Here is a 57,671-nt window from a genome sequence, read left to right as displayed (position 1 = left end):
GAGTTCAAACCGTTTTTACTAATGTTTTCGTAAAAGTTTTTTCGCTCCGGATAGGTGGCTGTGTCGACCCACATTTCATGAAATTGCGGCACCTGATAGTAAGCAGGCCAACCGGCAACGTTGGGTGGATCCATGATATCCTGGCCCATGTTGCGTGCATAGTTTTTGAATACAGACCAATAATAATATTGTGCCTCAAATTTGGAAGCATCCGGTATTTGATAACCAAATACTTTGGTCTTGGCGATGACAAACTGCATTCCGCTTTTGATCATGGCACCTCTTAATTCAGGTTTGAAAAAATAATCTGCGGTAAAGAATGCTTTCAACAATACTTTGAGGTCGTAGTTGCTGTTTCTAAAAACTTCTGCCAGTGGTTCGATCAGATTAACTTCTACATCCGGTGTTATTTCGTAATAACAGAAATAGGTATACAATTTGCGGCATATAAACTTGGACGTCTCGTCCACTGCAAGAATCATGTCTATCAATTCCCTGATCTCTGCTTCCATAGTAGCCCGGGTAGGGGTGGCCACCCCTTTAATGACTTTATTACCATAGAAAGCTGAAAAAACCTTATCCTTCTTGTCGTGGTTGTTTAAATTTTCTTTAGTGTATGGTGTTACTGGAACAGCGGGGGTTCCTTCCTGGGTGATCAGACTCCATCCGGTAAGTACTTTGGCTGCTGCCTTTACATCATCTTCTGTATATCCTGATCCGGGACCCTTCCCCACACAAAATAACTCCTGAAGTTCCCGTGCATAATTTTCGTCCGGAGCTGTAGCCTTATTCAAATATCCATTCAGGTATTTCAGCATTCCCGGGTCCAGAGTGATCTTGAATAAAAAATCTCTGAAATTGCCGGTAGCATTTTCCCTGAAAAGTTTATTTGTGCGATAGGACATTTGTGCATTCCCTACTTCGTTGGCCTCGGTGGAAAAATGATTGTGCCAAAAAAGGACCATTTGTTCGCGAAGGTTGCGCTCCTGCCCCAGCATGAGTCCCATCCACCAGGCTTTCAGGCTTTCTCTGCGTGAGCCATCCGGATTGGTGGTTTGGTTTCGGATAGGAGTGTCCACCCAGGTCTGGCCTAGCTGAACTTCTGTATCGAGGGCAGTGGGATCCGGCAAGTTATTTACTCTGGCAGAATAATTCTTCACCGGTGGTGCAACAGTAGTTCCGAAAGTCAGCAACTCATCTACCACCTGATTCAGTGATTTTCCTTTAAAATGATTCAAATCTGCATTAGACACGCCCAATTGGGTACGTCTCAGCAGGTGCAGCAACTCCGGTTTGTTGAACGGCCCGGAATAAGGCAACAAAGGACTGTTGATTGGCATAAAGCTTACTTTTTGTTAAGGGATACAAGGTAGGTAAAATTACAAATTTGCATATGGCAATTTTATGATAAAACGGCTCATCTTCTTTACGAAGACCGCTGTGCAGCATAATTTGTTGCCCGGCAAAGACTTTTTGCCAAATTATTCTTTGCGTGTTAAACGCCTGATATTGTTATTGCTTAGGCAAAAACGGAAACACGTTTCGGTAAGCAGTGAGGGCAGTTGTTTTAGCTCCCTCAGACCTTTTGATCCAATTCTCTGTCACTTCAGTAGCCTCGATGAGGAAAGCTTGCAATTGTTCGATTTCCTTGGCGGCATCGCCCTCATACTTTCCGGCTTTAAGACCCTCGGTAAGCAGCTTAAGCCTTTGAGTATGCTCTTCCCATTTTTGAAGGAACGGCCCTTTGTCTTCGATCATTTTAGATAATCCATCCAATTGGGCCTGATAAGCCTGTCTCATCTCTTCAATGTAATCCAACTCTGCCTTCTTGAGTTTTGTGTTACCGGCAGCCTGCGTGAAATTATCCTTCAGGAAGTTAACCGTCTCGTGTGAAGCTGCCACCGAGCTGTCACCTTCGTGAACTTTTACGGCCATGGCCTGCCATTCTGAACTGAGGGCTTCAATGGCCTCACGGTGTTTGGACAGTGGATTACAGGCGATAAGTAGCGCAATGGTAAGCAAACTAAAAACGTATTTCATCTTTGAAATTTTTGCAAAAATAAGGAAAAAAGAATGAGAGAATGAGAGAATGAGAGAATGGGAGAATGAGGGAATTAGAGAATTAGAGATAACTGAACGATCTCTGCTTCAGCAGAGTATCGTGCGACAGCACGATAAGTGAAGGCACCGCGAAAGCGGCTAGTAAGAGAATTTGAGAATTAGAGAATGGGAGAATGGGAGAATGAGGGAATTTGAGAATTAGAGAATGGGAGAATGAGGGAATTTGAGAATTAGAGATAACTGAACGATCTCTGCTTCAGCAGAGTATCGTGCGACAGCACGATAAGTGAAGGCACCGCGAAAGCGGCTAGTAAGAGAATTTGAGAATTAGAGAATGGGAGAATGAGGGAATTAGAGAAATAGAGATAACTGAACGATCTCTGCTTCAGCAGAGTATCGTGCGACAGCACGATAAGTGAAGGCACCGCGAAAGCGGCTAGTAAGAGAATTTGAGAATTAGAGAATGAGGGAATTAGAGAATTAGAGAATGAGAGAATGAGGGAATTAGAGAATTAGAAAATTTGAAAATGTGTTAATAATGAAGATTACAAATAGTCCCTGCTAAACTTCTCGTAAATTTCAAGCTAAGAAGCTCGAAATAACAAGGGTTGTCAAACTAACGTAAATATGATCCAGTACTATTTAAGCGTAACGTAAATTTCAAGCTGGGAAGCTCGAAATAACAAGGGTTGTCAAACACAACGTAAATATGATCCAGTGCTATTTAAGCATAACGTAAATTTCAAGCTGGGAAGCTAAAAAAATTAGAGAATGTGAAAATTTGAAAATTAGAAAATTATAGTATTTGAAAATTTTATTTGTAAAAACCTTTGGTGAAAACGCTTTCGCCGTTGGTCTTTTTTATTTCCAATAAAAGCATAGTACCCGGTATCGCATGTTTTATTTTTACCGGAAAAGAGGGTTGAATGACTGATTCCAATAATCTGCCATCGAGGTTATAAATTTTCAACTCTTCAATTTCTGCTGCATGCATTTGTTGCGCATAGATTTCGTCACCAATCAAATAAATTAAACCTTGTGTTTCTTCTTTAAACCAAAGGGCGCTAACCGGATCTGAAAATTTTTCATTACCATTTTCTGTCCAGTATATACGGTAATAATTCTGACCTTCGATGGGGGTATGATCCATCCAACTTGCAGACATTTCATGATCACCTAATCCGTACATTCCTTCCCATGTTATCCCATCCGTACTTTTCTGCAACTCAATACCTGAAGTTGTGCTGGATTGGTCAGCCAAAATATCCCAATGCAACATGATGCCATCTTGCTCAGCATTTGCTTCCAGTTTGACATCATTCAAAGCAAGTAAAATATCCACATTGATTACAAAAAAACCATTTGCTATATCGGTGGCAATTACTCTTCCGGAAGGTAAATAGGGATATACACCCCAACATCCCTGATATCCCGAGTAATCTGTATTGTTTGGTTCTGTATCAAAATAAGCAACCTTGTATGGATTCTTAGGGTCAGCCATGTTGAATATCTGAACGCCATCATGGTAGTAGGCCAAATAAATATAATCGTCTTTGATAAATGGGTTGTGCACGATACTGGCAGTGTCCCCAGGTGCTAAAAGTGCTGAACGAAAGATGCTGGCCAACTTAGGTTTGCTGATGTCGTTAAGCTCGTAAATTTTTAAGCCCATGTTATGAGTCTCATCTGCGAATACCAGATTTTTTCCATCGCGGGTCACCCAGCTGCTGTGGTTGTATCCCTTTTGTGGATAATTGGTGATGGATGAAATTTCAGTAAAATTACCATTCGGGTGAATGGCATAAATTCCCAATCCATAATATCCGTGAGAAGCAAAAGCGGTATCATTTCGTACATGCACATCGTGCACGTATCCACCCGGCAAACTGATTTTTTTAATCAGCTGAGGGTGACTTGGATCCGGATTGAGGTCATACATGATCAGACTGATCCCCACATTATTCAGGCTGGCACCCGCAATGTACAAATGCCCGGTGGTGGTATCTACATACAGGTTGTGCGCCCGATGAAAAGTACTGTCATCCCTTCCCATAAATGCAATGGAGTCAGGTGCATCTTCCAGATCAAAAACAAGCAACCCCTCTGTTCCTTCATCTGCGGTGGTGTAGGCATAATTTCGGTAGGTTTTGATATCCCTCCAAATGGAGGAAGCCCCTCCCTTGAAACTAAATATTTTTCGTAAACTTCCGCTGCAGGAACCCGCAATTTCAAAAAAGAAAATACTGTCTACTGTACCTATAATGCCCACTTCCTCCCCTGAGGGACACACATAACCCCATACATCATTGTAGGCCACCGGCCCGCGAAATGGCAGGTTGGGATCGTCATAACGAAAGCATTGTGACATGTTCCAATTTTGACTATATCCTCCAAGACTGAACATGAAACACAAGAAGACAGTGGCAAAAGTTTTCATTATATTTAGCTTATAATTCAGCAAATATATGAAAAATTCTAATATAAAAATTCTTGATATCTTGTCAAAAGACAAAAGGATGCAAAAAATCATTCTGCTGACTCCAGAGGAAAGAATTTTTAACCAAAATCCTGATGGGCAGGTCATGAAGGACTTAGTTAGCTCTATTATCAGCCAACAATTGTCCACCAAAGTAGCACGTGTAATCTTGAAACGTTTTTTGGAATTATTCGGAGGTGAATTTCCTGCTACCACAGATCTGCTTAAAACTGATCATGAGACTTTAAGAAGTTGTGGACTGTCCAACCAAAAAGCTCAGTACATCCGAAATATTGCAGAGCATTTTAATACCAACCAGCTGAAAGATGAAATGTTCCACGACCTGTCAGATGAAGAAATCATTGAATCTTTAACAGCCATCAAAGGTGTGGGCCGGTGGACTGTGGAAATGGTGTTGATCTTTTGCCTGGGGCGGGAAGATGTCTTTGCCTTAGATGATTATGGAATCCAGACAGCGCTTGTGGAGATTTATCGTCTCAAAGAAGAAAAAAAGGCCTTAAAATTAAAAATGGAGCAGATTTCTCATCGGTGGAAACCTTACCGTTCGACAGCTTGTCTATATCTTTGGGCTTATAAAGACTTGAAATTAAAAATATGATCACCACACAAACCATCGACCAAACCATTGCCAGGTTTGAGTCACAGAGCAAAGATGTTGACGATGCATTTGAAGCCCTGGAAAACGACCATCAGGAATTGCTTGACGTGTTGGCAGGATCCAATGCAGAATCCCTGACGGATGATGAGATGGATTATCTCCTATTTTTGTTTGCAGTGATCTATGACAGTTACAGGAAGTCAGGACCATTGCCCAATCCGGACCTTGAACAAATTGAAAAAACAGAAGATTCCGTATGGGAAATCATCAATGACAAAAAGGATCTGGCTTCTGTGCTGGACCACTATTACGAGCACAGTGCACAACACGACCTGATTGAATTTATAGAATTATCTGTTGGCCCTGATGAAGAAAACGAATTTGAGCTCAGCGATTCTGGCAGGACCATTCTGCTTGCTGCCCTACTGGCAGAAGTTGAATTGCTTGGTGCGGCTGCGTAGATTCAAACTGTATTTTCGGGTGGAATTTTTTGATCTCTCATGAAAGATTATTCATCTTTCTTTTATTTCCAATAAGCCTTAATGCGGTCCCGTGCATTTTCCCGTATATTGAGGTAATACAAATTAAAATCTCCCTTGTGGTAGTTTTTGGTCTGATAAAGTATTGCACCTCTAAATTTTGGTTTGCTGGCCCATAAAATATTCCGGTGTATCTGCGCACTCACGCCAGGCAGGGAAGGTTCCTTGCTGATATCGATGACCATACCTTTGTTTTTATCCTCTGAAATTCTCAACTGTTCAGTGGTCCAGCTCAGTGGATTGGTGATGAAAACTTCCCGCTCTTTATCGAGCCATTTGGGCTTTGTTCCTTCCTTGAAAGTCCGCCAACTGCAAATACAGGAAGTCTCAAAGGGCGTTTTACAATCCTTCAGTATTTTAAATTCATCTTTATAGACGGGCCAGCCCGGAATGTAGGCGGCGACCAGTTTATTTTTCATTTGTGGATTGTCGAACACCTCTTTCAGCAAGCGAACGGCGAGTTCAGATCCCTGACTGTGACCTACAATGATGATGGGCCTGTTGTTGTTAAAATTGTCCCAGTAGTAAAGGAAGGCATTGTAGACATCTTCATAAGCAATAGCCAAAGCCTGATCAGCAGATTTCTTATCCTTGGTAAAGAAAGCGTGAAAATGTGCCTGTCGGTATCTGGGTGCATACACCCGTGCCGCCTGATTGAAGATGGTCGCCTGATAAAGGACTCCGGATTTATCGGTGGCAGCATTTAATTCATTGTTTGTAAGATCAGCATTCCAGGTATTGCCATATTTTTTTTTAAAGTAAGAAGTGGGATGCAGATAAAACACATCTACATCCTGAGGCAGTAATCCATCCCCCACCCCCGGTGGCACGGTATCAGCTGCATCTTTGCGCGTCGGCAGCGCCGCCCAGTAATAGGAATCCTGATATCTGGGAGCCTGTCCGGTTTTAGCAGGATTGAATGGGCCTTTTGGTTTTGGAACCGCACAAGACGACAGGATGATCAGGGCGAAGAGGATGAAATTTTTATTCATATCACTGCGGAGGATAATTAAAAGATCTACGATTATAGAAAATTCAACGACAAAACTAACCAATTTTAGATGAAGCCCTGACAGAAGGCATTTGGCACGAGATTTACAGTCTCTTATTTTCTATTCACAGAGCCTTTGCAAGCTTGTCGGGATAAAAGCTTAATTTTGCAATCTTTTCGATAATATAAGTACATTGAGTAACAAGAAAGATATTCTCCAGTTGACTGATGAGCAACTTGCTGCAAGCTTGCTAGAACTGGGCTTTGAGAAATACCGGACCAAACAGGTAAAGGAGTGGTTGTGGAAACATGCCGTTCGTTCATTTGATGACATGAGCAATCTCAGCATTGAACAACGCAGGTTGCTGAATGAGCATTTTGAGATAAAAGCCATAAAGCTTGACAAAATGCAGAAGAGTCGGGATGGAACCCTCAAATTCCGTTTTGTCCTGCATGATGGTTTAAAGATTGAATCTGTGTTGATTCCGGTTCTGGAGAAAAATCGCTACACAGTGTGCATTTCTTCACAGGCCGGGTGCAGCCTCACCTGCAGTTTTTGCGCTACCGGCAGGATGGGTCTGCTGCGTCAGTTGACCGTTGCAGAAATTTTTGATCAATATGCGGAAGTCAACAAGAAATGCCTGGAGGTCTATGAAAAGCCTGTCTCCAATGTGGTGTATATGGGAATGGGCGAACCACTGTTGAACTATAAAAATGTAATTCAATCCATTCGCAGATTGAATGATCAGGTGGGGCCGGACATGTCATATCGCAAGATTACAGTTTCCACCGCAGGAATTGCCAAGATGATTAAAAAATTGGCAGATGAGGAATTGAAAGTCAATCTTGCCCTCTCTCTTCATGCTGCCAACGATGAAAAACGTCAGGACATGATGCCCATCAATGAGCACAACAATCTGCACGCATTGATGGGTGCCTTGAAATATTTTTACGATAAGATCGGTACCAAGATCAGTTTTGAATACATCGCCTTTGAACATTACAACGACAATGCGCTGGATGTAAAAAATCTGGTCCGTCTGTGCAGCCATTTTCCGGTCATGGTCAACATCATTGAGTACAACCCGGTCCCGGGAATAGACTATCAGAAATCTTCGGAAGACCGTCTGGAGGCATTTGCCAAAGCTGTGCATAAACATGGTGTCATGATCACCGTGCGCCGCAGCAGAGGTAAGGACATTGACGCCGCATGCGGGCAATTGGCCAATCGTGATTAACTGCTCAAATAAATAACAACATTGTCAGGGAATTTTCGTTGATTTGTGAAGATGAAGCAAAACATCCGAACACATTTTCAAAACACCTTTTTCCTTTGGGTGTTTTTTTTATTTTGGTCAAGCAATGCTAAAGCTCAACTTAATTTTAATAAGTTAGCTCCTGTGGATACGCAATACCATTCGTTGGTAAAATCAATCTCCATCAGAGAAAATAATGATCCAGTTTTATTGCCGATTCTTCATTTGAATAAATCCTATCAACTCCAGTTGCATTTTGATTTAATGGAAGGCACGCCCAGACAATTATTTTATGGGATTTGTCACTACAACAAGGATTGGACCATGTCTGATTTGCAATTGCTGGAATACCTGGATGGATTCACCGAATTGCAGATACAAAAATTCCGTGCCTCTTCGCAGACCTATACCCCCTATGTACATTATCAGCTTACCCTTCCTTCTGCTGACATGAGTTTTAGGGTCACCGGTAATTTTATGCTGGCGGTGTACGACAATTCAGGTGAAGTCTATTTTACCAGAAAATTTTATGTGACGGACAACAGTTTCAGGGCCACTCCAAGATTTATAAATCCTGTTGATCCGGAGAAGGTATTGACTCATCAATCCATCAGTCTAGTCGTAAGTGGTGGCCAAAGTATCATTTATAATCCAGGCCTGGAGGTACAGATTGAAATCCTTCAGAACGGGAATCCAATGACAAAAAAGATATTGACGGAGCCCTTGTTTTTTTCCGGAAATCAATTGAATTATACCAAACAGGATGGCATACTTTTTCCGGGTATGAAAGAATACCGGCGAAAAGATTTGCGGTCCATCCAGCACAAAACTTTGGGCATATCCTATTGGGATGAGAAAGACAATGAATTTCATTGTTATTTCAAACCGGAAGAATCCAGATTGTATAAAAATTATCACACTGATTTTGATTTTAACGGCAGGGTGATGTATGCGCTTGAAGATGATTACAATGCCTCTTCAGACTATCGCAGTGAATATGTCTGGGCACATGCAAAACTGCAAACCAATGTGCCATCTGATCATGCAGTTTATCTTTATGGTGCATTGACCGACTGGAAACTTAAGCAGGAATTCCGAATGGAATATGATGAAACGGAAAGAGCCTATTCCGGTACCTTTTACATCAAAAACGCTGTCTTCGATTACATGTATGCCACCACCGATGACGATGGAAAAATTACCACTAGCTTTTATGAAGGAGATTGGTATGAGACTGAGAACGATTATCTCATCATGGTTTATTACCGCCCTTTCGGCACCCGCTATGATCGTTTGGTTTTCGCTGGAAGATTTAATTCAAACAATCAATAAGATCAAAATTTTACAGCCTTACAGATACCATTTTCCTGGGTCAAGTCAAAAATTTTGGAATAATCCAGTTTTGCGGACCCCGGAATTCACTAAAGTTGTCCCAAATTCCATCCTTTTATCATTGTTCTTTTTTGTTTTAATACAAAAAAGAACCAAAAAAAATCAAGGCTGTTTTCATTTCTTAACGCTAAAACTGTTTTAAAAAGCTAAACAAAATAAACTCGCCTTAAGCAGCAATAATAGCTCTAGGCCTTTCTGTTATAAATTTATTAGCTTATCTGCATGCGAGCTCAAACAGTATTTTGTTCTTAACGCTTTTTAAATCAGTTTAAGCTAAAATGAAAAAGGCCGATCTGAATTTCTCATTCGATAACTATATGAGGTGTCGGAATCCATTTAATCCTGCTATTAAAGATATTTAATTTCTACTTAATCTCTATAAAATTTACCTGACTCATTTTCTTTTCATCCATCACAGGTTTAAACCAATTATACATTACAAATAGTTTGTGTCATTTTGAGCCAACACGCATCTGCTTACCATAAAATAAAATTGAATCCGATTATATTATTGGATCATCACTTTTTTTACGACAGACCGTCCATTTGTATCCAGTAACCGGATATAATATATCCCGGGGTTAATCCAATGTGCGTTGATTTGAACTTCTGATCTTACTGAGTTTTTCTGGAGAAGAATATCGCCTGCTGAGTTAATCAATTTCAAATCAAATTGCATGTCGTCCCACATCACCGTTATATGATCCGCTTGTTGATTAATTTTTACTGCATTCAAATTTTGAGTTGCAGATTCATCGGTAGCAGAAGGCAGACACATGACCTTATTTAGTTTTTGCCAGATGGTATCCGGAAGCGTAATGGGTACAGCACCTGTTCCGGGGGCATTTCCCATTCTTACCACCACCAGATTTTGGCTGGGTACCACATGAATGATCTGACCATTTTTTCCGAGTGCGGAAAACATATCTGCCGGCGCATTAGGGGTTAGAAATCCCGGAAAGACAAATTGAAGTCCGGGTGCCATGAAAGAAGCTTTTCCATTCAGCCACCACAGATAACCGTAAGATTTATTGAGATCCTGAGAACTGGTGATCATTTTCTGATAATAATCCATGTCTTTTAAAATCTGGTTGCCGTTCCAGTTGCCCTTGTTCAGCATCAATAATCCAAATCTTGCCATGACCCGTGGCTTACTGAAAAAAACATTGTTGAAGTCAATCGGTAAAAAACTTCCATAAATCCCCGTCTGAGTGCTTAGTTTGGAGAGTACAAAAGAATTCAGATTTGCTCCTGTGGCAGATTCAATGACCTTGTCCAAAAGGGTGTAAGGTGCGTTGTGGTAGGCCCATCTTTTTCCAGGCTCAGCAAGACATTTCAGACATTCCTTATCGGTACAATCCACATTGGACACCCCATCATCCAAACCTGTTGTCATGGTAAGCTGATGCTTTACTTTTATACGTGCTTCTTCCAGTGCAGTACAGTCGGTCCAACCAGGACCCAAATATTTTGAACTTGGGTCTTCGATGGAAAGTTTGCCTTCCTGTTGCGCGATACCAACTAAAAAGGAAGTCAGGGATTTACCCGCAGATGCCCAATACCAGAGACTGTCTTTAGTGAAACTACCAAAATATTTTTCAATGACTATTTTACCATCTTTCAACACAATGAATCCTTTTGAATTAGCACTTTCCAGATAATCATACAATTCGGGCAACTTGTCCTCACACCAACCTAAGGCAGCAGGACTGGTAGTTTCCCATACATTGCCTGTCAGCGGCGGAAAGTACAGACCTTGGGAATAAATGGAACAATGAAGTACGGAGATCCAGCTGATCAGCAAACAAACGGTATTTCTAAGAATTACAGACATATTGAAAATATTGAGCATAAAAGACGGCTTCTTACTTCAGGAACTTTTAAAGAAGATGTCAAAGATAGACTCCGGAAAACTGTTTGTGTTTAATCCATGTTATATTTATTCATTCATTGAATTAAAATTTAATTTTTGATTGTATTGAGCGACTTAAATTCCGGTATATGAAAGAAAAAATCGTCGTACTGACTGGGGCAGGAATGAGTGCAGAAAGCGGAATAAGCACGTTCCGAGATGCGGGAGGACTGTGGGAGGGGCATGATGTAATGGAGGTGGCTTCTCCAGAAGGGTGGCGAAAAAATCGTGAACTCGTTTTGGATTTTTATAATCAACGAAGGAGACAATTGCTTACCGTAAATCCCAACAATGGACATTATGGACTTGCAGAACTGGAATCTCAATTTGATGTCCATATCCTTACTCAAAACGTGGATGATCTGCATGAGCGGGCAGGCAGCAGCAAGGTGCTGCATCTTCATGGCGAATTGTTAAAGGTGAGAAGCACCGGACATCCGGAATTGGTATACGAATGGAAAAAAGATCTGAATGCCGAAGATCGCTGCGAAAAAGGATTTCCGCTCAGGCCTCACATTGTATGGTTTGGGGAAGAAGTTCCTTTGTTGTATCGTGCCATGGAGATCGCACAACAGGCAGATTACTTTGTGATCATCGGCACATCTCTGCAAGTATATCCTGCGGCAGGACTTATGACCTATACAACTGAAGGAATTCCCATGTTTTATATTGACAAAAACCCCAGCCTGACAAGGGATCTTTATGCAATTGACAACCTACAGGTATGGCCCGGTACGGCAACGGAAGGAGTTGAGAAATTGAAAGATTTTTTTTGTAAGATTTAAGAAAAAATATTTTTGATTTTAAAAATATTTTTAGGCATTATTTTTATTGTAATTGAATTGTCAGTGTGTATTTTTATAGCTTACATGAGAATATTTACTAATGAACAACTAAATTTTTTTTCTTTGCTTTGAGTCTGTACCGACTTATGCAGTAATTGCATTAAGAAATTACCAGTTGCAAAATTGTTTAGAATAAAAATCGCTCTAATGTGGCAATCAGATTTCCGATGGAATGCATGGCCATGGAGGTATAGATGGATTTACTGTGGTATTTAGCATAAGCGTACAGACAAGCATCTACAAAACTCTGCACGATTCCCATATTTGAACTTAAGGTGTTTTGGTAAGCAAAATTATGCAGGACAACAAATATCAATGCCTGAATGCCAATGGCTAAATGTCTGTTTAAATTCCGCTTCTCTAATATTTGCAACAATAGCCCTCTAAAGATTAGTTCTTCCGCAACAGGTGCAAGAATTACTGCACCTAGTATTCTAAGAATTGTAGTGGGTACATTATGATTCCAGGGTGTTAATGCCAATAATCCGGCCTGATTCAAAATAAATTCAATACCTAAAATAAAAAGGAGAAATCCAACGACCCAGCTAAGAAAAATTCCCAAGGATCTTGGCTTTTCTAAATAAAGATCCTGAGGATTTATTTTGCCCTGGCGAATCCGGATATGGATTACCAAAATTATAAGAATGAAGGGTAATATTTTTAGGATCGCTCTTGTAATTTCTGTATTCATTTTGTTTCGTACTATGGTAAATCATTTCATACATCTACTAACTTATTGCAAATAAATTTCTAAGCTACTAAAATGGAATCGCTCAAAAATACATTTAAGTTTCCAAACTAAACCCATTGGATAAATGAAATACAATACTTAAACTCTTGACCATAAATTATTACCTGACCCAGGGCGAAGCCTATATTCCTGATGAGCAAAGTTCGCGTGTAGAAAAGCACCCAAATGGATTATCCGATCCATGATATGGAATGAAATTTGGATATCCGGATACACAGGATAAAAGAATATGCTTACTTTTAGGGCAGGCATTCAACGTGTTTAAATGAATATCTGATCTTGCCAAAGAATTATGAATTACCGATTTTTAATTTTCCTTTCGCTTTTATTGATAACATCGCCGCTCACTGAAATCAAAGCACAATGTGTAGGTTTAGACGCCGATGCAGGACCTGATATGATCATTTGTGATCCTTCCCAGATCATTCAGCTTCAAGGTTCTATCCAGGGTACTTATACAAAATTCATGTGGAGTCCATCCAATAATCTGAGCAGCCCAAGTGTGCTGGACCCATTAGTAACCACCCGGGTACCCGGTAAATACACCTTTAAACTTACTGCCGAAGGGGTCTCCACCACAAACCTGATTACGAATGGTGATTTTGAATCCGGCAATACAGGTTTTTCATCCAACTATACCTATAATTTTACGAACACAACAGAAGGAGAATATTTTGTAACCAATAACCCTTCTTCATGGAACGGAGGTTTTGCACCCTGTGGTGACCATACTTCAGGCGGAGGAAACATGTTGTTGCTGAATGGCCACCCTTCGGCCGGAACGAATTTTTGGTGCCAAACCATCCCTACTGTCGCCGGAAGAATGTACTTGTTTGAATTCTGGCATACCTCTGTGGTATCAAGCAATCCAGGGCAATTGAACATCAAAATCAATGGAATGTCCGTAGGCGGTGTGCAAGCTGCAAGTTTATGCAATTGGGAACGTTTTGAATATTGTTTTACAGCTACATCAGGATCTACCCAAATTTGTATGAACGAAGCATCTGGCATCCGGGGAGGAAATGACTTTGCCATTGATGATGTTGCTTTGTATGAAAAGTGTACGGATATGGATGAAGTCATTGTAGAAATCATTGACCTCAAAGCCAAAATAGACATACTTAAAAAACCAAAATGTTCTTCTGAGCCTTTTGACCTTACAGCCCTTGGTTCCTCAACAGGACCGAATATCCGGTATGAATGGTCCACAGATGTGGGCAGAATTCTATCACAAAATGGATTGACAGCCAAAGCACGCGGATCCGGAATTTATACCGTGAAAGTAATTTATACCAATGGCAATACTACTTGTGAACAAGAAGCATCCATCGAATTTATTGCGCCTGATATCTTGGTGGGATCCGTGGTGGCAAACGGTAAAATCAATTGCCGCGGTGACAGCATTTCCATTGATGTGGACATGGCCTCGGGTAGTGGTGATTATTCCTATAAATGGTCTCCCGACTCCTCAATCATTCAGGGACAAAATACCGAGTCTGTCTTTGTGAAGGAAATAAAAAAATATGTGGTAACCGTTACGGACAACAATTCCGGATGTACCCTCATCATGGATGTAGACATTTCTGCAGATACCCTCAGACCTGTTGCAAAAATTTTTGGAGACAGTCTGTTGGACTGTCGTAAAACGCAAGTTGGTTTAATATCCGGCTTCAGAGATTCTTTACGTACGTTATTGACCTGGATCACTCCGGATCAAAACACGATCAGCAATAAAAATTCAATTACTTCCAGTCAAAATGGTTTATACAAACTAGTAATTATAGATACCGTTAATTTTTGCATGGACAGCGCAACAAAACTGGTTGAGACAGATACGTTTCCACCAATGCTTGAGTTAGGTCCGGACTTGAGCATAGATTGTAAAAAAGATTTTGCCATAGTCTCTAACATGAATCCCAACTTACCCGGATTCTATTATTACTATTGGGAAATTGACAACACCAAACTTCCGGTGGAAAATGATTTGAATAACAAAACCATTTCTTCCAAAGCAAAAGTAAAACTTCGATTGGTGAATGATAGAAATGGATGCGAGATTCTGGACAGCCTTCAAATCATAGATACCAGAATCTTACCTTTTGTAGATGCAGGAAAAGACAGTCTACTAAACTGCAATCAAACTACCATCAAACTTCAGGCAAATTTTGATCCAAAGGATTCCGTAATATTTTTGTGGTCTACCTCAAATGGAAATATTTTATCAGGTGGAAATACATCTTCTCCGGTCGTTGATCAAAAGGGTTGGTATTTTGTACAAGTTTCCAATCCAATGAACGGATGTGAAAACATCGATTCTGTTTTCATTGATGAAAATAAAATCAAACCTCAAGTTGTTTTGGGTCCTGATCTGCTGTTTAGTTGCAAGGACAGCATCATCAGTATTGATGCATCTTCGAGTAGTACCGGTAGCAACTTGAGATTCAATTGGACTACTCCTGATGGCAATATACAGTCCGGAAATGGAAGCCCAAAAATTAATGCTTCTGCCCCTGGCATCTATAAGCTTACCATCTTTAATGTTGACAATGGATGCAGTGATTCGGCTAGCATTCGTTTGAATCCTGACCTTAACAAACCCGTCATTGCCATCAGCACAGCTGATACATTGACTTGTAAAAAAAACAGCATCAACTTATCAGCTTCTGCAAATTCATCCTCAGGAAATCCATTGAATGTACTGTGGACTGGTCCTTTAGGCGCCAACATCACAAATCCTTTGACACTTACTCCAACCGTGCAAACTCCCGGACAATACGTACTGATAGTTACAGATGCAACCAACGGTTGCAGTTCGCAAGCTGTTATTGAAGTATCTGTAGACACCCTTTCTCCCATTGTAAATGCCGGCAACGATGCAGTCTGGAATTGTGCCACCTCTTCGCTTAATCTGTCAGGTATAGCCATGGGAAATTCATCCCAATATTCATTTCAATGGACTACCAATGGAGGAACAATCAACGGTAATCCAAATGCACAAACCATTAGGGCGGACGCACCGGGTGATTACACTCTTCGGGTTGAAAATTTAAAAAACGGATGTGTCGCCTTTGATCAGTTGACCATCATTCCGGATTTGTCAAAACCTACAATTGTTCTTCCACTTCCGGACACCATAAATTGCCTCAGGAGTTTCGTAATACTTCAATCCAATGCAAACGGACAAACTCCTCAATTAACATACAATTGGTCAACAACAAATGGCAACATCATCAGTAGTGTTGATTCCAGTTTTGTAAGGGTGGATCGCACTGGCCAATACAGATTAACTGTCACAGATGAAAAAAACAAATGCACGGAAGAAATAAGCGTGACTGTGGTGGAAAATAAAGTAAAACCAATCATCCGAATACTACAACCACAGGAGTTGAATTGTTCGAGACGCATCATTCCAATCACGGCTACTGTTCAAAATTCCGGATCAAATTTCAATGTATTGTGGACCACTTCAAATGGCAATCTTGTCAGCAATCCAAATGATTTAAATGCACAAGGAAATAAGGCCGGTACTTATTACCTGCGCATCACAAATCCAGAAAATGGTTGTGAAAGCATGGACAGCGTTACCATCTTAGAAAACACCAATCTCCCTGTCGATATTAATTTTGATCTTCAACAACCAAAATGTACAGGCGACGAGGCTTCTGTAAACATCCTGAACATCATTGGAGGAACAGGTCCATTTACTTATTCCCTTGATGGAAAAATGATCAACCAACTTTACCTTACCGGTCTGGCCCCGGGCTTACACAGACTGGAAGTTACAGATGCCAATGGATGTATTGTTTCCAAAGATTTTCAAATCCTTACGCCCTCTGCTACCGGCGTCAATTTACCTACCTCTGTAAAAATAAATGCGGGCGATCCATTTACACTAAAACCTGTCTTTTCAATTCCAACAGATTCCATTGCCTGGATCATGTGGACTCCTGCTGAATTCCTGAGCTGTTCAGATTGTCCGGAACCTAATCTTAAAGGACTCAATACAGAAACCAGCTTTACCATCACTTATGCCAACAAACAAGGATGTACAGCCAGTGCCAGCATTTTAATTCAGATCATTAAACGCGGTGTTTGGGTGCCAAATGCATTCAGTCCTAATGGAGATGGTATCAATGATTACTTATTTCCGGTAGTTTCTGAAGACAGTTACCGAACAATCAAATCTTTTTCCATTTACGACCGATGGGGTGAACTTGTTTTTAGAAAAAATAACTTCGAACCCAATGTTCCATCAGAAGGATGGGATGGAAAATTTAAAAGCGAAGTACTTAATCCTGCTGTTTTTTTATATGTGTTGGAAGTAGAGTGGAAGAATGGTCAAACACAATTGCTAACAGGTGATTTTACCTTGATGAGATAAATATGAGATGTGTAAGTTTAAGTTGAAAACTAAAAATTCAATTCCTTGATCCGGCAAATTTAAATTACAGTGATAGAGTTAGAAAATATCATGTGCTGCAAATGCAAGGTCAGAACAAATTCAATTTTTAATGAATTGAATACAGAAGATCTTCATGCGTTGGATCAAATAAAAACATGTCGCTTATTTAAAAAAGGTGAGCAGTTGTTTAAAGAAGGTGCCTTTCCAAAAGGCTTGTTTTGCTTGATTTCCGGAAAAATAAAAATATCCCAAATAGGACATGATGGAAAAGAACAGATTGTCCATATGGTGAGTGAAGGAGATGTGATGGGACATCGTGCATTGATAAGCAATGATTCCTATTCCTGCACTGCGTCTGCGTTGGAAGATTCCATGGTATGTTTTATTCCGAAAGGACCCTTCATAAATCTGGCTGAACAAAAAGGTCAATTGGTCTTGAAAATTGCACAACTGCTGGCTGATGAATTGAAAGAAGCAGAGCGAAAAATTACTGTCACTGCTCAACAACCGGCTCACGATAAAGTCGGTGTCGCCTTGCTCTTTTTAGTTCAAAATTATGGTTATGAGCGGGACCAATCCACCCTAAATATCAGTATTAAAAGAGAAGAGCTCGCAAATCTGGCAGGAACGACCAGAGAGACCGCCACGCGTCAACTTTATAAACTACAGGAAGAAGGCATCATTAAAATTGCCGGCAAGAAAATTAGAATTCTGGATGAAACCAGATTATCAAAGTTCATGCAATAGTTCCCATTTAACTAAGATTTTTAATTTTTTTTTGAATTATTTTCAGTTTTGTGACATCCGTCACAAAAGCGGTCAAACATTCCTTCCAATTTTGACGCTTATTGGTTAAACTTTATATCCCATTTATGAAGAATCTACTTGTATTGGTTATTTTGATGTACACATTTGTTTCCTGCAAAAAGGAGATTACAATATCAGAGCAGGATGCAGAGCTCACAAATTTGCTCAATGAAAACAGCCTCAACGGCAAGGCAGATTGGTATGCAATGCCCAACAGCAAAGATTATAAATCATTACCCAACCAGGACATTAAAAATCCGGTTACCTCTGCCAAGGTGGGATTAGGAAAATTGTTGTTTTTTGAAACAGGCCTGGGAATGGCTGCCAAAAAATCAGTTTCCATGGCAACCTACTCATGCAGCACTTGCCACGTACCTGAAAAGAACTTTACCGCCGGAAGGTTTCAAGGAATAGCTGATGGCGGAATTGGCTTTGGTCATACGGGAGAAGGCAGAATAAAAAATCCATCATACGATGGCACAGAAGTGGATGCACAGGGCGCAAGACCCTTGCCAACTATCAATCTTGCCTATGTAAGAAACCCATTGTGGAATGGATCGTTTGGTTCTTTTGGGATGAATGTTGGTACGGAAAGTGTTTGGGGTGTCACAGACTCCCTTACAGCCATCAACAAGGAACAAAGAGAAGGGCTGGAAGCCGTGATTCCAAGAGCACTGGTGGTGCACAGACAAATGATCAACAAGGAACTGATGGACAAATTAGGATATACTCCGTTATTTGACAATGCTTTTCCTGATGTACCTGAGAAAGATCGTTACACTTTACAAAATGCGGCAAATGCCATTGCATCTTATTTCAGAACGGTCCTCACCAATGAAGCACCTTTTCAAAAATGGATCAAGGGAGATCACCAGGCAATGACCGACGAACAAAAAGAAGGGGCCATTTTATTTTTTGGTAAAGCAAAATGTGTAAATTGTCACAACAGCCCTTCCCTGAATGGTCAGCGATTTGCCGGTGTTGGGGTAAAAAATCTGGACCAGAATGGCTACGAAGTATTTAAAACAACTGATGGTAGAAGTAAGGGCAGAGGTGGATTTTCATTAAACGACTATGATCTGTATAAATTCAAGGTGCCACAATTGTACAACCTCAAGGATATTGGATTCTACTTTCATGGTGCCAGCAAACACAGTCTTCGCGAAGTGGTGGAGTATTTCAACTTAGCCATACCCGAAAATCCGGATATTCCGAAAAGCAATATAGACAGGCAATTCAAACCTCTTGGTTTGACAGAAAGTGAGGTGGATAAATTGACTGAGTTTTTAGAAAATGGATTGTTCGATCCGAATTTGATCAGATACAAACCTGTTAATGTTCAATCTGGAAATTGTTTTCCGAACAGTGATCCGCAATCTAAACAAGACATGGGTTGTAATTGATTTTTGTTGATGATTTAAAATATAAATTTCTCAAATACAATTTTAGAAATAACATAACGACCTACATTTTATTTTATATCGATATTATATGATAAAGGGCAGTGATCTATTTGGTTGCTGCCCTTTTCAATCATGCATCATCTATATTTCACCCCTACGGGGTTTCTATAAAAATTTCATCCCTACGGGATTGTATTACCCATTCACCAGAATGATATAGCATACAAAAAAAAAGGTGACATTACGATAACAGAAAATAACATGCGATGTCAAACCCTAGAGGGGTGACATTACTATAAAAAAACATGCCTGCAATATCAAACCCCAGAGGGGTGACATAATTATTAACTATGATATTTGTAAATTATCCTGTTGCAAGTTTCTTAAACTGACTTTTAATGGAACTTGGGTTACGCTTTAACATATCGGCTAAAACCTCGAGATCGTTTGTTTTCTTGCATAGTTCCAAAAGCAGTTGATTTTCCTCTGCACTCCAAAATTCATAAGCGCGAGGAAATTGCTTGCGCGTCTGAAGAATAAAATCATTGTCAATCTCATCATCGGGTCTGCTCAAATCAAAACCGGATACCTGCCTTCTCACAGACTGGATTTCTTCATCGGATAATTCATTTTGAGAAGGAAGACTAAAAAAATTCTGTGCATTGATTTCAGCAGTTGTACCGGTTACGATTTTATTTGATTTGAAAATTTGCTGGAGTATAGGACTGATCATTTTATAATTGGACCTGCCTTTTAGGATTCCATAAAAACTTAAATCCTTTAGGTCTTCGATGATCATTTCACGCTCCGAGCCAAGCAAGACTTTGCCAAGGATTGTATGGGATATTCTTACAGGATATTTTTTCAATTCTTCGACGTACTTCAACACACTTTCCTCACTGAGGATTACATCAATTTGTGTTTGTTCCTCTTCTCTGTTTTTTCCTTTAAGTTCGATGATCAAATGTTCAAAACGAAAACCGTACTTCTGATATTTGGTATGCGACATTCCATTAATTACCATCATTTCAAGACGAGAGGTAGGCATCATTTCTACCATTTCCTGCAAGGTGCTATCATGAAAAATAATATATGGAGGAAGTCCCATCTCAACAGCAATTTTCTTGCGCAGCAAACGCAGGGATTCGAAAACAGATTGTGGTTGTTTTGTTTCCGAACTTACTTCCGACTTTATACTCTCCCGGGTGGATTTGGGCTGGAAGGCGGTAAGTTCAATTTTTTGATCTCCGCTCAAGGCCATCCTGCCAAAAGGACTGACTTTTAGTGAAAAGCCTTCATCATATGCCATTTCGAAAATCCCAATTTGCAACAACTGCAAAATATAGGATTGCCAGACTTCAGAGGTATATTCCCTTCCTGCGCCATGCGTTTTGATTTTGTCATAACCGTGCTCAACTATTTCAGCATTCATGGATCCCCTCAAAATGTCTATAAGGGTTTTAATACCGATACTTTCATTGGTTCGCAGCAAAGCAGAAATTGCTTTTTGTGCGATGAGTGTTCCATCAATATAGGTCGGAGGATCTTTGCACACATCGCAGGAATTGCAGTTCTTATCGTAGCTTTCACCAAAATACCCCAGCAATATTTTTCTGCGACAAACCCTTGCTTCGGCAAATTGCTGCATCCGCTTGAGCTTCTCAAGATTCAATTCAGCCTGTCCACTTTCGGAAGCAAATTTATTCAGCATCATCAGATCCTTGATGCTGTAAAACAAAATAGTTTTGGCGGGTGCTCCATCACGTCCGGCTCTTCCAATTTCCTGATAATAGCCTTCGATGTTTTTCGGTAAATTATAATGAATCACCCATCGCACATTTGATTTGTCAATACCCATGCCGAATGCGATGGTTGCACAGATGATTTTGACATCGTCGTAGATAAATTTCTCCTGAATGTTTGATCTTTCTGCACTGCTCATTCCTGCATGATAAAATGCAGCCTGAATTCCGGATTGAATTAACGTGGCGGCCAAAGCTTCAGTTCCCTTTCTGGAGAGACAGTAAATGATGCCACTTTCTTCAGCATGAGATTTGATAAAAGAAACGATCTCTTCTATTTTGTCTTTTTCTTTTACATTGCTTCTTACTGAAATATAAAAATTTGGCCGATCAAATGAGGACACATAAAGCTTGGGTTCCCTGAGCGCCAACTGTTGGACAATATCCTTTCTGGTGGTTTTGTCGGCAGTAGCAGTTAAGGCGATTATGGGCACTTTTGGAAAAATGGAGCGGAGGGATTTTAGCTGGGCGTATTCTGGGCGGAAGTCATGACCCCACTGCGAAATACAATGCGCTTCATCAATGGCAATCATCGACACAGGCAGCATACTGAGAAAGCCTGCGCTTACGCTCAATGCTTTTTCAGGAGATACGTAGAGTAATTTGATCTGGTTGGCCATGCATCGGTTGGTAATATCCGTTTCCTCTTGTGGACTTAAGCTGCTGTTGATGAATTCAGCGGCAATTCCATTGGCCTTCAACGATTCCACCTGATCCTTCATCAAAGCTATGAGGGGGGAGATTACCAGAGTGATCCCCGGTTTCATCAATGCCGGAATCTGGAAGCAAATAGATTTTCCGCCTCCTGTTGGCATCAGAACCAGCACGTCGTGATCGTTCATGATCGAATGAATGATGGCTTCCTGTTGAGGTCTAAAGCTGGTGTAGCCGAAGTATTTCTTCAGCAATTCGAATTTCTCTTGCATAAGAATATTTAGGTGTTCGTGTCAGTAGATGCAAATTTACAAAAATCATCCACGAGTGTGCATAACCGCAAATTATTTTAAGCGGATCAAGGCATAGCACAGCACCGTAATGACCACAATGCTCATCAGATTCAGGAAGAAACCAGCGCGCAGCATTTTTCTTAAAGGAATTTTGCCACTCGAAAAAACGATGGCATTGGGAGGTGTTCCCATTGGCAACATACCGGCGCAACTGGCGGCCAAGGTCATCGGTATTCCTAAAAGTAGAGGATCCAATTGAAGATTCAGTGCTACAGCGGTAATGATCGGAGCCATCACGATCACCTGCGCTACGTTGCTCATAATCTCTGATAAAAAAATAGAAACTGTAGTGACCATCAGGATCAATAGAAATTCCTGAGAGGGGGCCATGAATGCGATGTGTTCTCCCAGACTTTTCATGACACCTACCTGTTCCAATCCTTTTGCAAGGGTGAGTCCTCCACCAAACATCAGCAATATGCCCCAGGACATTTTGTGGGTATCTGACCAAATTAATATTCTATCTCTTGGTGCAGAGTCTTCCTCTTCATCCGAGGAAGCAGTTGTGGTAGTTTTGGTACCTGAGGGCAGTATGAACAATGTGATGCCTGCCGTGATGGCGATCATGGTATCGCTGATGGGTAAACCGGTCCAATTTACCCATAGATCTTTAGTGATCCACATAAAAGCGGCCAAACAAAAAACGCCCATCACCCTTTTCTCGGCCACACTCCAGACTCCAAGTTGTTTGATTTTGTTGCGGATAAATTCTGCTGTAGATTCCTGGTGGCCCAAATTATTTTTAAATAAAATTCGCGTAAACAACACATACAAAAAAAACAAGAGAACCAACGCCACCGGTAAACAAATCATCATCCATCTCATAAAAGAAATTTCAATTCCTGCCGTGTCTCGTAAAAAACCTACATAAGCCACATTGGGTGGAGTGCCTATGATGGTAGAGAGGCCACCAATATTGGAAGCGTAGGCAATTGTCAGCATGATGGAGATTGCAAATGAACCGGTGTCGATTCCGGGATTCGTTTTCTGAATCAAATTAATGACTGACAAGGCAATTGGAAACATCATCATCGTTGTGGCGGTATTGCTGATCCACATGCTGATGCAAAAAGTCGATAACATAAAACCCAGGATGATTCTGTCCCCATTGCTTCCGGTGAGACGAAGAATGTTAAGGGCAATTCGCTGATGTAGATTCCATTTTTCAATAGCCAGGGCCAGAAAAAATCCACCCATAAATAAAAAGATGATTGGATCCGCGTAATGTCTGGCTGTATTGTCCAGCGATTCAATTCCTAACAAGGGAAAAAGTACCAGAGGAAACAAGGCCACCACAGCCAATGGTATAAAATCCATTACCCAAAATGAAATCATCAAGAAGGCAACTGTGACCGTACGCAAAACCCTGGCATCTGCATTCCATGGATTCAAATAATAATGCAGCCCCAATATGAAAAGTATCACCAACGCACCATATAATTCTTTGTGGCCTTTATTCATGCTGCAAGATATCTATTTATCTAAATGGTAGGATGTGGGTGATATTGATTTAAAAGTGACTTAAATCAACTAACCAGCATTTAGTCTTTAAATACCTTCAACATTGCATTTATGTATTCTAAATTTATTACTATAGCACAGCATAAATTTGAAATAATAAATTGTCTGAAAAAAAATTATTAACAATCATAATTAGCCAAAGGAATCCAAGCAAGTATGGAAACTTCAAAGAATATAAAATTTGATTATTTGAAATAAAAATAATATAATTCTTCTGGCAGCTGATTGATTAATTTTATGATGTTTAAGTTAGTAAATTCTCAACGAAATTTTTTAAACCAGAATAGATACTGGTCCATCATTTATTTACTGATTGAATCGTCTGCCAACTTATTTATTAAATTTCTAAAGCTCGAAAACTAATACTCAATCGAATTTCAAAATAAATTAAATTTAGAATTAAGTATTTTTCTACTTATGATAGTAGTTTTTATTTAGAAAACTTCTAAGAGCAAGTTTACTGTGGCATTCAACAGGTAATTAACTTTTCTCATTCCGAACAACCATTTACATTTAGACTTGTTCTATCAATTCACCATTAATTACACTGATGATCTATAAACTTTTGGGCAGAAGCGGGCTTAAAGTTTCTGAATTATGTCTGGGCACTATGGGCTTTGGCAAAGAATGGAGCTGGGGTGCAGATAAAGAAACCAGTTTGCAGATTCTGGAAACCTTCGCACAGGCCGGCGGTAATTTTATTGACACCGCCAACCGGTATACAGAAGGCACCAGTGAACGCATCATAGGAGAATTCATACAGAGCAACAGGGATCACTTTGTAGTTGCCACCAAATATACGCTTCATGACAATCTTACCAATGTCAACGCTTCCGGAAACAACCGGAAGAATATGATGCGCAGTGTAGAAGAAAGTCTGAAGCGACTGAATACAGAATTTATCGACTTGCTTTACCTACATATATGGGATCGGCTCACACCCATTGAAGAGGTGATGCGTGGTCTTGATGACCTCGTGCGGCAGGGGAAGGTAAATTACATCGGCATCAGTGACACGCCTGCATGGGTCGTAAGTCAGGCCCAGACCCTTGCCCAATGCATGGGATGGTCAAAATTTGTTGCCTTGCAGATGGAATATTCCCTCCTTCAGCGTACTCCCGAACGTGAACTCATTCCGATGGCTGCCCAACATGGTCTCAGCATTATTCCATGGGCCCCATTGGCCGGTGGTGCACTTACCGGCAAATATCTGAAAGGCGATCCCGGACGAATTAAAGAAGGTAGCTCCAGACTCAATGAGCGGGCAGTAGCCATTACAAAAGTGGTAATGGCCGTGGCGGAAGAACTTGGTGTCGAACCCTCACACGTAGCCTTAAAATGGACGATGCAGCAAGGCATCTCCTCCATTCCCATCGCAGGCGCCACCAAACTTAGCCAACTTCAAGAAAATCTAAAAGCTTTAGATCTGGTGCTTGAACCCAAGCACCTCCAAAAATTAAATGAGGCCAGTAAAATCGATCTCGGTTTTCCGGGTGATTTCTTTAATGAGGAAGGTGTAAAAACAGTTACTTATGGTGGTTTTTATAATAAAATTGAAAAAGGCTTTTAGTTTCTTGTCTTACATTAAGAGCAAATGATAAACTGGATTATTGGAAAGAGTTCTAAGTCGTAATAATTTTGGGTATTAAAATTTTAAAAGATGAACAGAAAAGATTTTTTGAAAAAAGGACTTCTCGGGACGGGCATTCTCGCCAGCACCTCTGCGATCGGATCTATTATTCACAATGACATTGACGAACTTAAACCCCTTGAAATTTTGGGGTTCAATCATCTTCCAAATACAAAATCAACTATCATGGCCAGTAAAGTTTTACATCAGGCAGAAACGCGTGGACACGCCAATCACGGTTGGCTGGATTCCCACCACACTTTTAGTTTTGCCAATTATTACAACCCGGAACGCATGCATTTTGGTGTGCTGCGGGTACTGAATGACGATCGCATTGATCCGGGAACAGGATTCGGTACACACCCGCATGACAATATGGAAATCATCACCATTCCACTGGAAGGCGCGCTGGAACATAAGGACAGTATGGGGAATGCAGGCGTTATCAGGAATGGAGATATCCAGGTCATGAGTGCAGGAACGGGAATCACCCACAGCGAATACAATCACCACAAAGATGCGGTCGGAAAATTCCTTCAAATCTGGGTTTTCCCAAATAAAAAAAATGTTACGCCCCGTTATGATCAATTGACACTTGATCTCAAAAAAAGGCACAACAAGTTGCAGCAAATTTTGTCACCCAACCCGGATGATGAAGGTGTGTGGATCCATCAGGATGCTTGGTTTCATCTGGGGAAATTAGACCAAGGAATTTCACTGGATTATCAAATTAAGAAAAAAGGAAATGGCGTGTATGCATTTGTCATCAATGGGAATGTACACATCGATGGTCAGGCTTTAAAGTCCAGAGACGGACTGGGTCTTTGGGATATAAACAAATTGACTATTCAATCAGATACTGCTTCAGAAATATTGCTCATGGAAATTCCCATGACTATCTAAAATCAACATATGAATTCAATCAAAAAAGCACAAACAAAATACCCCGTACTTGAATTGATCAAAGACCGATGGAGTGCCCGAAGCTTTTCACCAAAAGGTATTTCAACGGAAGATCTTCACACCCTTGCAGAAGCGGCTTCCTGGGCTCCAAGTGCCAACAACGAACAACCATGGCAGTTTATAATTGCGCAAAAGGAAACAGATAAATTTGAGCGTATATACGATGCCATGCTGGAAGGCAACAGACCCTGGTGTAAAAATGCAGCAGCTTTCATTTTGTGCATCGCCAGAACTCATTTTGAAAAAAATGAAAAAACTAATTTCTATGCCGATCACGATCTGGGAATGGCAAACGCATTGTTGCTCCTACAAGCCACCTCGATGAATATTTATGCTCATCCAATGGCAGGTTTTGACAAATCTAAAATCATTGAATCATTTGGATTGACGGATCTGCAAAAACCCATGTTGGTCATTGCTCTTGGATATCTTGATGACGCTGAAAAACTTGCAGAGCCTTACAAAACGCGGGAACTGACTGCGAGAAACAGAAAAGAACTTCATGAATTTATACTTTAAACTGCCTTAAAATGGAAAACAAATCATCAGACATTCACGCACACATTGAAAAGCAAGCTTATAAAACCCAACTGAGTAATCACCGACACGAAATTTTGGCTGATGAACCTGTGGAAAATGGAGGAGCTGATCTTGGATTTTCCCCCTCTGATCTTTTGTGTGCTTCCCTTGCCGCTTGCACTTCGATCACATTACGCATGTATGCAGACCGAAAGGAAATCGCCCTGGAGGCAATTGACGTAGACATTTGGTTTGAAGAAGATAAAGAACAGGGAATTACAAAACTGCACAGAAAGATTGAACTTAAAGGAAATATTTCTGATGAGCAAAAAACACGGTTCTTACAAATTGCTGATAAATGTCACATCCATAAAGTACTGACCCACCCTATTCAAATTACCAGTGAATTGGCATGAAAGAAATTACCAAAGAATATTCCAATGGTGAAATTACCATTGTTTGGAAACCTCAAGTTTGTATCCATTCCACCATTTGCTGGAGGGGTGCTGCAGGATTGCCGGAGGTGTTTAATCCTGCAGAACGACCATGGATCAAACCTGCTGGCGCCGACACTCCCCGCATCGTCGAACAAATAAATAAATGTCCCAGCGGAGCGCTGAGTTTTTACTACAACGAACAGCAGGAAAAGCCACAAGAGAATGAACAGGAGCTTACCAGAGTGGAGGTTATGGACAAGGGCCCACTTATGGTAATTGGAGAAGTCATCATCAGACACCCGGATGGACGTGAAGAAATCAAAACTAAAAAATGTGCATTGTGCCGCTGTGGCCACTCCAAAAATAAACCCTATTGTGACGGCAGTCATCGGGAGCATTTTGTTTAGATTCAAGTTGTTTCTCAAAAAATAAGTACTTACAAGTATGGCCAATTTCACTTATTTAAAATGCATTGTAAAACCATTTTTGAAGTTGTCCTTTCTTTAGAATTAAAAATATCCAAAATTTAAATCAGTCCTGGTAAAGTAAAACCATTTAGTTCTTTTTTTAAGGATCTTTAAAAAAAATCCATTTCTACATGACCCCTTGTAATTTTAATAGAAAATGTATTTACAAACATTCAAATAAATAGATTCTTCTAACCTAAGTCTTTCATCCAAAAAAATCTATCATATTTTAAGGAAGCAATATTTTAGCCTGAATAGAAAATACACTCTATTCAGATTGAATCATCTGGTATCAAAAAACCAATAAAGCTCCTTTTACATTTCCTTTACAAGCTTTTACAGTTGGAAACCTCACACCATCCGGAGAGTTTCTAATTTTACATCTTGAAAGCGAGCACTTCCTTTTCCTGGGAAATCTCCCATGCTTTTTGATCACCATGCTTTAACAGCCGATAAAATGCCATTGGTAAAAATCTCAATAAACCCAATCTTGTGATTTAATTATGTATAAATAAGAATGGATGCTTGGTTTTAAAATATATCCATCAAATTGTAAGTTTATTATGTGTCTCTTGATTTAAAAGAAGTTAATTTTGAGGATGTTTTTCGTTCGTGATTCAAATATTCAGAGAAAACTATTGTTGGTCCCTATTTTGTTGGGGGTTCTATTTCTAGTCAATGCACAACCGGATGGGCCGCAAGGTATTTCCGCTGAAAAAGTAAACCTTGCGCTCCGCAGGACGGCGGATGGGTTGCTTCGACTTTCAGGGGACAGCACGAGTCGTATTCCGGCCATCGAGCAGGCAGGACCAGGCGTGTGGAGGGTGCGACTGCTTCAAGCTTTCAGATACGAACAACTTCCGGCTATGCTCCAATCCTCCCTCGATGTGTACGGTATCAAAAATCCTTACGAAGTGACTGTACGAAATTGTGAAAATGCAACGATCGATCTGGGATTTCATCAGACAGATTTTTTAAATAATGGCACGGTGCCTTGTGCCGGAAGGGAGATGCCCGTGGGTTGCCATTATATTGAAATCACATTTTTAGATATTAGCCCTGTAAAATCATTGCTGTATAATAAAGCAGGATATCTTGTATTGATTTTGCTTGCAATTGGTGGTTTTTGGTTTTTCCGTCAAAAAAAATCTGGACAAAGTGAAATCACTTCTGATTCCGCAGAAGATTTACTGGAAATCGGAAATTCTCGTCTTGATGTTACCGGACAAATATTGCATTGTAACGGCGTACCACAATCATTGACTTTCCGTGAGACCAAATTACTTCGGCTCTTTGCCAACAGCCCCGACAAATTACTTGAGCGCGATTTTATCCTCCGCGAGGTTTGGGCAGATGAAGGCGTGTTGGTTGGAAGAAGTATAGATGTTTTTGTGTCAAGGTTGAGAAAGAAGTTAGCGGCTGATCCAACTGTTGGACTCGTGGCGGTGCATGGAGTAGGATATCGGTTGGAAACAGGTAAAGTAAGCGTGGGTTAATCTTAAAATCCACATCAACTATCTGAACCATGATTTTTGGGATGCATGGGATGGATGAGATCTTGATGATGAAATTTTATTAAATGTTGAGGATGTTTCATCTTCAATAAATTCAAAAGAAAAATATATCCAATCCCACAACTCCCATCAATCTCATAAATCCCAGTTCAGACAATAATCCCGTCATCTGTCTGAACCATGATTTTTGGGATGAATGGGATTAATGAGAACGAGACGATAGAATTTTATTAAATGTTTATGATGTTTCAAGTTCAATCATTTTAAAAGAAAAAGATATTCCTACCCACAACTCCCAACAATCTCATAAATCCCAGTTCAGACAATATTCCGTTATCTGTCTGAACCATGATTTTTGGGATGCATGGGATTAATGAGATCTTGATGATGAAACTTTATTAAATGTTGAGGATGTTTCATCTTCAATAAATTCAAAAGAAAAAGATATTCCTTCCCATAACTCCCAACAATCCCATAAATCCCAGTTCAGACAAAATTCCGTTATCTGTCTGAACCATGATTTTTGGGATGCATGGGATTAATGAGATCTTGATGATGAAACTTTATTAAATGTTGAGGATGTTTCATCTTCAATAAATTCAAAAGAAAAAGATATTCCTTCCCATAACTCCCAACAATCCCATAAATCCCAGTTCAGACAAAATTCCCACAAATCCCAATAATCCCACAAATCCCAGTTCAGACAAGAGAGGCATCGTGTGAATGACTATGGAATAGTTGCTACTTTAACATTGTGCCGATTCTGTCCATTCCAGGAGGGCATTGGTCGAAACAAAGCGCGCGCAATGGACGAAAATCCCTAATATTGCGTTAGTTTATCATTAATCTATGAAAAAGTTTTTTCTAATTTGGGTGCTCGCTCCACTGGCCATTCAGGCTCAGGAACAATGGAGTCTGGTTAAATGCATCCGTCAGGCACAACAGGAAAATCTGACTTTACAATCCGGGAGGGTCAACGTATTCAGCGAGGAAATCAATCTGAAGGAAAACAGATACAAGAGGTTGCCGGACCTGAACGGTAACATCAACATGGGCTGGAGCATTGGCCGCAACATTGACCCCACCTCAAACGACTTCATCACCCAGGACATCCTCAATGGAAACTACGGGCTCAGCAGTTCTGTCATTTTGTTTCAGGCAGGACTGGTGAATAAAAGTATCAATCAAAGCAAAATCAATCTATCCGCTAGCAAGGAGGAATACCAGCAAACATCCAACGATATTGCCCTACAGGTTGCCAGCCAATACCTCAATGTGTTGCTTGCAGACGAACGGTTGGAGATCGCCGGAAAAAATCTTGAAGCCATCCGACAGCAAATGGAACAAATCCAAAAAATGATCAGTGCCGGAGGGAGACCTGAGGCAGACCTGTACGAAATTAAATCTCAGGTAGCCCGCTCCGAACAAGGCGTCGTCAGTGCAGAAAATGCACTCGATCTTGCATGGCTGTCTCTGAAACAATCCCTTCGGCTGCGGTCAGATCTGGAAATGAGCCTTGAGCCTCTTTCAGAAGAACAGCTGCGCAATCTGGAATCAGAATCCTACACCTATGAGAATCTATATGAATACTCCTCTGTAAACCAACCAGGAATGAAGGCCGCCAAATTACGACTTGAAGCAGCCAAACTAGGTGAAGGCATGGCAAGAGCGGCATTCTTTCCCTCCTTGTTTGGAAATATATTTGCCGGATCCCGCTATTCAAATGTAAAAATACCCAGTTCCTACAGCATCATCGGCAGCAGGGCCATCCCCGGTATCCGCATTGATGGTAAAAATGTGGTGTTTGAAGAACCGCTGGTCATTGGCACCAATGAAAAAGCCATTCCTTTTGCAGATCAGTTTGATCAATATCTGGGTTATAGTTTCAGTGTTTCTATGAACATTCCCATAGCCAATAATTACCGCAACCGGGCCAATGTAAAACGCGCTAAACTTGCCTCAGAACGCAGCAGAATAAATTTCGAAACGCAGGGATTAAATCTTAGCCAAAACATCTCACAGGCCATCGCAAATGTCAAAGCAGCCATTAAGGAATATGATGCCGCCAACAGCGCTTATGAAGCTGCCAGATCTTCTCAAAATTTTACGCAAAAGAGATTCGAAATCGGTGCCACTAATTTATTTGAATTGAATCAATCTCAAAACAATTTACAAACGGCAGCATTGAGTTTGCTGATTTCAAAATACGATCTGATTTTCAAACAAAAAGTGCTTGACTTTTATGCAGGCAAAGAAATAAAATTGTAAGGATGATTTTAGGAGTTGGCCACTTGTAATCGGGGATCCATTAGTCTCTGACAAACATCTGAAATCAACAAGCCAATCAAGGTCATTCCCGCTGCCAGCATAAACAATCCATGGACCACGGGCCAATCCCGGTAATGAATCGAATTGTACATGAGTCGCCCACTTCCGGGAATGCTGAAGATGGTTTCAATCAAAATGGAACCGCCGATCAGAAAAGGAACTGCGGATGCGATCCAGGCCAAAACAGGGATTAAAGCATGTGGCATCAACTCATGTCTGAGTCCGTCCATCTCAGAAATACCGCTGCTCCGGGCACGCATCCAAAAACGTTTTTGAAATGCATTCTCAAGGCCCTTTCTGAACAAATTATAAATGACTGCTAAGGATGGTAAGACCAGTGCTGTAATGGGCAATATCCAGAATGCCGGTTGCTGAATCCACAATGAAAATGGGTCTGAACCTCCCGCGGATTCAGGAATGGCCGGAAACCAATTGAAGAAATCAGGGTTTGCAAAAAATATCAGCAACAAACTTCCAAACCAAAAAACCGGAAAAGCATGCAAGGCCGTGAGACCAATGTCCATGATCTTTTTGAAACGATGATGTTTGGAACACACCACCAAAAATGCCAACCACAATCCCAAAGAAAAAATGAGTATCACAGCAGGTATTTGCAAGGCCATGGTCCACTGAATGGCTTTCCAAATTTTTTGTCCAACCGGAAGGCCGTCGCGCAGTGAAGCGGAAGAATTTACCAACCAATGATGGTAGAGATTTACTGTACCATTCCACTTGAATTCAGGAATCAGGAAATTCATTGATTTCAACTCTTCAGGGTTTCTTTCCGGAATGAAGCCAAAATAAAACAAGGGCATTTTGATCTTTTGGGAAGTGTAGTTTTCTGGTGCCGAATTTTCTTCTTCCCGGTTCATTTCATCATAGCTGCCCGGTATGTTCTGAATCATCCAGTGGCCGATCAATGCAATCAACAATAGCAGAAAAACTGCATTCATCAATCGTTTTAAAATAAATAAAAGCATCGCTTTATCTTAATTTGATCAGATTCTCGGAATATCCCGGTCTGCGAAAGCTGACTAGTATGGACAACCGCCTGGAATATACCATGCGCTCCAAAGGAGCAAACAAAAATATCTGCGCTTGTTCCTGATACAACAACTCCTGGAATTTTAAATAGGCTGCGTCTCGATCTGCAGCAGATGGTGCAGTACGAATGGCTAAAATTAAACTGTCTGACAGGGCATTTATAAAACCGGTTTTATTGAATCCCCCGGTTTTGGCGTTGGAGGAATGCCAGGCCTGATAAGGATCCCAGAGCGAAGGCGATTGACGTGCCGCCATGGTCGCCAATTCAAACTGATGTGCATTCATGTCCTTCATCATCATGGCAGACTCTTTGCTGATGAGTTCAATTTTAATACCTACTTTGGCCGCTTCCTCCTGCAGCAGAATGCCGATGTTCTTTCCAATTTCTTTTCCGGAAATAAATAAATTCAACATCAGTTCAGTAGGTTTCCCATCAATGACTTTATCCAATATTCCATCTCCGTTATGATCTTTCCACCCGGCCTCCGTTAGCAATTTAACTGCCTCCTGTGGAGAAAATTCAACAGGCTTTAAGTTGTGGTTGTAATAGGATTTGGAAGGATTTACCGGACCCGCTATTCTGCCTGCAAGTCCATTGAATTGTGTCTGAATAAATTTGTCCAGATCAAGCAATTTGGCCAAAGCCTGGCGCACCGCTTTTTCTTTCAGGATCGGGTGACGGTGATTGATTTCAAGGTAATAATATTGAGAGAGGGATGGATTTGCAAATTCAAACTGGTCGGCCGAATTTATTTTGAGTTCGTCGTATTGTTTGGGACTGATTCCGGAAAGCAGATCTATGCTCTTGTTTTTTAAAGCAACTACAGCTGCAGCTTCATCAGGGATAACGAGGTATTGGATTTCTTTTGGATGGGCAGCCAGCAATGGATAATCTTTAGCAAGACTGTCGCCCCACCAATTTACTTTTCTTTCCAGGACAATTCGGTTTCCGCTCTCCCATACTTTAAGTCGGTAAGCTCCACAACCTTGAATCTTTTCTTTGCAAAAATTTGCAGATTGATATTCGGTGGCATATTGCTCGAGTTGTTTCCATTCTTCAGCACTCCAGGCCGCAGAATCTTTAGTGGTCAAATCCGGAATGGCAAATTTAGTCATGAGCAAGGAAGGATCGTACACGTGTGCCGGATAGAGACAATAGTTTCCACTCATTTCCTGACCAAGCATGTAATTCTTCTTGACCAGAATGCTGAATTTTTTAGGATTTGCAGGGTCTATTTGCAGATCGACAATGTTTTTGAAAAACCCGCGCCAGGTTCCGTTTTTGAGCAGAGGGTTCAGAGCTGCTTTGATGGTAAATGCCACATCAGTGGCCAAAACAGGTCGCCCATCATCCCATACTGCTTCCTGATGCAATTCATAAGTAAAGGCCACTGTGCTGTCGTTAACAGGCAAGGCCTCACTCATCGCTCTTACCAACATAGGTGATAACTCTAGTTTATCAGGATGATACTCAAACAAAGGTGGCATGATCAGCACTTCGATTTGGGTTGCCAGTGAGGATTGTGACACCACGGGATGCAAACAATCGGGTTCTTCAGCAATGCGGATCTTTAAAATAAGTTCCTTTTCTTTGAGATCATTTTTGCAAGACGTGAAAAGACTGATCAAAACAGTAAAAGCCAGAAAAGGGAATATTTTCAAATAGAACTTAATCATTGGGAGAATTGTTTGTACCGCACTAATGTAAAGCTTAATCATGATTTCAGACATAGAATCAAAGAACATTCTTATTGCAGGCGGAAGTGGCATGATAGGACGCGCACTGAGTAAAGAACTGACAAAGGAAGGATACAAGGTCAGTTGGTTGAGCAGAACGAAAAAGGAAAATCCACCCTACCCTATTTTTTTGTGGAATCCGGATCAGGAATATGTGGATCCTGCTGCTTTTGAGGACAAACCCATGCTGATCAATCTCGCCGGAGAAAGCATCGCGAAATGGCCCTGGACCAGCGGACGTAAAAAGAAAATTTTGGTTTCAAGGTTGCAGGCCATCAAGGCCTTGAGAACTTGTCTGAAGGAACTGGACATACGGCTACCATTGATCTTGAATGCAAGTGCCATTGGAATTTACGGACACAAACCTGGGGAAGTATTGTATGAAAAGTCCATGCCGGGATTCTACGGCTTTTTGGCGCCTACCGTAAATCATTGGGAATATGAGGCGTGCACTCTGGAGAAATATTGCGACCGTCTTACCCGCATCAGAATAGGACTGGTGCTGTCAAACCAGGGTGGCATCTGGCCAAAATTATTCCTCACTAAAAAATTAAGAATCTTTAATTGGTTTGGAGATGGGCAACAAATTTATTCCTGGATTCACATGGATGATTTATGTCAGGCGGTATTGTTCCTCATTCAGGGGAACGATACAGAGAAGGTTGTAAATCTGACCGCACCGTATCCGATTGAATTAAAAAAAATCATCGAACTAATAATCTCCTATCAACCAAAATCTTGTTTGAGTTTTGGGATTCCAACGATCTTGCTCAGAATTTTTCTGGGCGAATTTTCTACCATGCTCACCATGGATAATCACGTCCTTCCTGAAAGTCTGATGCGACACAAATTCAGATTCAAATATGGGGATATTTACAGTGCAGTCGATGCGCTGATGGAGGAATGAGGAATGGTTATGTTCTTTTTCAGTAATTATTCTACAATGAATGATCCAACAATTTTTCGCATCCGTACATCTAACCGGTCCTTGCCGATGGTCACTATAAAATTTAGCTTTGTATAAAATAGAAAAATGATGATAAAGTGATTCTATTATAGAATGCGAGCTATCAATTTAGTTTGATTTAGGTTGATAGGGGAACAAAATATTTTTATTTCCTTAGGTGACGGTTTCATAAATAATTCAAATTCCTTGAATCAAAATAGTGGTTTAAGGTTTGCAGATAAATTGGTTATTCAATTCCTAAGTATACTAAGTTTAATAATCAGTAAATTTTTAAGTGAATAAAACAACCATGCATCCTTTACTCCACCACCACCCTCTCCACACTGCTCCTTCCTTCTATATCTCGATACCTTACGAAATAAACTCCCGCAGGCCAGTCACGCACATCAACAGTAGTAGAAGTCGATCCTTTACCGATATTTATTGATTTCATTAGAGTGCCAGTAGTTGTCAATATCTCTACTCTGCCATCTACTCTCAGATCTTCATCAAATTGAATCTGAAATAAATCTTGTGCTGGGTTGGGGTGGATTGAAATTAAACTACTTTCTTGATTTCTCAGATCTTTCGATCCCACCATCCCATCAGGAGAGATACGGGCTATGAAAGCTGAAGATGTGTATTGGTCGCCTACTTTTTTTCTTGCGACTGTAGGTAATGCATAGTCCCCGAAATACAGAGTGTCTGAAGTAAAAGTGCCACTTATAACAAGACCCCCATCGGGATGAAGACCCCCACATTCATAACCCCCTGCGTTCTCACGACCTTTACCTTGCAGTTGAAAAACTTGTTCCATATTGCCATTATTATTAAATCGAATGAAAAGTAAATCAGGTGATGAATTACCAGGACTGACATAAGGCATTCCTTTAAGATATATAGTATCTCTATTAAGCTGCCAAGCAGTCCATAGCTCTTGTTTTTGGTTAAGTATAATATAGTTTAATCCAAACATTCCAAGAACATGATCTTCATAAAGCCATTCAAGCTCATAATTAGGATTTATCTTAGCGAGAAAATTGATAGCATATTGACTGGTTGGAAGGCTTTTAATCTTCTTTGAAAATATTTCTATTTCCTTGCTTCGACTAGATCCACCGATAAATATATTACCCCCATTGTCAATTGCCATTTGTTCAATATAATCCGTTTCTAGTCCTCCTATGGATTTGATAAATTGTAAATTTCCATTTTTGTCAATTACCATCAACACCGCATCATTAGTCCGATTAAAACTTATAGTATCTCGATTTTTCAATACCAACTGATCGACTATTAATTCTACCCCTGTAAAGGATCCTGCCAATACAATTTGCAGATCATTATTAATTTTTACTTGCTCAATAAAATTTTCATAACTCTCAAATTTTTTAAACCAATTTAAATTTCCATCAGGATCAAGTTTAAAAAATGTAGACTTTGATGATCCGACCAGAGATTTATACTCAATCTTGATACCGTCAAAGAGTAAATGACCAAAACTATGATAGGATATTAAATAAGTAAACCCACTTTTATCTGTAGTTACTCCTCCTACCCACACATCTCCTAACTTACCCATTTCGTTTTTCAATAATTTATACCAAAGTAATTTTCCATTAGAATCCAGTTTGGCTACAAATGCTTCTCCTACACCATCCGGTGATTGAATCGAGTGTTCTGGATCTAGCCAAATGGTACCTCTGAATGAAGAACTTATTAATATATTCCCTTTTGGGTCACTTGTTAAATGAATTCTACTATCAAGAACCCCAGTCAAATTGTCTGATAGTTGATGCTTCCATACACAATGTCCATTTGAATTATATTTGACTAAAAACTGAACATCGGTATATTCTGTATTCAGATTGTATTTCTCATTGCAAATGTCGAAAGGAGCAATCTCAAAATTGATAGCTGCAATGGTATTAGAAAATACATCGGTAGTAACTTCAAAAAAACCAATAGTACTCCTATGCCCTTCTGCAATAATCCAATCAAACTTAGGAACCTGTGCATGAATAAAAAAGAATGAAAACCAAAAGGTAAATAAAAGTAATCTCATGATTAAATTTTATTATGGATAAAAAATTGGCCCACCCGGCAGAAAAGCTTTTTGGATGGGCCATAAAAATTTACTTGTGAATAATCAATCGTTGTGAAGAAAGGGTATTGCCATTTTCACCAATCAACTCGACTATATAGATCTCCGGAGAAAAGCCAGAAAAATCTACAATTACAGCGCCTTCTTTGCTGAATTGAGTTATGTGAACCTTATGGCGACCATAAAGATCGGAGATCCTCACACTATGTATAAGTTCAGCATTTATATCGCTTTCAATCAAAACAATCCCTTTTGATGGATTCGGACAAATGCCAGCAGGAATGAATTGCTTTAGTCCTAGCTGATGGCCTCCAAATTCTTCTTCTTCTTCTTCTTCTGCACAAATGAATAATGGAATGTACTTGTCTTGTTCTTTATAAGAATTTGAACTAGGCAAAATCTGAATATTGCCTTTACAAAATGTTTCTAATCCCCCTAATTGATTTAAGTCTCTAATTAAATTTTTTGTTTGAACCATAGCCTATGATTTTTCCTAATAAAAATAAAGAAAATATCAAATATCCAAAATTTAAAAATAACAACCATGCATCCTCTACTCCACCACCACTCGCTCCACACTACTCCTTCCCTCAGTATCTCGATACCTCACAAAATAAACTCCTGCCGGCCAGGCACGCACAACGACAGTAGTAGATGTAGATCCTTTACCAATGCGCAGAGATTTCATCAAAGTGCCAGTAGATGTCAGGATCTCTACTCTGCCATCGGCACCTAAATCCTCATCAAAATGTATCTGTATTATATCTCTGGTGGGGTTTGGGTGAATAGAAATCAAACTACTTTTTTGATTTCTCAAATCTTCAGATCCCACCATCCCATCTGGAGAGATGCGTGCTATGAAAGCTGAAGATGTGTATTGGTCTCCAATTTGTTTTCTGGCAACTTTAGGTAATGCATAGTCTCCGAAATACAGAGTGTCTGAAGTAAACTTACCACTAATTACCAAGCCTCCATCGGGATGAAGGCCGCAATGACCAATCCCTATGGCTCCCTCTCTTCCTTTCCCATTGAGTTGGAAGACCTTATCAATACTGCCTAGGTTTGTAAAACGAATGTAAATTAAATCAGGTGAAGAACTTCCAGGGCTGACGAAAGGTGTGTTGTTGATATAAATGCTGTCTTTATTAAGGTTCCAGCATGTCCAAAGATCCTGATTATTATTTAAAATAAAATATGACATACCATACCAATCTAAAACATGATCTTCATAAAGCCATTCCAATTGATAGTCAGGTTTAATTTTTGCAATGAAATTTATTCCTGGTTTACTTGAAGAAAGGCGGAAAATCTTTTTAGATAATATTTCAAATTCTTTGCTTCCAGTAGAACCTCCTAAGAAAATATTGTTCTTCTTGTCTATTTCCAATTGATAAATATATTCTGTTCCAAGTCCACCTATGGAATGCAAATACTCCACATTTCCATTCTCATTTAGTACGAGCAGAACAGCATCATGTGTAATATCAGGCTGAAAAGTATCACGATTTAAAAGTACAGATTGATCAACCCATAATTCCCGACCATAAAAGGAACCGGCAACAACAACCTGTTGTAAACTGTTAACTTTGATATTTTGGAAAATACTGCTATTAGCTTCAAATTTTTTATACCATAACAGATTTCCTTCAGTGTCCAATTTTAGAAGTGAGGTTTTAAAACCTCCTTCATTAGATCGGTATTCTATAAGTATACTGTCAAGAATTAAGTGACCATTGGAATGCCAAGTTGAAAGGTAAGTATTTCCTTCCAAATCACATGTTACCCCAATTGCGCTGACATTGCCAAATTTACCATTTTCGTTTTTTATTAATCTGTACCAAAGTAGTTTTCCATTTGGATCTAATTTAGAGACAAACCCTTCACCAACTCCGTCCGGTGATTGTATATAATTCTCTGAGTCTAGCCAAACCTTACCCCGATGGGCACCAGCTATCAAAATATTTCCTTGTAAATCGGTAGATAAAAATAATCCGGCATCAATGACACCAGTTACATTATCCGTTAACTGATGCATCCAAACACAATGCCCTTGTGGATCATACTTGATTAAAAAAATGACTGCGGTGTGCTCTGTATTTAAATTGTGGGATTCATTACACACCTCAAATGGTGAAAGTAAATATTCTATTGAAACAATTGTATTAGAATTTACATCTGTAGTCAGCTGAAAATATCCTATATTACTTTTATACCCTTCGGGAATAATCCAGTCAAACTTAGGGATTTGAGCATGAATAAAAGAGAATGAATACAAGAGAGTAATAATAAGTAATCTCATGATTAAGTTTTATGGTATGTAAAAAATTGACCCACCCAATTACAAAGTTGTTGGGTGGGTCATAGAAAATTTATTTATGAATTATTAAGCGCTGTGAAGAAAGGGTTTTTCCTTTTCCATCAAGCAATTCAACGATATAAATTCCTGTTGACATTGAAGAGAAATCTAAACCTACAGATCCATGTTTATTTAAAATTGGACGGTGAATCTGATGGCGACCATAAAGATCGGAGATCCTCACATTTTGAATGATTTCAACATTTATATCACTATCAATCAAAACAATCCCTGTAGATGGATTTGGATATATTCCCGCAGGAATAAATTGTTTAAGTCCAAGCTGTTGTCCTCCAAATTCTTCTTCTTCTTCACAATTGAATAAGGGAATGTATTTGTCTATCAAGGCTAAAGTAAATCCTCGAGAATTATTGACAGCAATTCCAGCACTATCCCTACACATTGCCGCCAGAACCATCAATTCTGCTAAGGCTGTGGAATCAAGAGAAGTACCGTTAAGCAACTTCAGTCTCTGTTCGGTGACCCATTGGTCGTATTCTTCTGCGTCATTTTGTGGATCCAAAGCATTGTTTGAAACTTCTAATGCTTCAATGGCTTCTGCATTCAAACTATCACATAAGTAACGATAACTACCTATTGCTTCTTCCAGATCTGTCAATTGAGTTTGGAGAGAATCCAAAAGAATTTCATATAAAGCCAATGTGTCTAAATCCGTTTCAACTTCAATTAATTCTTCGACAATGATCATGGAATCGACTACACCAGAATGTAAAACATCCAAAGAATCAAATACTAGCTGTTGCACTTCAATCTCCAAAAGATATGAGTTAATATCAGTATAAAGCACAGAACTTTCACCTACGTATTCATTTTCCAATGCATCGTAAAAATCTGACAATGTATCCGATAGACTAGTCCAATGTGGATATTGTAAAATTTCGGCATAAATGGATTGAAACAATGCTGTTCTGAGTGCATCCGGTATGCTATCCAAACCAGCACTGTCTGCTAATATCGCCGCATACCCATAGGCTGATGAAGTATCAGATTGCAGCATTACAGGTCCAGCATTGCAGACAATAGTCTGTGAGCTCATTGTTGGTCCGCTAGCTACAATCATGCCAATAGTTCTATAAGGATGATGCTGTGATCCTGGCGAACTACCTGAAGGCGCAAGAAATTTGCAATCCTCTAAAATAGTTGGTATATTAAATGACTCATGTTTTATTTCCCCATTCTGATTTGTATTATTGTTTTGTGCAGTCCAGGAATTGTATTGAGAGTGCGTTTGAGGGCCAGTAATGGCTAAAGGATAATAATAATTACTATTGGATGAACTGAGATTAAAATTATTGCGACGAATTATACTTCCTTGACCTCCCTTACAATTTCCATGAGTTTCAATACAACTCTTAGAATTGTCGTAAAACAGATTATCACTTATAGTAGTTTCAGGATTATCCACAAACAAAAGGCCATTACCACCTTCTAGTACCCGATTACAAGTGATCACACTTTGGCGGCTGTGAGAAATATCAATACCCGGTTTAGGATTGTTTGTTGTGATGGTATCATTTTGAATTCGGGTTCCATGCCAATTGTGTACAAATATCCCGGCACCATTGTTTGTGGCATTGTTTAAGATACGATTGTGGGTTATGAATCCAGATTGTGGTCCTTCTGCATCCGCAGTAAAGCTTACCCCTATGGTATGATCACCCCCATTGGTCTGAATCTCATTATTTGCAATATATACCTCATTGTTCAGGGTACCTGAAAGATGTACCTTGACTCCAAAATTCTCCGGACCATTGTCTGTGTGAAGATGAACATGTTCAATGTTTGCAAATATTTTTGTTCGGCTTGCATTTATATCAAATGCTTTATGCACGTTATTGGTCCAGATACTGGACAGAGGATCACTGGCCACTGCAGTCAGGGTATGAGATGCACCCCCACTTATTTTATCAAGTACCGCTATAGGCACATGTTCAAACTTGATAGAGTCTATATTCAGGTCCCTTTTAAGGGAGTTGTCCTTAGTGTAATCGATTCCGATATACTTGATGTCGTGTACATCAAAATTGCGTAATCTGGCTGAGGCATTGGTTACCTTGAAGGCGGTATTAAAATTTTCAATTTCATTGACAGATCCTGTGCTAGGCATCCACTGTAAATGATCATTGCGATCCACAATAATGGCCGTGCCATCTCCACATCCGCATTTTAATTCTCCACAGTTGATTAACCAACAACCTCTCATATAGTTATCGTGAAAAGCTTCTATTTTCATACGATGAAATTGTTCAAAGTGTATTCCATCAATATTTTCTTCAAACCGGCAGGAAATCATCTTTATTTTCGCGCCTCTGGTAGATCCTGTTCCTCCACGCAGGTACAAAGCCTTGTATGCATCCCAAATTTCAGCCGCAGTCCATTCCAAAGAGGATTGCTGGTAGGCCTGAATTCCTTGCCACCTGCAACAATTAATAAAAGGAATCCCCAATCTGGCAGCAGTCTGAAGGACAGTTCCGTTTAAATGAAAATTTTTGCCCTGATTTACTGTAATGAGTGACCCTTCCGCCATATTCTAAATACCTGTTCCAAAACTTACATTGATATCCACTATCAGATTACCCTCTATCAGTAACGGTACAGTCGAATGGTTCATATAGGTGCTTATAAACTGGTAAACATTCATTTGTTGATTGCTAAGATAGTCACTCATTTTTAAAGTAGCCAGAGGAAGCCCGATATAGGCACCAGGTGTAATGGTTTTACAATGTTTAACCTCATCCATAAGGATGGTGTCGCAATACACTTTATGCGTGATGCAAATCTCTCCATCCTCAGTTATAAAGTTGGTGAAAAAATGGTCAGGTGGCACATGGTTAGGGTATTGACCTTCATATACATTCCCGTCACTAAATTCCCACTTGTGCACCGTCATGCCGGGGGAATTGCAACTTGGAATCACCTTATATTTTGACTTCATACATGAGGGAGGATATTGTTGCGAACTCTCCAATTCCTGAAATGAAAAATCTGCATCCATACAACAATCGCAAGGTGGCAAGTAAACACTGTCACAACAAGTAAATGATCCCTCACCCACATAATAATTTGCACAAACCCAATAAGGCCCACTTCCAATAAAATCCCTGGTGACCACTGTATCGTAAGACCATTTATTACCTTTGCCATCGCCAAAATCCCAAAGAATGCTATCGATTTCGAAAATAGTATTTACATCAAATTCAAAGCAACATTCTTCTCTTGCTTGCGTACTGCATTGGTTCCAGCTGAATTCAAAACAAGCACAAGGATCGATGTTGACATTAAAGCAACAAGTCCTGTAATATTGAGTTGGAGCATTTGCTGTAATGATACACACCTCAAACACACCTCCAGATGTATATGTATGGGTTAAGTGATCTGTATCTGATTGAATTGGTGGTGTATTGTCACCAAAAGTCCAGACATACTGAATGCCAGTAGGATTATTAATTTCAACCGAAAGATGAATACAACTATCTACCGCAATGTCTGGATCTAAAAATGTGCAATAGTTACTTTCACAGCCATCAATTCTTATGGTTCTAATACAAGTATCAGGACTTCCGGCAGTTGGTGTTGTGATATGTGTAAATGTCACTAGAGTATTGACAGACAAACTTAGTGTGACACAAAATTTAGACTGAGATGAATAGATTGGTGTAGCTAAGCCAGGGGCAGACACTGTCCAAGAGTGAGTGCCCTGAAACTGACCGATGGACTCTACACAAATTTGAAACCCATCATCCACACATAGGGCTTTTGTAAATAAAAAGGTGCAATCAGGATCTTCTTGTCCAACGCAATTGTCCATTCTTATTCCAAACATAAACAATACAAATATTGAATAATAGGCCGTTTTCTTAAACAAGCTTAAGAATTCACCCCAAATAAATTGAAGTTGTCTTACATGCCCAAAATCAACAAAGATGGTGTGGTGTGGTGTGGTGTGGTGTGGTGTGGTGTGGTGTGGTGTGGTGTGGTGTGGTGTGGTGTGGTGTGGTGTGGTGTGGTGTGGTGTGGTGTGGTGTGGTGTGGTGTGGTGTGGTGTAAAATAAATTTAATTCGTTTCTCATAAAATTCAAATTAAAGGGTTAATAAAATCAATAATTTCTCATTCTAATATCCAATCTAAGGATTATGATGAACAGTATAAAAAATCCATTCGTCTATTGATATTTCAAGGACGTGTCTGGCAATCAAAATTACAAGACCGAATGAATAGGTCAGGAGTATCCGCTAGAAAAAAAGTCAGCAACCCACGAAGGAATTAAAATTAGGTCGCTATTCAGGTTACAAGTTAAAAACAATGTCAATCCTAAACAATACCTATTTATTAGTATTTTATACATAATATAATAATCATATGTATAATATAATATTTTTAGGCAATATGCCAACATTCATTTTTTATTTCCCTTCCAAACTAAAGAGAATAAATACTTAATTATCCAATAAAAACTTGACTTCATGCAGTTTGGTACATTTTTTAAGTGATGCAATCCTTTCAAAATAATTGCTTATAATTATTTTCGTTACGACCATCATTTAGATCCATTTGTCTTGAACTAAGCGTTCAATGAACGATTTACAGGTGGTAATCATTACCACTTTTTCATCCCTGATGTTCCAATTAGTTCGGATTAGAATATGATGATAACGGTTTACCACGAGTGTATTGGGTAATTCATCATTTATTTCTACCATCTCGTCAATTTATTCCGGTGTTTGGCCCTTATATGTTGTCTAAGCTTTATATGAAGAGATTTTTTAGCCCTAAATAAAGCTACTTTTGCCGCCAGTGACAGACTGTAATAATCGAATGGCACTCTGCCTTTTTTGTCAAAAAATAATTATATTTTAATTCTTTGTCTCCAAATAAATAAACCATATGTATTGGATAAATAATTCTAAATCTGTCTTCACGTTTCTCATTCTGATGGTGATGACGAGTGCAGCATTTTCTCAGGAGTCAACTCTCTTTGGAATTGTAAAAGATGCCAAAAATAATTCAGTCCTCGAGGGCGTAAATGTGGTGATGAAAGGGGGCGGCGCAGTAAGCAATACCAATGCCCTGGGAGAATTCTCTATTCAGGTACCTGATAAGTATCCGTTGATACTTACCTTCAGTTATCTGGGATACAGCATTCAGGAGTTGACCATAAGTGAACCGGCATATCTAACCATTCTGCTGGAACCTGAATACAGAGAGCTGGATGAAGTCATGGTGGTCAGTGGCTATACGGTACAAAAGAAAAGCGAATTTTCAGGCGCGGTATCAAAAATTGGTTCTGAGGAATTGTTGAACAGACCTGCTTCGAGCTTTGATCAGTTGCTCGGTGGCCGTGCAGCCGGAATTGAAATTCTCCAGCCTACGAATATTCTAAACAATACGCCCATCCTAAGAATCCGGGGAATCAACTCGATTACTTCCGGAATTTTTCCTTTGGTGGTGGTTGATGGAGTGACCGTTTTCGTTGGGTCCATTGGTGGATTTGTAGGAAACAATCCTCTGTCGGACATTAACCCAAGCGACATTCAAACCATCGACGTCTTAAAAGATGCCTCCGCTGCGGCAATCTTCGGATCTCGTGCGGCCAATGGTGTCATGGTGATCACTACCAAAAAAGGAAAGAAAGGTAGAATCAAAATTAATTATGACAGTTGGGTGAGCAGAAGTACTCCATTTAATTTACCTGAATTGCTGAATGCAGAAGACTATGTCACCATCAAAAATGAAGCGATGGTAAATTCAGGAAGAGCACCGGGATACTTTCTGATGAAAAACGCGGACGGCTCTACCGTCAACACCAGCTGGTACGATGTTGCCTACAGACCGGGATGGTCACACAACCATAATTTCAATTTATCAGGTGCCAATAATTCAACCAATTATTTTTTCTCTTTCGGTTATACAGATCAAAATAATTTTATCCGTTACAACAGTTTCGAAAGATATTCCACCCGATTGAACATAGACAATCAAATCAATGATTACATCAAAATCGGAGCCAACTTATCCTACACCAACGGACTCAATAAAGGACCCAATACCGGCGCGATCGCAAGCAATACTCTGGCTTCTTCTTCCTACAATTCAGAATACATTACCAACGAGCCTTTGGCACGTATGACTTTTGTATTACCGCCCAATGTGCCGGTCTACAATGCAGATGGATCTTACAGCATTCAGAATGGAAACAGCGTTGGATACGGCCTGAACAATCCAAGTACAATAGGAACCATCAATGCCTACAATCTGGCCCTGGTACAAAAACTGGATGTCAACACTTCTGAAAACAATACTTTTATTGGGAATGTATTTGCTGAGTGGAAAATTATGAAAGACCTTAAGTTCAGAACAAGCTATGGTCTCAACAATCTCCAGGTGCAAAACAAATCTTTTCTCAATCCACTGCACGGAGGAGGTTCCAGTGCCAACGGAAGTGCCACCAATGTTTTTTACAAATATTACCGCGCGGATTGGGTAAACACCTTAAACTACAACAAGACTTTTGCAGATGTACACAACCTTGGATTGCTTGTAGGTTATGAAAGAATACACACCACCATCGATTCCTGGGGTGCACAGCGTACCAACATTACCGATCCGGATTATTCCAACTATCAGGGTGGATTCGTAAACATTGCACCGATCGGAAATGTATATTCAGAAAACGCACTACTTTCCTATTTTTCAAATCTTACTTATGACTTCGACCGAAGATATTTGTTGAGTTTTAATTTCAGGAGAGATGGATTGTCTGCACTGTCTGCCGGAAATAAATATGGAAATTTTCTAGGTGGATCTCTTGGTTGGAATGTATCCAGGGAAGGCTTCTTTCAGGAATCCTCATTGAGAAATTGGGTCAGCAATTTGAAATTAAGAGCAAGTTATGGGATAGTAGGAAACAGTGAAATTGGTGATTATCCTGCCATCGGAGCTTACACATCTTCCACTTACGGAGGTTCTGCCACTCTGAACTATGCCCAGGCAGGAAATCCGGATTTGAAATGGGAGACCAGCACCAAACTTGATTTGGGATTTGATTTGACTTTGTTCAATGATCGTCTTGGAATTGAATTTGACTATTACAAAAATTTAATTGATGACCTGATACTAAAAGCACCACAAGCATTGTCTACCGGTATTCCCGGCGGATTCATCAATGCCAACGTGGGCAGCATGTACAACGAAGGCGTAGAATTAGGCATCTATGGTGTGCCCATTCAAAAAGGAGATTTCAAATGGGATCTGAATTTTAATATGGCCACACTTACCAACAAAGTAACTTCACTGGTGAGCGACGTTTATGTGCCCAGCATTTTCGGCGTACAGAATATGACCCGGGTAGGATATTCCATTGGATCCATTTTTGCAGTTCCTACTGTAGGCGTCAATCCTGATAATGGATTGATGGTTTTTGTAAACAGCGAAGGCAGAGAAGTACAATACAATCACGTAGGTTCCCCAAGATGGACCTACCTCGACGGAACGGCGGCTCCTGCAATTGACAATTACAAAGATGGAGTGATTCAGGGACCTTCACTACCAAAACTTTTTGGTGGAATCAACAACAGATTCACTTATAAAAACTTTGATCTCGACGTAAACTTTACTTACGTGATGGGTAATAAATTATACAACGGTACAAGAGCTACCAACTCTGATCAAAGATATTTTAACAATGGTACTTTCATCAAAGAACGCTGGACGACGCCGGGACAAAAAACAGAAATTCAGAAATTGTATTACGGCGACAATGTTTCTGCAGGATTCTCTTTTTCTGCCACTTCCAAAGTTGAAAACGGCGACTATCTGAAATTAAAAAACATTGCGTTGGGTTATAAGATACCGCTCAAAGCAAGATATTTTAATGGTAAAATTTCTTCTGCTCGTGTTTACTTCCAGGCTTCGAATGTATTTACACTGACCAAATACCGGGGATCAGATCCAGAAGTATCCATCAATGGAAATTCCATCCACTCCGGAAAAGATCAGAACGTACCACCTAATGCGCAGGTGATGTCTGTAGGATTAAATGTTGGTTTCTAATTTTTTTATCTATTTGTCGAAAATCATGAAAAATCTAAATAAATTATCTAAGACTTTGTTGAGTTCACTTGTCGTTGTCAGTCTGTTTTTTACTGCCTGCAATGATGATTTCCTTGACACCACTTCGAAGACCAGCGTGGATGAAAAAAATGCATTCAGCACGCCGGGTAAAATATTGGCTCAGGTCAACAATCTGTACAGTCAATTGCAAAATTCCATTTTTTATGGTGGAAGATTTATTGTATTCAACGAACAACGTGCTGATGAATTCGGACAGAATGATGGGAATGCGGCAACGGGTTCTGCAGTTTGGAATCAGAACGTGGCTTCTACCAATGAATACATCAACAATGTGTGGGCGGCAGGCTACCGTGCAATCAATTCAGCAAATGTTCTAATTAACCAGTTGCAACAAACCAAAGTAATTTCCGACAGCCTTGCAAAACTGTATGTTGCAGAAGCAAAATTTGTAAGAGCCTTAAGCTATTTAAGTCTGCTGCAAACTTATGCCAAACCCTATAACCTGGATAAGGCTGCACTGGGATTACCGCTTAGACTAAGTCCCATCACCAGTCTTGGTTTCAATGATTTGGCTAGAAGTTCCGTAGAAGAAATTTACACACAAATTATTAAAGACCTCAATGAAGCAGAAGCAGATCTACCGGTTGCCTATGCTACTCCATTGCTCAATACTTCCAGAGCACATAAGAGCTCAGCCATTGCCTTAAAAACAAGAGTATTTCTGAATCAATCCGATTATCAAAAAGTAATGCAGGAATCTGCAAAACTTGTTCCAAACGCACCACCGTATAAATATACTGCCGGAAGCCTTTCACACAATCTGGAAGCTTCCTTCGTGAACATATTCACAGGTAGCTACACCGGTGCAGAGGCCATATTTTTTATACCTTTTGCCAATTCAAATACAGAAACACCGGCCTCTCAATTTTCACTGGCATTTAATTATCTGGCACAACCAATTATTTTTCTGGCGACTTTAGGTATTGTCAGTAATCCTGCATTGTCAGATGCGCAGGATGCCAGATCCACCCTAATCGGAACAAATGCCGCCAAGCAAAAAGTATTGAGAAAATTTGCAATCACGACTGCGCCTTTTAGAGACTATGTACCGGTCATGCGTTACGCTGAAGTGATGTTGAATTATGCAGAGGCTGCTACCAGAACAAACGATTTGGCTTTGGGGGCTGCTTTACTGAAAGCAGTGAGAAACCGCTCCAATCCAAACTATGTATTTCCGGATGAAAAGATAAATTCAGCGGACAGTTTGCTAAACAGCATCTGGACAGAAAGGAGGATTGAGTTTTTGGGTGAAGGACTCAGATTGCAGGATTTACAGCGGAACGTATTGCCGTTGCCCGCCAAGACAGGCAGCATAGGTACAGCACCTGCTGTTCCTGTCACTGCCAAAAATTACATCTGGCCTATACCGAGTGGTGAATTGTCTACCAACGCATTGTGCCTGCCTAATTAAAATGGGTTAAGTCAAAAATTTAGGGAGAAACCAGTTTTGCGTATTCCGCGTTATTCACTAAAGTTGAACTAAATTCCATTCCATTATGATTGTTCTTTTTTGTCTCTTAAGTAACTACATTTCAACTATCTGTAAACCAAGGTTTTTAGCTTGTCGTTTTAACTTCTTAATTTGATTTTCTTTAAACCCATCCATATATTTTTCGATTGGTATTGGGTTAAATTTAACCCTTTCTTTTATCATTTTATAAAAAATAGCCGCAATTTTTCTTGCAGTCGCAACAATTGCTTTTGGCGCCCCATTTTTTGCTTTTATACGATTATAAAACATCGCTAACCAATTTTTGCTACGCTGTATGGCAAACGCCGCCATTCTAAATATTTGACCTGCGTGGTTTTTCTTTTTGGAATCCGGCTACTTAATACTTTCCCTCCTGATATTTTATTATTCGGGGCTAAGTTTAACCATGATGTAAAGTGTTTTACCGTTGGCCATTTACTCATATCTAATCCGACTTCGCTTATAATTTCTATAGCATTTGTTTCCGTAATCCCAAAAATTTCTGCTAAATCCGTCCCCGTTAGTTCGTACAACATTTCCTTTCCGTTAAAATTCAAATTATTTTTATTACTCTTTTCTTTTTTTGGGGCTCCACAAATGTATCTACTCCGGATTTTTCACGAAGATGCTCTTCTATTTTAGCATCGCATTCCTTTAGCTTAAAGCATGATAGAATTGATATATTGAATAACTTTGCTCTAGTTCAAAAACGTGTTCTTCTTTCCAAACCCCCGTTAAGGATTTTATAATACCCTCTTTTTTATGAGCTCTAATTCTACTATCGCAACAAGATGCTAATATCTCTGCGTTTCGTTCACCAGCTATGATGGATTTTATGATCTCTTGTCCAGATTTACCTGTAATATCCGCAATAACATGTTGTATTTTAATATTCATTTGTTCTAAAGCTTTATGCATCATGCGAATATGTGTAGCTGACATTTCAATTAAATTTTTTCGATGACGCATATATGCTCTTAATTTACGAGTAAACTTATCGGGTTGAAAACTTGCAGATAATAATCCGCAACTGTGTAATTGACGTATCCAATCAGCATCGCTAACATCTGTTTTCTTTCCTCTTACATTTTTTACATGTTTAGCTGTAACTAATACAACATCAAAACCCGCATCTTCTAATACTAAAAATAAACTTACCCAGTAAATACCGGTAGCCTCCATAGCAACTGTATCTACTTTGCATTCTTTTAAAAACACAACTAGGGCGTGTAAGTCTTCAGTAAAGGCGCCAAAGGCTCTTATTGGTTTTTCAGTGGATTCAGGATTAACTGCTACATAATGTTCTTTGCTTGATATATCTATACCTGCCGCGTTAGGATAAATAATCGGAAATGCTTTTGTTTTTTTTCTTTCATTTTCTTAAAATTTTAAAGTGAATAAAACGAAAGCAGTGTTAAGGTTCTGAGTAATTATCGTATAAGTTTAAACGGGGTTTCGCCAAAGGCGAACCACCAAAATGGATTGTCATTCAAAGAACACTACCAAACTTGATAAGGGGCTGCGAGCACCATAACAAAAAACGGTTTTTGTAAACACTGCTTTACATCTCGCAAGTTACTTTAAAGGATTGAGAGCGGAGCCGCTGTTATAAACTTGATACAAAAAAGAACCAAAAAAATCAAGGCTGTTTTCATTTCTTAACGCTAAAACTAACTTAAAAAGCTAAACAAAATAAACTCGCCTAAAGCACCAGCAATAGCTCCAGGCCTTACTGTCATATATTTATTTGCTCATCTGCAAGCAAGCTCAAACAGTATTTTGTTTTGAACGCTTTTTAAATCAGTTTTAGCTAAAATGAAAAAGGCCGGGCTGAATTTCATATTCGATAGCTATATGAAGTATTGGAATCTATTTAATCAGCTATAAGGATGATTAAATTCTAGTTAATCCCTATAAAATTTATTTGACTCATTAAAATTTGCATAGGGTTTGGTGTGTTAACCAAAGAGCAATTCTGCATGGTAATATAAATCCGGGTCAACTTATTTAAGAGTTGACATCCGCTGGATTTTTATGATGTACAATTCTTGCCATGTAGAAGCCATCAAAGCCGCTGTCTGCAGGGGAGACTGCCAGATCCTGTTCCAAAACAAAGGATGGATTGTTGTTTAAAAATCTAGCCACCTGTTCCTGATTTTCAGAAGGCAGCATGCTGCAGGTGGCATACACGAGTTTACCGCCGGGTTTGAGAATTTTGGCATAGGACTGAAGAATTTCTTCCTGATTTTTTCTCATGCGGTCGATGTATTCTTTGTTGAGTTTCCATTTGGCATCCGGATTTCGTCTGAGCACTCCCAATCCACTGCATGGAACATCCAGCAAAAGGCGATCTGCTGTACCGTAAAGTCGTTTGATCGTTTTGTTATTTTCAATTTTTCGGGTCTCGATGACCGATACGCCATTGCGCCGGGCACGCAGTTTCAATTCGTTCAGTTTCCACTCTTCCGTATCCAGACATATTAAGCTCCCTTTGTTCTGCATCAAGGCTGCAAGATGCAATGACTTGCCCCCTGCGCCTGCACAGGCATCCACTACGCGCATACCGGGCGATACATCAAGGTAAGGAGCCACCAACTGTGAAGAAGCGTCCTGGACCTCAAAAAAGCCCTTTTTAAAATATTCCGATTTAAACACATTTTTTCGTTGATCGAGGACCAGCGCATCCGGATGGCTTTCGGGAGTATGGCAGATGATTCCTTCTTTTTGCAAAATTTCTTTTAAGACGGGCCTCTGAACTTTCAGTGTATTGCAGCGGAGGACCACGCGGGCTTCTTCATTCAAGGCCGCAAGTTCGCGATCCCAATTTTCCCCGAGCTCCTTTTCCCCCAATGAATCCAACCAGTCCGGCAGAGATTCTCGGATGCATCGTATGGCCTGAGCTTCCTGGAATTTCTGCATGATTTTCTCTTTGTCGCAATTCTTAAATTCTTCCCAATCCGGCAAGGGTATTTTTTTTAGTACCAGATAACTTTCGAAAATGCGCCAGTTGTTTTTTTGATCTCGGCTGCAAAATTTATACAATCTCCAATAACGGACAAGGTTGTAACAACTCTCCGCAAGAAAAGCCCTGTCCCTTGCACCCCATTGCGGATTAGACCTGAGCAGTTTTTCGATGACGCGATCTGCATATTGTCCCTCTGCAAGAATTCGCTCTACCGCATCAATGACCGCAGCAACCAGTACCCGATGTAATTTCATAATGTTTTAAAATTTTCAAACCGATAGCGGCACCAATGTTGATAAGTATCGCCGACTTTTAAAGTAGTATCCGGAAAAGCAGAATGATTCGGACTGTCCGGAAAATGCTGGGGCTCCAGACAAACAAAAGATCTGGCCTGATAAATAGAACCATTTTTCCCGGCATCGGTATCTGCGCCCCAGTTGCAGGTATACAATTGCAATCCAGGCTGACTGGTGGAAATGATCATGCGTCTTCCGGAATCCAGATCTGATAAAACTGCGGCCTGCTTATCTTGATGATTGCCTTCATCCAACACAAAATTATGATCATAACCATTCGTCCATCGCATTAAGGAATGGCCCGAATTTATTTCGGATCCGATTTCTTTTTCTTTGCGGAAATCAAGAGGCGTATCAGTTATCGAAATCAGTCTTCCGGTGGGAATGCAATCCTGATCGATTTCTGTGATCTGATGAGCGGAAATCTGCAATCTATGATTTAAAATATCTCCCTTCCCGCGCAGGTTGAAATAGGAATGTGTCGCAAGATTGATGACCGTATCCTGATCTGAAGTGGCTTGGTATTCAATCAGGAGACTGTGATCAGATTCAATGGAATATTTGATTGTGATCTCCAGACTGCCGGGAAAACCCATGTCTCCATCAGGACTCCCCAATTTCAGCGCTGCGATTTTTTCAGTTTGTTCTGTCCACGCCCATACATGGGATTGAATGCCCTTACTGCCCCCGTGCAACATATGGGGTGGAAGGTTGGTATCCAATTGGTATTTTTTCATACCCAAAGAAAATTTGCCATATGCGATCCTGTTGGCGTACCTTCCGCAGATGGCGCCATAGTACGGACACCCCTTCAGGTATTCCTCAATGGTGTCATAGCCTGCCACCACATCTGCAAGCTGGCCATGTGCATCCGGAACGAATAAGCTGATCAGCTTTGCACCATAATTGCTGATGATGGCATGAAAGCCATTGGGATCACCAATCAAATGACTGCTGAATATTTTATCATCTGACTTTTTATGATACTTTTGTAAATTGTCCAATGACTTTAAATTTAAATCAGGTGCAAAGGTATTCAATGATCCTCCAGAACCCTTTATACAGTCTTCAATATTTATTTGTATTTTCGGTACCCCTGGTATGCTGGTGGTCTACCTATCAAGTAACATGGGCTTCCTGGGCAACTTTCCTCTATGCATTCGGGCTCATTCCCCTCGTGGAATGGATCATTCCGGCCAATCACAAAGTGCATGATTTTAAAAGTCCCGATGGATGGGCATTTGATATGACCTTGTTTTTGTGCATTCCCTTACTGTACGGCCTTCAGTTTAGGGTTTTTGAGGCTTTAAAAAATCAGGATGTCTTTTCCTTTCAGGCACTGGGTCTTATTATTGGATTGGGTATCTGTGGTGGTGTGATTGGGATTAATGTAGGTCACGAATTGGGACACAGATCCTCCGCTTTGTACAAGTTTGCAGCCCATTTGTTGTTGCTGCCGTGTAGTTTTCTTCATTTTTATCTGGAGCACAATTATGGGCATCACAAGCAAGTGGCTACACCAAATGATCCTGCCACTGCCAGAAAAGGAGAGAGCCTTTACAGGTTTTGGCTTCGCAGCAGTGGACAAGGTTACTTACATGCCTGGCATATCAGTAGCGAGTTACAAAAACGCAATGCCAGCCTTGTTCCCATAATGCCTTTGTACCATCTGATCATCCTGGCTTACTATTTTTTGGTGTGGTATGCATTTGGTTGGTCGGGAGTGGGAATTTTGGCGCTGTCCTCCTTGGTGAGCATCGTTTTGCTGGAGACCGTAAATTACATCGAACACTACGGATTAGAAAGACAAAAACTGCCCAATGGGTCCTTCGAACAAGTCCGCGCTGCACATGCCTGGGATTCTGAAAAGCTGATTGGAAGAATTGCTTTATTTGAATTATCTCGGCATGCCGATCATCATCAACATTCCAGCAAGCCTTACTATCAATTAAATCCTCAGGAAGAGTCTCATAAATTACCAACCGGTTATCCGGGAAGTATGATGTTGGCGGCAATCCCGGGCTTGTGGTTTAAAATAATCCATAAAATCATGGAAAAACAAGCAAAACAGTACCATATTTGAAAGTAATTGTTACATCCCACAATCTGAACTGTGGTTTGTGCCCTTTTTAATTTTATCACCTAATTTAACAAAAAATGAAACGAAGATTTTGTTCCCTGATTTTTTCACTGGCTCTCGTTGCGATGCTTTCTGCACAAGACCTTCCGGTGAATACCCTCACTTTGAAGCCGGTTTGGATCAACTACAAAGCCCCTCATAACGACAACAAAGGCATGTTCACAGATTTGACCAATGCATTTGAAGTTGGTTACAACAGACATTTTGGAAACATGATTTCATTGGGTGTGCCGTTCAGAATAGGCATTGCAAATTTTCCTATTTTTAATAAAGTGACCAACGGTGTTGATCGATACACGGACGCCCAATTCTATACAGGAGTGGACGCTTTGCTCAATTTGCATCTGTGGAGGGGCAAGGGTATTTCTCCTTTTTTCTACGGAGGGATCGGTGGTGCATTGCAAAATTTTGACAATTTTTATGTGCAGGCTCCTGTGGGCCTCGGGCTGGATTTCAGGATCAGCGATCAATTCAGTGTAGTAGCTCAGGGCGATTACCGCTATTCTTTCAAAGATGGTTATGACAACTATCAATATGCCCTTGGTGTAAGGGCCAATCTCGGATGCAAAGCTAAAGACACCGACAAGGATGGAGTTCCGGATAAAACGGACAAGTGTCCGGAAGTTCCTGGAACGGTAATGGGCTGTCCTGATGCAGACGGAGATGGCATTTCCGATATGGATGACAAATGCCCGAATCTTGCCGGAGTGGTTGAAAATATGGGTTGTCCTTCTGACAGAGACAAGGATGGCGTGTATGATGTTGACGATATGTGCCCTGACCTGGCTGGAACCTTGAAAGGTTGTCCGGACAGTGATAAGGATGGTGTAGCAGACAAAGATGATAAATGCCCTCAGATTGCAGGAACCCTGATGGGTTGCCCGGACAGCGACCGCGATGGCATTGCAGACAAAGATGACAAATGTCCTAATGAGCCCGGCCCCGCTTCCAACGCTGGTTGTCCGAATGACCGCGATAAAGACGGAGTGGAAGACGCTAAGGATCCGTGTCCTGATACGCCCGGCAAATTCAATGGTTGCCCGGATACCGATGGTGATGGACTCGCAGACAATTTAGACAAGTGTCCAAATACTCCGGGTATCGCAGCCAATAACGGTTGTCCTGAGATCAAAAAAGAAGACAAGAAAGTGTTGGATGTTGCGATGCGCAATGTTCAGTTTACCACCGGAACTGCAACGCTGACAAAAGCATCTTACAAAAATCTGAATGACGTAATCAACGTACTTAAAAAATATCCGGAGATGATGTTAAACATCGAAGGTCATACAGACGATGTAGGCGAAGATGTCAACAACCAGAAATTATCTGAGCGAAGAGCAAACGCATGTATGAATTACATTACCAGTAAGGGAATTGTTGCTTCAAGGTTAATGGCCTCCGGTTATGGCGAATCCAAACCGATAGGTGACAATAAAACCAGCGAAGGACGCAAGTCCAACAGACGTACAGAATTTAATCCTGTCTGGAGATAAAATAAAATTTATAAAATTAAAATGCCTGAAAGAGTGAGCTGCTTTTTCAGGCATTTTTTTTATAAAAAGAGCGTTTAAATAGGTCAAGTCAAAACTTGGGGATGAACCAGTTTTGAGGACCCCGTTTTTCACAAAAGTTGTCCTGAGTTCCTTCCTATTAACTTTGTTCTTTTTTGTTTTGATACAAAAAAGAACCAAAAAAAATCAAGGCTGTTTTCATTTCTTAACGCTAAAACTAAATTAAAAAGCTAAACAAAATAAACTCGCCTTAAGCAGCAATTATAGCTCTAGGCCTTACTGTCATAAATATATTTGCTTATCTGCATGCGAGCTCAAACAGTATTTTGTTCTTAGCGCTTTTTAAATCAGTTTAAGCTAAAATGAAAAAGGCCGACCTGAATTTCTTATTCGATAACTATTCGTGATTATCTCACCACCGTCACCTCTCCCTGCCAGGAGATCACCGATCCATCCTGCAGGGTCAATTGTGCATGCCACACATATACGCCCGGAATGACTGCTTTGCCCTTAAAGCTGCCGTCCCAGCCCTGCGAGGGATCATTGGCAGCGAAGTTTTCTTGTTGCCATACCTGCGATCCCCAGCGATCGTAGATCGATAATTTTGTGATCTGTGCAATGGTCGATCCATCATCGAATAATGTAAATCCATTGTTCACCCCACCTGGGTGGATTACATTCGGATAGTAGATTCCGTAATTCTTTTTGATGAGCAGATACAGGTAGTGGAGCGAATCACAACCTACCGTCGAACGGAAGGACTCTTGATACGTTCCGGACTTGTCATAGGTCTGTGCATTGACGGGCCATGTGTAGGTCGTATCTGTGATGACCGTATCCCGTTTTTCAAAATCTTCATTTATTTTAAGATCCAAACTGAGAATGGAATCACAGCCCTGATGGGTTTTGAGTGGAATGGTGTACAGGCCAGATTCTGTAAGCAATTGATTGTTGAGTGGCCACCGGTATTGTTTACATGCTTCTGCCTGTTGTGTGAATTCATACTTCGGATGGATGGTTAATTCCAAATGATAAATAGAATCACAACCTGAGCTGTTTGTATATTTTTCTGAATACATTCCGGAAGTGTCAAACTTTTTACCATTCAAATCCCAGACGTATCCATCACATCTTGTAACATTTTGTTTATAATAGTTGGAGTTGATTTTCAAATTCAGATTTACGACGGAATCACAACCCGCCGCATTGGTTAGTGGAAAGGAATAGTTTCCTGTGCTGGCCAATGTTTTACCCAGAAACATTATGCTGTCGCAAATGGTAATGGAAGTATCTTTTTTAGTAGATGA

At 40.2% G+C, this 57,671-nt stretch carries 43 protein-coding genes (2 of these 43 cut by a window edge); 21 read left to right on the top strand and 22 right to left on the bottom strand.

Translation table 11 applies throughout. The annotated features are described in order from the left end of the window. The 3 genes from IPJ53_04605 to IPJ53_04595 form a co-directional block, all read right to left on the bottom strand. Positions 1-1,340, bottom strand: the 5' portion of a protein-coding gene (locus IPJ53_04605) for a DUF1800 domain-containing protein (protein ID MBK7798372.1). Its footprint begins 337 nt before the window's first position; the window shows 1,340 of its 1,677 coding nt (coding positions 1-1,340); the start codon lies at positions 1,338-1,340; its stop codon lies off the left edge, out of view. Between the two features lie 172 nt (positions 1,341-1,512). Then, positions 1,513-2,040, bottom strand: coding sequence for a hypothetical protein (locus IPJ53_04600; protein MBK7798371.1), 528 nt, complete (start codon positions 2,038-2,040; stop codon positions 1,513-1,515). 835 nt (positions 2,041-2,875) lie between these two features. Continuing rightward, the gene (locus IPJ53_04595; protein MBK7798370.1) at positions 2,876-4,429 is read right to left on the bottom strand and encodes a choice-of-anchor B family protein; all 1,554 of its coding nucleotides are present in this window, start codon (positions 4,427-4,429) and stop codon (positions 2,876-2,878) included. A gap of 112 nt (positions 4,430-4,541) precedes the next feature. Between IPJ53_04595 and IPJ53_04590 the strand changes: the two genes are divergently transcribed. Both IPJ53_04590 and IPJ53_04585 read left to right on the top strand, forming a co-directional pair. Further along, positions 4,542-5,156 carry a DNA-3-methyladenine glycosylase 2 family protein gene (locus tag IPJ53_04590; GenBank protein MBK7798369.1) on the top strand — a complete coding sequence of 205 codons (615 nt, stop codon included), beginning with the start codon at positions 4,542-4,544 and terminating at the stop codon, positions 5,154-5,156. Then, positions 5,153-5,617: a hypothetical protein gene (locus IPJ53_04585; protein MBK7798368.1), complete on the top strand. Its 465-nt coding sequence runs from the start codon at positions 5,153-5,155 to the stop codon at positions 5,615-5,617. The genes IPJ53_04590 and IPJ53_04585 overlap by 4 nt, the downstream gene beginning before the upstream one ends. 62 nt (positions 5,618-5,679) lie before the next feature. Here the strand turns inward: IPJ53_04585 and IPJ53_04580 are convergent, their stop codons facing one another. Then, a complete protein-coding gene (locus IPJ53_04580; GenBank protein MBK7798367.1) occupies positions 5,680-6,750 on the bottom strand; it encodes a DUF3089 domain-containing protein in 1,071 nt (356 codons plus the stop codon). Positions 6,751-6,871: 121 nt separating this feature from the next. Here IPJ53_04580 and rlmN point away from each other — a divergent pair, with 121 nt between their 5' ends. Further along, positions 6,872-7,924, top strand: coding sequence for a 23S rRNA (adenine(2503)-C(2))-methyltransferase RlmN (gene rlmN / locus IPJ53_04575; protein MBK7798366.1), 1,053 nt, complete (start codon positions 6,872-6,874; stop codon positions 7,922-7,924). 51 nt (positions 7,925-7,975) lie between these two features. Beyond that, positions 7,976-9,274, top strand: a complete 1,299-nt coding sequence (locus IPJ53_04570) for a DUF5103 domain-containing protein (GenBank protein MBK7798365.1) — start codon at positions 7,976-7,978, stop codon at positions 9,272-9,274. Positions 9,275-9,842: 568 nt separating this feature from the next. Here IPJ53_04570 and IPJ53_04565 read toward each other — a convergent pair. Beyond that, positions 9,843-11,168 carry a serine hydrolase gene (locus tag IPJ53_04565; GenBank protein ID MBK7798364.1) on the bottom strand — a complete coding sequence of 442 codons (1,326 nt, stop codon included), beginning with the start codon at positions 11,166-11,168 and terminating at the stop codon, positions 9,843-9,845. 167 nt (positions 11,169-11,335) lie between these two features. Here IPJ53_04565 and IPJ53_04560 point away from each other — a divergent pair, with 167 nt between their 5' ends. Continuing rightward, the gene (locus IPJ53_04560) at positions 11,336-12,031 is read left to right on the top strand and encodes an NAD-dependent deacylase (GenBank protein ID MBK7798363.1); all 696 of its coding nucleotides are present in this window, start codon (positions 11,336-11,338) and stop codon (positions 12,029-12,031) included. Positions 12,032-12,218: 187 nt separating this feature from the next. On the opposite strand, the gene IPJ53_04555 is transcribed toward IPJ53_04560, so the two are convergent. After that, positions 12,219-12,782 carry a CPBP family intramembrane metalloprotease gene (locus tag IPJ53_04555; GenBank protein ID MBK7798362.1) on the bottom strand — a complete coding sequence of 188 codons (564 nt, stop codon included), beginning with the start codon at positions 12,780-12,782 and terminating at the stop codon, positions 12,219-12,221. Between the two features lie 352 nt (positions 12,783-13,134). Between IPJ53_04555 and IPJ53_04550 the strand changes: the two genes are divergently transcribed. From IPJ53_04550 to IPJ53_04540, 3 genes are all read left to right on the top strand, one after another. After that, complete coding sequence (locus IPJ53_04550) at positions 13,135-17,223, top strand: gliding motility-associated C-terminal domain-containing protein (GenBank protein ID MBK7798361.1); 4,089 nt, start codon at positions 13,135-13,137, stop codon at positions 17,221-17,223. 69 nt (positions 17,224-17,292) lie between these two features. Beyond that, complete coding sequence (locus IPJ53_04545) at positions 17,293-17,991, top strand: Crp/Fnr family transcriptional regulator (GenBank protein ID MBK7798360.1); 699 nt, start codon at positions 17,293-17,295, stop codon at positions 17,989-17,991. A gap of 125 nt (positions 17,992-18,116) precedes the next feature. Further along, positions 18,117-19,454 (top strand): hypothetical protein, encoded by a 1,338-nt coding sequence (locus tag IPJ53_04540; GenBank protein ID MBK7798359.1) that lies wholly within the window; start codon positions 18,117-18,119, stop codon positions 19,452-19,454. A gap of 364 nt (positions 19,455-19,818) precedes the next feature. Here the strand turns inward: IPJ53_04540 and recQ are convergent, their stop codons facing one another. Together recQ and IPJ53_04530 are read right to left on the bottom strand one after the other, a co-directional pair. Beyond that, a complete protein-coding gene (recQ, locus tag IPJ53_04535) occupies positions 19,819-22,182 on the bottom strand; it encodes a DNA helicase RecQ (protein ID MBK7798358.1) in 2,364 nt (787 codons plus the stop codon). A gap of 72 nt (positions 22,183-22,254) precedes the next feature. After that, positions 22,255-23,724 (bottom strand): anion permease, encoded by a 1,470-nt coding sequence (locus IPJ53_04530; protein MBK7798357.1) that lies wholly within the window; start codon positions 23,722-23,724, stop codon positions 22,255-22,257. Positions 23,725-24,334: 610 nt separating this feature from the next. Between IPJ53_04530 and IPJ53_04525 the strand changes: the two genes are divergently transcribed. From IPJ53_04525 to IPJ53_04495, 7 genes are all read left to right on the top strand, one after another. Continuing rightward, positions 24,335-25,354: an aldo/keto reductase gene (locus IPJ53_04525; protein MBK7798356.1), complete on the top strand. Its 1,020-nt coding sequence runs from the start codon at positions 24,335-24,337 to the stop codon at positions 25,352-25,354. A 90-nt stretch (positions 25,355-25,444) separates the two neighbouring features. Then, entirely contained in the window at positions 25,445-26,317 is an 873-nt protein-coding gene (locus IPJ53_04520; protein MBK7798355.1) for a pirin family protein, read from the top strand. Between the two features lie 9 nt (positions 26,318-26,326). Next, positions 26,327-26,896 carry a nitroreductase family protein gene (locus tag IPJ53_04515; protein MBK7798354.1) on the top strand — a complete coding sequence of 190 codons (570 nt, stop codon included), beginning with the start codon at positions 26,327-26,329 and terminating at the stop codon, positions 26,894-26,896. An 11-nt stretch (positions 26,897-26,907) separates the two neighbouring features. Beyond that, entirely contained in the window at positions 26,908-27,312 is a 405-nt protein-coding gene (locus IPJ53_04510) for an OsmC family protein (GenBank protein ID MBK7798353.1), read from the top strand. Then, entirely contained in the window at positions 27,309-27,740 is a 432-nt protein-coding gene (locus IPJ53_04505) for a (4Fe-4S)-binding protein (GenBank protein ID MBK7798352.1), read from the top strand. The genes IPJ53_04510 and IPJ53_04505 overlap by 4 nt, the downstream gene beginning before the upstream one ends. 659 nt (positions 27,741-28,399) lie before the next feature. Continuing rightward, positions 28,400-29,296 (top strand): response regulator transcription factor, encoded by an 897-nt coding sequence (locus IPJ53_04500; GenBank protein ID MBK7798351.1) that lies wholly within the window; start codon positions 28,400-28,402, stop codon positions 29,294-29,296. 867 nt (positions 29,297-30,163) lie between these two features. Then, a complete protein-coding gene (locus tag IPJ53_04495; protein MBK7798350.1) occupies positions 30,164-31,582 on the top strand; it encodes a TolC family protein in 1,419 nt (472 codons plus the stop codon). 8 nt (positions 31,583-31,590) lie between these two features. Here the strand turns inward: IPJ53_04495 and IPJ53_04490 are convergent, their stop codons facing one another. Both IPJ53_04490 and IPJ53_04485 read right to left on the bottom strand, forming a co-directional pair. Beyond that, positions 31,591-32,622, bottom strand: coding sequence for an ABC transporter permease (locus IPJ53_04490; protein MBK7798349.1), 1,032 nt, complete (start codon positions 32,620-32,622; stop codon positions 31,591-31,593). A 4-nt stretch (positions 32,623-32,626) separates the two neighbouring features. Then, a complete protein-coding gene (locus IPJ53_04485) occupies positions 32,627-34,363 on the bottom strand; it encodes a hypothetical protein (GenBank protein MBK7798348.1) in 1,737 nt (578 codons plus the stop codon). Positions 34,364-34,403: 40 nt separating this feature from the next. Between IPJ53_04485 and IPJ53_04480 the strand changes: the two genes are divergently transcribed. Beyond that, a complete protein-coding gene (locus IPJ53_04480) occupies positions 34,404-35,330 on the top strand; it encodes a TIGR01777 family protein (protein ID MBK7798347.1) in 927 nt (308 codons plus the stop codon). Positions 35,331-35,688: 358 nt separating this feature from the next. Here IPJ53_04480 and IPJ53_04475 read toward each other — a convergent pair whose 3' ends face one another. The 5 genes from IPJ53_04475 to IPJ53_04455 form a co-directional block, all read right to left on the bottom strand. Then, entirely contained in the window at positions 35,689-37,434 is a 1,746-nt protein-coding gene (locus tag IPJ53_04475; protein MBK7798346.1) for a T9SS type A sorting domain-containing protein, read from the bottom strand. A gap of 70 nt (positions 37,435-37,504) precedes the next feature. After that, positions 37,505-37,951, bottom strand: a complete 447-nt coding sequence (locus IPJ53_04470) for a T9SS type A sorting domain-containing protein (GenBank protein ID MBK7798345.1) — start codon at positions 37,949-37,951, stop codon at positions 37,505-37,507. Positions 37,952-38,026: 75 nt separating this feature from the next. Further along, positions 38,027-39,772, bottom strand: a complete 1,746-nt coding sequence (locus IPJ53_04465) for a T9SS type A sorting domain-containing protein (protein MBK7798344.1) — start codon at positions 39,770-39,772, stop codon at positions 38,027-38,029. Positions 39,773-39,842: 70 nt separating this feature from the next. Continuing rightward, positions 39,843-42,377, bottom strand: coding sequence for a T9SS type A sorting domain-containing protein (locus tag IPJ53_04460; protein ID MBK7798343.1), 2,535 nt, complete (start codon positions 42,375-42,377; stop codon positions 39,843-39,845). A gap of 3 nt (positions 42,378-42,380) precedes the next feature. Further along, a complete protein-coding gene (locus tag IPJ53_04455; protein MBK7798342.1) occupies positions 42,381-43,673 on the bottom strand; it encodes a PKD domain-containing protein in 1,293 nt (430 codons plus the stop codon). Positions 43,674-43,754: 81 nt separating this feature from the next. On the opposite strand from IPJ53_04455, the gene IPJ53_04450 reads away from it, so the two are divergent. Continuing rightward, positions 43,755-43,922 carry a hypothetical protein gene (locus IPJ53_04450; GenBank protein ID MBK7798341.1) on the top strand — a complete coding sequence of 56 codons (168 nt, stop codon included), beginning with the start codon at positions 43,755-43,757 and terminating at the stop codon, positions 43,920-43,922. Between the two features lie 470 nt (positions 43,923-44,392). On the opposite strand, the gene IPJ53_04445 is transcribed toward IPJ53_04450, so the two are convergent. Beyond that, the gene (locus tag IPJ53_04445) at positions 44,393-44,551 is read right to left on the bottom strand and encodes a hypothetical protein (protein MBK7798340.1); all 159 of its coding nucleotides are present in this window, start codon (positions 44,549-44,551) and stop codon (positions 44,393-44,395) included. Positions 44,552-44,735: 184 nt separating this feature from the next. On the opposite strand from IPJ53_04445, the gene IPJ53_04440 reads away from it, so the two are divergent. Next, complete coding sequence (locus IPJ53_04440; GenBank protein MBK7798339.1) at positions 44,736-47,900, top strand: SusC/RagA family TonB-linked outer membrane protein; 3,165 nt, start codon at positions 44,736-44,738, stop codon at positions 47,898-47,900. Positions 47,901-47,925: 25 nt separating this feature from the next. Further along, the gene (locus IPJ53_04435; GenBank protein MBK7798338.1) at positions 47,926-49,392 is read left to right on the top strand and encodes a RagB/SusD family nutrient uptake outer membrane protein; all 1,467 of its coding nucleotides are present in this window, start codon (positions 47,926-47,928) and stop codon (positions 49,390-49,392) included. A 114-nt stretch (positions 49,393-49,506) separates the two neighbouring features. On the opposite strand, the gene IPJ53_04430 is transcribed toward IPJ53_04435, so the two are convergent. The 5 genes from IPJ53_04430 to IPJ53_04410 form a co-directional block, all read right to left on the bottom strand. Next, entirely contained in the window at positions 49,507-49,722 is a 216-nt protein-coding gene (locus IPJ53_04430) for a hypothetical protein (GenBank protein MBK7798337.1), read from the bottom strand. 2 nt (positions 49,723-49,724) lie between these two features. Then, positions 49,725-49,988: an IS110 family transposase gene (locus IPJ53_04425; protein MBK7798336.1), complete on the bottom strand. Its 264-nt coding sequence runs from the start codon at positions 49,986-49,988 to the stop codon at positions 49,725-49,727. Positions 49,989-50,106: 118 nt separating this feature from the next. Further along, a complete protein-coding gene (locus IPJ53_04420) occupies positions 50,107-50,799 on the bottom strand; it encodes an IS110 family transposase (GenBank protein ID MBK7798335.1) in 693 nt (230 codons plus the stop codon). Positions 50,800-51,459: 660 nt separating this feature from the next. Next, positions 51,460-52,671 carry an RsmB/NOP family class I SAM-dependent RNA methyltransferase gene (locus tag IPJ53_04415; protein MBK7798334.1) on the bottom strand — a complete coding sequence of 404 codons (1,212 nt, stop codon included), beginning with the start codon at positions 52,669-52,671 and terminating at the stop codon, positions 51,460-51,462. Next, on the bottom strand, positions 52,668-53,717 hold the full coding sequence (locus IPJ53_04410) for a galactose mutarotase (GenBank protein ID MBK7798333.1): 1,050 nt from the start codon (positions 53,715-53,717) through the stop codon (positions 52,668-52,670). Before IPJ53_04410 ends, IPJ53_04415 begins: the two co-directional genes overlap by 4 nt. On the opposite strand from IPJ53_04410, the gene IPJ53_04405 reads away from it, so the two are divergent. Together IPJ53_04405 and IPJ53_04400 are read left to right on the top strand one after the other, a co-directional pair. Continuing rightward, the gene (locus tag IPJ53_04405) at positions 53,717-54,796 is read left to right on the top strand and encodes an alkane 1-monooxygenase (GenBank protein MBK7798332.1); all 1,080 of its coding nucleotides are present in this window, start codon (positions 53,717-53,719) and stop codon (positions 54,794-54,796) included. The genes IPJ53_04410 and IPJ53_04405 overlap by 1 nt on opposite strands. Positions 54,797-54,870: 74 nt before the next feature. Then, positions 54,871-56,346, top strand: a complete 1,476-nt coding sequence (locus tag IPJ53_04400; protein ID MBK7798331.1) for an OmpA family protein — start codon at positions 54,871-54,873, stop codon at positions 56,344-56,346. Between the two features lie 425 nt (positions 56,347-56,771). On the opposite strand, the gene IPJ53_04395 is transcribed toward IPJ53_04400, so the two are convergent. After that, on the bottom strand, positions 56,772-57,671 hold the 3' portion of the coding sequence (locus tag IPJ53_04395) for a gliding motility-associated C-terminal domain-containing protein (protein ID MBK7798330.1). Its footprint extends 2,973 nt past the window's final position; 900 of the gene's 3,873 nt are visible here — the last part of the coding sequence; its start codon lies off the right edge, out of view — the gene reads right to left on this strand; the stop codon is at positions 56,772-56,774.

Source organism: Candidatus Vicinibacter affinis (assembly GCA_016714365.1).
Taxonomy (GTDB): Bacteria; Bacteroidota; Bacteroidia; order Chitinophagales; family Saprospiraceae; genus Vicinibacter; species Vicinibacter affinis.
This window is presented reverse-complemented; position numbering and strand designations above follow the sequence as displayed.

Coding starts and splice junctions, on each gene's coding strand:
- IPJ53_04600 (MBK7798371.1), bottom strand. CDS start 2,040: ATGAAATACGTTTTTAGTTTGCTTACCATTGCGCTACTTATCGCCTGT.
- IPJ53_04595 (MBK7798370.1), bottom strand. CDS start 4,429: ATGTCACAATGCTTTCGTTATGACGATCCCAACCTGCCATTTCGCGGG.
- IPJ53_04585 (MBK7798368.1), top strand. CDS start 5,153: ATGATCACCACACAAACCATCGACCAAACCATTGCCAGGTTTGAGTCA.
- IPJ53_04570 (MBK7798365.1), top strand. CDS start 7,976: ATGAAGCAAAACATCCGAACACATTTTCAAAACACCTTTTTCCTTTGG.
- IPJ53_04565 (MBK7798364.1), bottom strand. CDS start 11,168: ATGTCTGTAATTCTTAGAAATACCGTTTGTTTGCTGATCAGCTGGATC.
- IPJ53_04560 (MBK7798363.1), top strand. CDS start 11,336: ATGAAAGAAAAAATCGTCGTACTGACTGGGGCAGGAATGAGTGCAGAA.
- IPJ53_04555 (MBK7798362.1), bottom strand. CDS start 12,782: ATGAATACAGAAATTACAAGAGCGATCCTAAAAATATTACCCTTCATT.
- IPJ53_04550 (MBK7798361.1), top strand. CDS start 13,135: ATGAATTACCGATTTTTAATTTTCCTTTCGCTTTTATTGATAACATCG.
- IPJ53_04540 (MBK7798359.1), top strand. CDS start 18,117: ATGAAGAATCTACTTGTATTGGTTATTTTGATGTACACATTTGTTTCC.
- recQ (MBK7798358.1), bottom strand. CDS start 22,182: ATGCAAGAGAAATTCGAATTGCTGAAGAAATACTTCGGCTACACCAGC.
- IPJ53_04530 (MBK7798357.1), bottom strand. CDS start 23,724: ATGAATAAAGGCCACAAAGAATTATATGGTGCGTTGGTGATACTTTTC.
- IPJ53_04525 (MBK7798356.1), top strand. CDS start 24,335: ATGATCTATAAACTTTTGGGCAGAAGCGGGCTTAAAGTTTCTGAATTA.
- IPJ53_04520 (MBK7798355.1), top strand. CDS start 25,445: ATGAACAGAAAAGATTTTTTGAAAAAAGGACTTCTCGGGACGGGCATT.
- IPJ53_04515 (MBK7798354.1), top strand. CDS start 26,327: ATGAATTCAATCAAAAAAGCACAAACAAAATACCCCGTACTTGAATTG.
- IPJ53_04510 (MBK7798353.1), top strand. CDS start 26,908: ATGGAAAACAAATCATCAGACATTCACGCACACATTGAAAAGCAAGCT.
- IPJ53_04505 (MBK7798352.1), top strand. CDS start 27,309: ATGAAAGAAATTACCAAAGAATATTCCAATGGTGAAATTACCATTGTT.
- IPJ53_04500 (MBK7798351.1), top strand. CDS start 28,400: ATGTTTTTCGTTCGTGATTCAAATATTCAGAGAAAACTATTGTTGGTC.
- IPJ53_04495 (MBK7798350.1), top strand. CDS start 30,164: ATGAAAAAGTTTTTTCTAATTTGGGTGCTCGCTCCACTGGCCATTCAG.
- IPJ53_04490 (MBK7798349.1), bottom strand. CDS start 32,622: ATGCTTTTATTTATTTTAAAACGATTGATGAATGCAGTTTTTCTGCTA.
- IPJ53_04485 (MBK7798348.1), bottom strand. CDS start 34,363: ATGATTAAGTTCTATTTGAAAATATTCCCTTTTCTGGCTTTTACTGTT.
- IPJ53_04480 (MBK7798347.1), top strand. CDS start 34,404: ATGATTTCAGACATAGAATCAAAGAACATTCTTATTGCAGGCGGAAGT.
- IPJ53_04475 (MBK7798346.1), bottom strand. CDS start 37,434: ATGAGATTACTTTTATTTACCTTTTGGTTTTCATTCTTTTTTATTCAT.
- IPJ53_04470 (MBK7798345.1), bottom strand. CDS start 37,951: ATGGTTCAAACAAAAAATTTAATTAGAGACTTAAATCAATTAGGGGGA.
- IPJ53_04465 (MBK7798344.1), bottom strand. CDS start 39,772: ATGAGATTACTTATTATTACTCTCTTGTATTCATTCTCTTTTATTCAT.
- IPJ53_04460 (MBK7798343.1), bottom strand. CDS start 42,377: ATGGCGGAAGGGTCACTCATTACAGTAAATCAGGGCAAAAATTTTCAT.
- IPJ53_04455 (MBK7798342.1), bottom strand. CDS start 43,673: ATGTTTGGAATAAGAATGGACAATTGCGTTGGACAAGAAGATCCTGAT.
- IPJ53_04450 (MBK7798341.1), top strand. CDS start 43,755: ATGCCCAAAATCAACAAAGATGGTGTGGTGTGGTGTGGTGTGGTGTGG.
- IPJ53_04445 (MBK7798340.1), bottom strand. CDS start 44,551: ATGGTAGAAATAAATGATGAATTACCCAATACACTCGTGGTAAACCGT.
- IPJ53_04440 (MBK7798339.1), top strand. CDS start 44,736: ATGTATTGGATAAATAATTCTAAATCTGTCTTCACGTTTCTCATTCTG.
- IPJ53_04435 (MBK7798338.1), top strand. CDS start 47,926: ATGAAAAATCTAAATAAATTATCTAAGACTTTGTTGAGTTCACTTGTC.
- IPJ53_04430 (MBK7798337.1), bottom strand. CDS start 49,722: ATGTTTTATAATCGTATAAAAGCAAAAAATGGGGCGCCAAAAGCAATT.
- IPJ53_04425 (MBK7798336.1), bottom strand. CDS start 49,988: ATGTTGTACGAACTAACGGGGACGGATTTAGCAGAAATTTTTGGGATT.
- IPJ53_04415 (MBK7798334.1), bottom strand. CDS start 52,671: ATGAAATTACATCGGGTACTGGTTGCTGCGGTCATTGATGCGGTAGAG.
- IPJ53_04405 (MBK7798332.1), top strand. CDS start 53,717: ATGACTTTAAATTTAAATCAGGTGCAAAGGTATTCAATGATCCTCCAG.
- IPJ53_04400 (MBK7798331.1), top strand. CDS start 54,871: ATGAAACGAAGATTTTGTTCCCTGATTTTTTCACTGGCTCTCGTTGCG.